This is a genomic window from Streptomyces sp. NPDC006610 (genome assembly GCF_040611575.1).
GTDB lineage: Bacteria > Actinomycetota > Actinomycetes > Streptomycetales > Streptomycetaceae > Streptomyces.
Genome location: NZ_JBEXOP010000008.1, coordinates 1 through 56,613 on the forward strand (window position 1 = coordinate 1; position 56,613 = coordinate 56,613).

Genomic DNA, 56,613 nt, shown 5'->3' on the forward strand with positions numbered 1-56,613 from the left:
GAGATCCTCCACCCGCACCGCCGCGGCCTTCTGCCGCGCTTCCAACACCGCCCGCATCGACGGCATCCGTCACCCCCACGACGTCTTGGTCAGCAACGGACCCAGACTTCCGTGCCAGCCGCTGTCTCATGCCTGACCAGCGGAAACCACACACGAGGTTCGGAAAGAGAACGACCTCTCAGGATGGCTTCGCCGGCCTTGCCGAAGGTCATCCGTTTGCCGCTGCCCACACGGCGCAGCTCGAGTCCGAGCAGACATCCGAGGGTGAGCCGCAGTGTCGAGCCGGCCGCGTTGCCCCGGTAGTGGTAGCGCACCCGCTTGCGCAGGTTTTGGGTGCTGGTCCGGTTCGCCATGTACCGCGGGGCTATACCGACGTAGAGCAGGCGCCCGGTGTCCAGGTCCGGATGGGGCGGCTGCTTGAAGTGCCACCCGTAGACCCCTGCCGCCGCCGGGACCGGGCTCGGACGCACCAAGACCTCCGGCGCCGACCACAAGCGATAGGGGCTGACGAGAGCGGTAGCTGCCACGAACCCTCCAGAGGCGCCACGGGGACTGTCGCAGGCTACTGGTCGACGCTGATACAACCTCTCCCTATATGCCCGTCACAAGCACCGCTTTAGGAGAGAGGCTGGGGGATCTTGCGTCTGATCTGCGGCTTCACCGGGCAAGGTAGCGGGTGGGCACTCGCCCATGAGGCACTGATGTTGACCGTGGCTGACCCCTGCATCTGGCACGGTTGTGGCACGAACCTCAGCCGATGACAGTCAGCCACGACGGCGGGCGCGCCGACCGACCACGCACGCGTGTGCCTCGCTGCACCCCCACCAGCCTCAGCCACGGTATTGGGCTGTGTCGTCGACCGGAGCAATCGGTCACGGCCGGCCTATGTTGGCGGCCGGAACCCTCAGCGTGGGAAGCTGCGATCATTTGGGGCAGGCAAGGCCTCTGAGATGGGCGTTCGCCTGGCATCAGGTCTCATCACCCTTGGTCGCCTTCGCCGCGTGGTTCTCTGCTGTGGTGGTGCGTGGTCCACACGGATCCGGCGACCGACCTGCGCAGACTGATCAGGTCTATGTTGCGCGAAGACGGGGTCTTCGGCCGCCCGTTCAACGTGTCCGACGGATCTGTCCTAGAGCTGGCCCCTTGCTACTTGAGCCTGGGACGTTCTGGTCCCGTACTGAGTCGATTCCTCTCCAAGCGGCTGGGGATCTGTCAGGATGGCACCCCAGATCTTCAGTGGCAGGAGGCAGTATGGATCCGATCTCCGCAGGGCTTCTCGTAGCTATAGCAACAGGTGCGGCTGGCGAGGCAGGTAGACAATTGTGGGCAGGACTAGGTGGTCTTGTGACGAGGAGGACCGCCATTGAGGCGGGCGAGCGCGAAACTTCAGCCACTATCACCGGATCAGCTGAGCTTGCCTCGCTGAATGAGGCACCCGATGACTTGGAGAGGGCACAGGCCCTCAGCAACATCCTCGCCCGGCGCGCCCAGGTGGACGAAGCATTCCGGGCAGGTCTGATGCAATGGCATCAACAAGCTCAGGCTTTGCGTACAGGCGACGGGGAAACCACCAATGCCATCAGTGGCGGGACCCAGAATGGCCCGATCCTGCAAGGCCGCGACTTCTCCGGTATCAATTTTAACGGCCCTAGCCAGAAGTGAACGGATCAACCAGAGGTTATTGACGTGAGTGTAGGGGACTCGCATAGGGTAGAGGTCTCTAACGAGATCACTGATGGGCTATTTCTGCACGCTGTGATTCAGGGCAGAAACGTCATTCTCCAATTGCCTAGAGAAATTCAGCCTGCACTCTTCGGTCTGCCTGCAAAGTCCCCTGCGTTCACAGGTCGAGATGACGAACTAAGCGAAATCCTGCGCATTATGGATCCGGCTAACGGTGAGGGTGTTAAGAGCGCTGTACATCTAGTAACTGGGCTAGGAGGCGTGGGTAAAACGGAGTTTGCCAATCAGGTCGCCCACGCGGTGCAAGATAAACCTGCTTGGTTTCCCGGGGGGGTCGCGTTTATTGACCTCTTTGGATACGATAAAGAACGCTCTCTTTCTCCTGATAGGGCGCTGGCGAGCCTACTTAATTCCCTAGGCGTAGCAGAGGAAAACCTACCCGTAGATTTGCAAAGTAAGGCCAGACTATATCGTTCGGTCTTGGCAGCGTATGCTAAATGCGGACGTCGCGTACTTGTCATAATAGATAATGCGTCATCTGTCGATCAGGTAAACAATCTGCTCCCGAGCGACAGTTCATCGGTGGCTCTTGTGACCTCGCGCCATATACTGAATATTGGGGCGAGGTTGCACGAGTTGCGGGCCCTTAGTCCCTCTTCGTCTGTTGACTTGCTGCGAAACTCCGTGGCCATCGCTCGGGGTGAGGTAGATCTAAGAATTGACGAAGATGTCAGCGCTGCCTATGTGCTCGCTTGGCTATGTGGTCATTTGCCGCTGGCTCTGCAAATTGCCGCATCTGTACTGGCCGATACTCCAAGGCGGCCTGTCTCTTCATTAGTGGAATCTTTGCAAAGTGCCCATAACCGGATAAATGAGTTGCGTCGCGAGGAAAAAGCGGTTCGGGCAGTATTTGACTTGTCTTACGAGTTGCTCAATGATGAGGAGAAGCGGGTTCTTGGTTTCATCTCATTCAGTCCCGGCGTCGATATTTCAACGCAAGCAGCGGCTCGTCTGATCGGCGTTTCAGGAAATCGAGTTGAAGCCATACTTTTGTCGCTCAGCCGGGCTCACCTGGTTGAGCAAGGCCTTATCTGGGGGCGTTGGCGTCTTCATGACCTAGTTAGACTCTACGCCCTTGAAGCTGTTGCCGAGATCCCGGGGCAGGAAGACGCGATCGTTCGCCTCTTTGACTTCTACCTGGAGCACTCTCGGGAAGCTGCAGAATTGCTGAGTGGTAAGCAGGCGGGCTCCGTATTCTCCACTCGTGAGTCTGCACTTGAGTGGCTCGATGCAGAGTATCAAAACCTAGTTGAAACAGTGCACATAGCAGCTAAGCAGCCAGCACTTCATGGATATGCTGCCGAAATCCCGTACAGGCTCGCTAGGTATCTAGATGTGCGGCGTCTCTTTAATGACTGGAAAGAAATGATGGAGGTGTCACTTTCTGTACTTGAAGAGACAGGCCACTCACGTCACAAGGCCAATGCCCTTGATAGCCTTGGCATGGCGTGTCGCGAGGTGCACGAGTTGCCTTCTTCTGTTTCGTTTCATCGGCAGGCTGTCCATCTGGCGCGAGAACTACGCGATGACGACATATTGGCCCGATATCTAAATAACATGGGTGTTTCGCTGCTTGCGACGCGTGACTTTATGGGTGCACTTGATGCACACACAGAGGCGGCCAGCCTGTTCCTAGAGAATAAAGAATTTCAGGGTTTCGCTCGGGCCTCAGATAATGCTGCTTGCGCGCTTCGAGCGCTGGGGCGTGTTGAGGAGGCTATTGCTCTGCATGAGGAAGCTGTTCGCGTTTTTAGGAGAGCTGGTGCGCGTGAGAGCGAAGCTCGCACCTTGTCACACATGGGCTGCACGCTAATGGATTTGGGCCATTTCGACGAGGCTGTTGCAGTCCACAAGAGGTCTGTCGAGCTGTTCTCCGACCTTTCGCTGAATGGTGTCACTGCCCACGCCTTGATTAACCTGTCAAATGCCCTACGGGCGAGGGGGGATCTGGCGGACTCGTTGAGTACGCTTGATAAAGCGCTGTCCATCCTTGAGGAGTTGCCTGACTCGCTTGGCAAAGGCAGGGCTTTAAACCAGCGAGGGCTTATATATAGTGACCTTGGGGAATTTGATCGGGCGGTAGCCGATTTCGAGGAAGGTCTACGCATCCTTTCAGATTTTGATGATCTGATCGATTTGGGATACGCTTTTGCCAACCTCGGCAGGCTTTACGGAATACATCGTCAGCCAGTCGAAGCTGTGCACTTCTTGAAGAGGGCTTCCGCGGTCTTTTCGCGGTGCAATTCATTGAATGATATGCATATCGTCGATGACCTTATTAAGATAATGTCATTGGGCGTATTTGAAAGCTAAGGGCTACTTGCCGCCAGATGCGTCTTCGGGGCCGGGACGGTGGCCGATGTGACGACTGCCCGTGTGCGGAGCTGGCGCGGCAAGCTGTTGGCGGCCGGCGTCGGTGAGCCGACGGTGGTCAAGGCGTACCAACTGCTGCGTGCCCTGATGAACACGGCTGTGGACGACGAGCTGATCCGGCGCAACCCGTGCCGCATCAAGGGCGCGGACCGCTACGACGTGCCCGAGCGGCCGGTTCTCACGGTGGCGGAGGTCTTCGCCGTCGCCGGCTCCATCGCGCCGCGCTACCGGCTGCTCGTGCTCCTGGCGGCCTTCACCACCCTGCGGTTCGGGGAGCTGGCGGCCCTGCGGCGCCGGGACGTCGACCTGGAGGGGTTGACCGTCACCGTGCGCCGGGCTCAGGCCGAGTTGCAGGACGGCCGGCTCTTCGACAAGGCGCCGAAGTCTGCGGCCGGGGTGCGCTCCGTCTCCTTCCCCGCCGAACTGCTCGACGCGGTCACGCATCACCTGGAGCACTTCGCCGCTCCTGGCCGCGACGGGCACGTCTTCGTCGGGCCGCAGGGCGGGCAGCTGCGGCGGAGCAACTTCCGGGACGACTGGGTCAAGGCCCGGAAGGCCGCGGGCGTCACGACCGAGCTGCACTTCCACGATCTTCGGCACACGGGCAACACGCTGGCCTCGACGGCCGGGGCCAGCACGCGGGAGCTGATGACGAGGATGGGGCACAGCAGCTCCCGGGCCGCGCTGATCTATCAGCACATGACCAGCGACCGGGACCGGGCCATCGCCGACCGGCTCGGGGCCATGATCCGCGACGGCGGGGGAGGAGCCTCCGGCTAGGGGATGTGGCATCCGCGTGGCATTAGTGGCACGCGTGTGGCACGACCGCGAACACGACGAAGGGCCAGCCTGGGAGGAAACCCCTCCTGAGCTGGCCCTTTTCTCTGTGCCCCCGGCAGGATTCGAACCTGCGACACCCGCTTTAGGAGAGCGGTGCTCTATCCCCTGAGCTACGAAGGCGTGATGCGGCGCCCGGCAGGGCGCTCGATCCACAGGGTACCGGATCAGGGCTTCGGTGGGCGCTGGTGGGGGTTCGGGGTGGGCGGGGGAGGAGCTGGTTGAAGATGTGGTGACCTGGCCGCCGTAATCCGGGCGCTGGGGCGGGTGAGCAGCGCCGGTGAAAACGCGCTCGCTCCCCGAGACCCGCCCCCGCACACTCGTCCCATGGATCGTCTCCCCGAGATCGCCCACCGGCTCGCCCGCATCCCCGGCATCGTCGGCGTCACCCTCGGTGGCAGTCGGGCACGCGGCGCCCATCGGGTCGACTCCGACTACGACCTCGGTCTGTACTACCGACCTCACACTCCGCCCGACACCGACGCCCTCTGTCGGCTCGCCGCCGAGCTGACCGGTGGGCCCGTCGAAGTGACCGAACCCGGCGGCTGGGGGCCCTGGGTGGACGGCGGGGCGTGGCTGACCATCCCGGTGGCGTCCCCAGCGCACCCAGCGCCCCCGCCCTCAGCGCACCCAGCGCCCCCGTCCCCAGCGCTCCCAGCACCCCCAGCGCACGCAGCGCCCCCGCCCTCAGCGCACCCAGCGCCCCCACCCCCAGCGCCGCCACCCCTCCCATGTCCCCCACCCCCTCCCCGCCACCGCGTCGACTGGATCTACCGGGATCTCGACCGTGTCCGGCGGATCTGGCAGGACTGCCGGCGAGGGCGTTTCGAGGTCGGGGTCCAGGCCGGGCACCCGCTGGGCGTCTACTCCCACTCCTACGTCGGTGAGCTCGCCCTCGGACGTGTCCTCGCCGATCCGCGCGGGGAGTTGCGGGCGCTGCAGCAGGAGGTCCGGCGTTATCCCGAGGCCCTGCGCGACGCGCTGATCGGCAATGCCCGCTGGGAGGCGCCCTTCATCCTCGCCGGGGCTCGTAAGGGTGCCGCCCGTGGTGACGCCTTCTACGTCGCCGGCTGTCTCTTCCGCGCCGTCGGGTTGCTCGTCCACGCCCTGCACGCTCACGCCCGCTGCTGGGTGCTCAATGAGAAGGGAGCCGTCGAGGCCGCCGGGCGGCTCGGCGTCGCGCCCGCCCGATTCGCCACTCGGGCCCACGAGTTGTTCGTCCCGTCGGGAGCCGCGCCCGATGCGCTGCACGCCGTCCTCGACGCCGCCGACGCGCTGGTCGCCGAGGTTCTCGACCGGCTCGGGGTCTGATCGCCCGGCAGGGGTGCGTTCACCGCCCGGGAAAAGTCCGGCCGGATCCGAACTGCCGGAACGGTTGACTAAACCGGTTAAGTCTCCAACACTCCTGCCACCGAGGCAAGTTCGGCCTCGTAGAGCAGGACAAGAGCCGCACACCCCACATCATCAGGAGAGGGCATGACCCTGTCTGTACGCACATCCCTGCCCAAAATCATGCGCAGAGCCGCAGTCGCCTTCACGGCCGGAATGATCGGTCTGGCCGGTTCCGTATTCGGGCTCTCGGGCACCGCCCACGCCGCCACCGGAATTCATGTCAGCAACGGCCGCATCCTCGAGTCGAACGGCAACGACTTCGTGATGCGCGGCATCAACCATGCTCACGCCTGGTACCCCGGCCAGACGAGCAGCTCCCTGGCCGCCATCAAGGCCAAGGGAGCGAACACCGTCCGGGTCGTTCTCGCCACCGGGCACAAATGGACCCGTACCCCCGCCTCCGAGGTGTCCGGGATCGTCTCCCAGTGCAAGGCGAACCGGCTGATATGCGTGCTCGAAGCGCATGACACCACCGGTTATGGAGAAGACTCCGGCGCGGCCACGCTGAGCCAGGCCGTCGACTACTGGACCGGTATCAAGAGCGCGCTCGTCGGCCAGGAGAATTACGTCGTCATCAACATCGGCAACGAGCCGTACGGAAACACCAACTACACCCAGTGGACCTCCGCCACCCAGCAGGCCATCTCCCGGATGCGCGGCGCCGGCTTCCAGCACGCGCTGATGGTGGACGCGCCCAACTGGGGGCAGGACTGGTCCGGCACCATGCGCTCGAACGCCTCCGCGGTGTTCAACTCCGACCCCGCGCGCAACACCATCTTCTCCATCCACATGTACGGCGTGTACGACACCGCGGCCGAGGTGCAGAGCTACCTCAACGCCTTCGTCAACGCCCGACTGCCCATCGTGGTCGGAGAGTTCGGGAACAACCACAGCGACGGCAACCCCGACGAGGACGCCATCATGGCCACCGCCCAGAGCCTGCGGCTCGGTTACCTCGGCTGGTCCTGGAGCGGCAACGGCGGCGGCGTCGAATACCTCGACGTGGTCAGCAACTTCAACGCCGGCCAGCTGACCACTTGGGGGCAGCGCCTCGTCAACGGGGCCAATGGCATCGCCGCCACCTCCCGCGAGGCGTCCGTGTTCGGCGGCACCGGGAGCGGAGGCGGCACCGCGCCGAACGGCTACCCCTACTGCCAGAACGGCAGCGCCACCGATCCCGACGGCGACGGCTGGGGCTGGGAGAACTCCCGCTCCTGCGTGGTCCGGGGCGGACCGGCCGACCGTTAGCCGTGTCCGCCGGTGACCCGGGCCGGCGGTGCCGTGTCCGCCGGAAATCCGAAGTCTGCGACGTCCGCCGCGACGTCCGCCGGTGATCCGTGTCGGGCACGTCCGCCGGTGAAACCGCCGCCGGACGTCCGGCGAAGCAGCGGCCCCCGTCCCTCCCCAGGGGACGGGGGCCGCCGTACGCCCCCTCCGTCACTTCGTCGCGCCCTGCGCGAACCCGTTGTAGATGTACCGCTGGAGGAACAGGAACACCACCAGCGTCGGCACGATCACCAGGATCGTGCCGGCCGAGATGTGCTCCCAGTGCGCCCCGAAGGGGCCCTTGAAGCGGAAGAGGGCGGTGGAGATGGTGCCGAGGTCCTCGGCCGGCATGTAGAGGAAGGGGATGTAGAAGTCGTTGTAGACCGTGATCCCCTTGATGATCACCACGGTGGCGATGGCCGGCTTGAGCAGCGGCAGGATGATCTTCCAGTAGATGGTGAGGGAGCTGGCGCCGTCCAGGCGCGCGGCCTCGTCCAGGGAGACCGGGATACCCCGGATGAACTGCAGGAACACGTAGATCGAGACGATGTCCGTGCCCATGTAGAGCAGGATCGGCGCCCACAGGGAGTTGAACAGGCCGAAGCTGTTCACGACCTGGAAGGTCGCCACCTGCGTCGTCACGCTCGGCACCAGCGTCGCGATCAGGAACAGCAGCATCACCGGCTTCTTCAGCCGGAACCGGAACCGGTCGACCGCGTACGCCGTCATCGAGCCGATGAGCACCGTGCCCGTGATGGAGAACAGCAGGATGAACGCCGTGTTGGCGAACGCCGACAGCATCTGGCCGTCGTTGAACGCGGTGACGTAGTTGCCGAAGTTGAGCCAGTCGCCCGGCAGCGACAGCGCGCCGCCGTCGGCCACCTCGGCGGGCGTCTTCAGCGAGGTGAGGAAGACCACGACGAGCGGGACCAGCACGACCAGCGAGGCGACGATCAGGGAGAGGTAGATCAGCACCGGGGCCAGGCGCGGCCCGCGGCGGGCGGCGCGGCCCCGCGGCTCGCGTGCGGACCGGGGGACGGATGCGGAGACGGTCATACGAGGTCCACCTTCTCGTCGGGCACGAGGCGACGCTGGATCCAGGTGATCAGCAGGATGATCAGAAGCAGGACGACGGCGGCGGCCGAGGCGAGGCCCGTCTTGTTGAACTGGAAGGCGAGCTTCACCGTCTGGATGACGAAGGTCGAGGTGCCGGTCGCGCCGCCGGTCATGATGTACGGGATCTCGAAGACCGCCAGGGACCCGGAGATCGCCAGGATGACGCTCAGCCCGATCACCGGCCGGATGCTCGGCGCGATGATGTGCCGGAACTGCTGCCAGCGGCTGGCCCCGTCCAGCTGGGCCGCCTCGTAGAGCTCGCCCGGGATGGACTGGATCGCGCCGAGGAACAGCACGAAGTTCAGGCCCGTGAAGCGCCACACGGACACGCCCGCGAGCGACGTGTTGGCCGACGTCGGGTCGCCCAGCCAGGCGCGGTCGGTCTCGGCGCCGAACCAGGAGAGCACCGAGTCCAGCGTGCCGCCGTCCTGGAAGAAGTAGAGGAAGACGAAGCCGATGGCCACGCCGTTGATCAGGTAGGGGAAGAACAGGATCCCCTTGAACAGATTGCGAAAGCGCAGGTCGAAGCTGAGGATCGTCGCGAAGTAGAGGGCGATGACGATCTGCACGACGGACGCGGCGAGGTAGTAGAAGCTGACGAAGAACACCCGGAACAGCTCGGGCCGGGTGAAGATCTGGCGGTAGTTGTCGACGCCGGTGAAGTTCCGGTCGGGGCTGACGCCGTCCCAGTCGGTGAAGCTGAAGTAGATCATGTTCGCCACGGGGACGTAGGTGAACGTGATCAGCAGGGCCAGCGGGACGGCCAGGTACAGCCAGGGCGTGAGGCGGCGCAGCAGCGGGCCGCGACGGTCGCCGCCGTTGCCGCCGCTGCCACCACGGCGGCCGCGTCCGGGTCGGCCGTCACCGGTCTGCGCTCTGCGGCCGGCGGCGGCGCGGCGCGTCTTCGCGGGCGCCGCGTGGGTCATCTCGGTCATGGAGGGCCTTTCGTCGTCCGCGGAGGGCGCGGCGCGGGTGCGCGGCGGGCGGGACGGGCGGGGCAGGGGGGCTGGCGGGGCAGGCGGGGCGGCGGGACGGGCAGTCGTACAGGATCAAGCGGGTGGGTGGGAGGGGGGCCGGGGCAGGCGGGGCGGTCCCGGCCCGGTCAGGTGGCCGGGCCCGCCCCGGTACGGGGGTGGCCTGCTCCCGGACCGGCCCGCGGTGGGACCAGCCCTTCACCCGGGCCCGCCCCGGCGGGATCGGCCCACCCCGGTTCAGGCCCCGCCGATCAGGACCCCGCCGTCCTCGCCGCCTCGTTCCACCGCTTGTCGAGGTCCGCGAAGAAGTCCTCCAGGTTGCCCTTGCGTGCACCGCGCGCGAGGTCGACCAGCTGCTGGCGGTAGTCGGGCTTGTTCAGGCCGATCTCCGCCGCGTTGTCGATCGCGTTGACCTCGCCGGTCTTGGCCTCCGAGCGTTCCACGAACATGACATCGTTGTCCACGAAGTCCTTGAGCGTCTCCGGCATGGGAGCGGCCTGGAGCGCCGGCACGGCGCCCTCGGTCTCCGAGTAGCCGGACTTCTCGGTGAACCAGTCGATCCACGCCCGCGCCGCGGTCTTGTGCTCGGAGTGGACGCTGACCGCCTGCTGGTAGTCGGAGACCAGCGTGGCGCAGAAGCCGCCGTCCTTCTGGGTCGGGAACGGCATGAAGCCGATGTCGGCCGGGTCCGTGCCCGCGTCCTTGGCCGCGGCCTGCATCTGCGTGATCGCCCAGGAGCCGAGGTGCATGGTGGCGATCTCGCCCTTGGCGATCATGCCCTTGGAGGCTTCCCAGTTGGTGGTGCTCGGGTCCTTCTCGGACAGGCCGCCCTTGACGACGTCGTGCAGCAGCGAGTCGATCACGCGGAGGTCGCCGCCCTCCTTCCAGGGCGAGACGGCGCCGGCGAGTTCGTCGTTGGCGTGCTCGTCGCAGCTGACCGTGCCGATGTTGTTGCTCCAGGCCGTCAGGGGCCAGGCGTCCTTGAAGTTGGTGTAGTACGGCACCGCGTCCGTCTTGGACTTGATCTTCTTCAGGTCCGCGAGGAACTCCTCGGGGCTGGTCGGCCAGTCGGTGACGCCGGCCTTCTCCCAGACGGCCTTGTTGTAGACGAAGCCGTTGGCGGTGCCGAACTGGGCGATGCCGTAGACCTTGCCGTTCACCTCCGTCTTGTCGGTGAAGCGGTACTTGCCCTTGAAGTAGTCGCTGCTGCCGAGGGAGGCGAAGAACTTCGGGTAGTCGTTCTTGGCGACGGCGCCCGGGATCATCAGGACGTCGCCGTAGTCCTTGGTGTTCATCCGGATCTTGACCTCGCCCTCGTAGTCGGTGAGGGCCTCGAACTCGACCTTCACCTTGGGGTAGGTCTTCCGGAACTCCTCCGCGTACTTGTCCATCGTCCCGTTCTGGACGAGGTCGGTGCGGTGGGTGAGCACCTTGATGGTGCCGGAGGCGTCGGCCGGGTCCTTCGGTGACGACGCCGTGCCACCGGAGGTCGTGCCTCCGCCACTGCACCCCGCGACCGTAAGGGTCGCGATGGCCAGAAGCGCTCCCGACAGCGTCTTCTTCTTCCCCATGTGCCCAGCTCCTTCAGGAATGCGGCTCAGCTCTGCGGGTGGGATGTCGGCACTATGTCAGCGACTGGTGAACCGGTAAAGCAGTCATTCCGCTCGCGATGCTCAATCGTTACCAGGGGATCGTTTCGCTGCACGTTGACCCTGTGGTGATCGGGGAGGTTCGGTCGGCAGGGGAGCTAGACCGGTTTATGGACAGCGGGTGATCAGCGGGTTAGGTTGTCCCGCGTCACCGTCATCCCGTCTCATCCCAGACCGTGGCATGAGCCATGCGCCGCGGGCCACGGGCCATGAGCCATGAGTCATGCGATTGGAGCCGCACCATGAGGGACGTCACCCCCCTTGCCGAGGGCTGGAGTCTGCGCCACGACGACGCGACGCTTCCGGCGCGGGTGCCGGGCTGCGTCCACACCGACCTGCTGGCCGCCGGCGTCATCCCGGACCCCTTCCTCGGCCGCAACGAGGCCGAGGTCGCCTGGGTGGGGCGCCGCGCGTGGACGTACGTCCGGCACCTGCGCCACGACAGCGGGCACGAGCGCACCGACCTGGTCTTCGACGGCCTCGACACGGCCGCGACCATCACCCTGGACGGTCTTCCGGTCGGCGCGACCCGCAACATGCACCGCCGCTACCGCTTCGACGTCACCGGCCGCCACGGCGAACTGGCGGTCCGCTTCGCCTCCGCCTACGACGAGGCCGAGGCCGTGCGGGCGATCACGGGCGAACGGCCCAACGTCTATCCCGAGCCGTCGCAGTACATCCGCAAGATGGCGTGCAACTTCGGCTGGGACTGGGGGCCGACGCTGGTGACGGCGGGCATCTGGCGCCCGGTCCGGCTGGAGCACTGGTCCACCGCCCGCATCGCCGGCGTACGGCCCCTGGTCACCGTCGACGGCACCGCCGGCCGCGTCGAGATCCGCCTCGACGTCGAGCGCACCGCGGGCGGCGCGGGCCGGGACCTCACCGCCGAGGCGACCGTGGCCGGCGTCCGCGCCGAGACCCGCTTCACCGGCGACGAGGCCGTGCTGACCCTCCAGGTCCCCGACGTACGCCTGTGGTGGCCCCGCGGCTACGGCGAACAGCCCCTCTACGACCTCCGCCTCACCCTCGCCGACGACCACGGCGCCCCGCTCGACGCCTGGGAGCGCCGGATCGGCTTCCGCACGATCGAGCTGGACCGCTCGCCCGACGAGCACGGCACCGGGTTCACCCTCGTCGTCAACGGCGTCCGCGTCTTCGCCCGCGGCGTCAACTGGATCCCCGACGACGCCTTCCCGTCCCGCGTCACCCCCGAGCGCTACCGCACCCGGCTCACCCAGGCCGCCGACGCCAATGTCGACCTGGTGCGGGTGTGGGGCGGCGGCATCTACGAGGACGACGCCTTCTACGACGTCTGCGACGAACTCGGCCTCATGGTCTGGCAGGACTTCCTCTTCGCCTGCTCCGCCTACCCCGAGGAGCAGCCCTTGCGCGGGGAGGTCGAGGCCGAGGCGCGGGACAACGTTGTCCGGCTGATGCCGCACCCCTCCCTCGTCCTGTGGAACGGCAACAACGAGAACCTCTGGGGCTTCCGCGACTGGGACTGGGAGCCCGCCCTCGCCGGCGACTCCTGGGGCGAGGGCTACTACCTCGGACTGCTCCCGCGGATCGTCGCCGAACTCGACCCCACCCGCCCGTACGCCGCCGGCAGCCCCTGGTCCGGTTCCTGGGACCACCACCCCAACGACCCCGCGCACGGCACCCACCACTCGTGGGAGGTGTGGAACCGGCAGGACTACGCCGAGTACCGCGCGAGCGTCCCGCGCTTCGTCGCCGAGTTCGGCTGGCAGGCCCCGCCCGCCCTGGCCACCCTGCGCCGCGCCCTGCCCGGCGAGGAACTCACCCCCGACTCCCCGGGCATGCTGCACCACCAGAAGGCCGAGGACGGCAACGGCAAGCTGAACCGCGGCGTCGCCCGCCACTTCCCGCTGCCCGAGGGCGACTTCGACCGCTGGCACTATCTGACCCAGCTCGTCCAGGCCCGCGCGGTCGCGGCCGGCATCGAGCACTGGCGCTCGCACTGGCCCGTGTGCGCCGGCACGGTCGTCTGGCAGCTCAACGACTGCTGGCCCGTCACCTCCTGGGCCGCCGTCGACGGGGACGGCCGCCTCAAGCCGCTCCACCACGAACTGCGCCGCGTCTACGCCGACCGGCTGCTCACCCTCCAGCCCGCGCCCGACGGCGCCCCCGAGGGCCTGGTCCTCGCGGCCGTCAACCAGTCCGCCGAGCCCTGGTCGACCGAGGTGACGCTGCGCCGCGTGGAGGCCGGGGGCGCCACGGTCGACGAGGCCCGCATCGAGGTCGAGGTGGCCGCCCGCTCGGTGGTCCGCGTGGCGGTGCCGGCAGAACTGCTGCCGGACGCGGCCTGCGGGAAGGAGTTCCTGGTCGCGGACGCGGACGCACTGGACCCGGGCACGGGCGGAAGCGAGGGCGCGAGCGGCCTGCGCGCCCTGCACTTCCCGGTCCCCGACAAGGACTTCGCCCACCCGAAGCCGGTCTACGACATCGCCCTGGAACCGGTGCCCGGACAGGGGGATAGAGTCGATGTCGTGGTCAGCGCACATACCCTCGTCAGAGACCTGCTGCTCCAGCCCGACCGGCTCGGTCCGGAGGCCGTCTGCGACCGAGGTCCGCAGACACTGCTGCCCGGTGAGCGGACGCGCATCCGTGTCACCGGCTGCGGCGACGTCGGCATCGAGGCCGTCAGGACCGCTCTGTTCTGCGTGGACGTGGTGTGAGCGGCGGCCCCGAGGAACGCGTCACGATCAAGGACGTCGCCGTCCGGGCCGGGGTGTCCAAGGGCGCGGTGTCCCTGGCGTTCAACCACAAGCGCGGCGTCTCCGAGGCCACCCGCGAGCGGATCTTCCAGGCCGCCCGGGAACTGGGCTGGGCGCCCAGCGCGACCGCCCGCAGTCTCTCCAGCCGGCGGGTGGACGTGGTGGGGCTGGCCCTGTGCCGGCCCGCCCGGCTGCTCGGCCTGGAGCCGTTCTACATGGACTTCATCTCCGGCATCGAGAGCGTCCTCGCCGAGCGGTCCTGCTCGCTGCTGCTGCGGCTGGTGCGCGACGTGGACGAGGAGATCGCCCTCTACAAGGACTGGTGGCGCAGCCGGATGATCGCCGGGGCGATCCTGGTGGACTTCCGCCGGGACGACCCCCGGGTCCCGGCGCTCCAGGACACCGGCCTGCCGGCCGTGGCGGTCGGGCATCCGTCGCTGACCGGGTCCTTCCCGGCGGTGTGGACGGACGACGCCTCCGCGGTCGCCGAGGCGGTCAGCTATCTGGCGGCGCTGGGGCACCGGCGCATCGGCCGGGTGGGCGGTCCGACGGACCTCGGCCACAGCGCCATCCGCGCGCGGGCGTTCACGGAGACGGTCCGCAAGCTGGGCCTGGAGGAGACCCGGCAGATCGCCACGGGCTTCGACGAGAAGGAGGGCGCCCGCGCCACCCGCTCCCTGCTGCTCGCGGCCGACCGGCCCACCGCGATCGTCTACGACAACGACATCATGGCCGTCGCGGGCGCGGGCGTCGCCGCGGAGATGGGCTTCACGGTGCCGGACGACCTGTCCCTGCTGGCCTGGGACGACTCCCAGCTGTGCCGGATCACCCACCCGACCCTGTCGGCGATGAGCCACGACGTCCACCACTTCGGCGCCGAGGTGACCCGCGTCCTGTTCGACGTCATCGGCGGAGCCGACCGCGACTCCCACCAGGTGCCGACCCCCACGCTGACGCCCCGCGGCTCGACGGCGCCGCCACCGCGCAACGGCGGCTGAGGCCGCCCCCGGCGTCCGCCGCGGGTCTACGCGAAGTCGTACGGCGCCCAGTCGGCGACCCGGCGATAGCCGAGCCGCCGATAGAGGGCGTTGCTGGTCGGGTTGCCGGCGTCCGTGTAGAGCACGACCTCCGTGGCGCCCGCGGCGAGGACGGCCCGGGTCGCCTCGGCGGTCACGGCGGCGGCGTAGCCCCGGCCGCGGAAGCGGGCCGGGGTGTAGACGGGGTCCAGCCGGACCATCCCGGCGGTCATGGGGTTGACGCCCGCCATGGAGACCGGGGTGCCGTCCGGGAGTTCCCAGAAGGTGTAGCGCTTCTCGGCGTAGCGGGTGCCGGGCCAGGTGGCGGCGTCGATGGCGACGGACTCCCCGAGATCGGCGGCCAGTTCACGGCACCAGCGCATCAGGTGCTCGTGATCCTGCTCGCCCGCGGCCCGGCCGTGGCCCTCGGGGTGAGGGTCGGGCGGGGTGAGCCGGTCGAGGCGGTACAGGTGCATCCGGACGCGGAGCACGGGCGTCGTGCCGGTGTGCCGCCGCCATGCCTCGGCGAACGCGGTGGCGGTGTCGTGGTCCGCGGTGACGCCGGCGAGCGTGTGACCGAGGCCGGCCAGGTGGGCGGCGAGGGCGTCGGCCCGCTCGGGGGAGAGCGGGGTCAGGGTGAGGCGGCGGGAGGGGGGCCGGTAGAAGACCGCCCGCGTCCCGTCGTCCGACTCCAGGCGCCCGAAGAGGACGGACCCGGGCTGGTACGCGCCCGGCGTGGTCCGCCACTTCTCCACCGTGGTGAGCGGCGTGTTGTGCAGCACGGGGCGCGAGCGGAGGAAGTCTCCGGCATGGGTGAGCAGGTCGTCGAGGTCGTGGCTGAGGTGCCAGGCGTCCGGTCGCATGCTTCATGGTGCCGGGTGGCGCTCCCCGTCGAGGGGCGGGGCGGCTCCGCCGGGGACGACGGCCTGTCGGCGCCGGCGGGGGCGCTCGCCACCCGGAGCGGTTCACCTGCCTGCACGGCCGGTCGCAGTCGGCGGTGCCGTCGTGTCAGGACTTGCCGTGACCGTGACCGCTGCCGTGGCTGTCGCCGTAGTCGTCCCCGTAGTCGTCGCCGTATCCGTGGCCGGGCTTGGACGGCGTAGGGCGGCCGGTCGGCTTGGTGGGTGTGGGCGTCGGCCTGGTCGGCGTGGCCGTGGGCGCCGGTGTCGTGCCGGTCGGCGACGGGGCGGGCGTCGATCCCGTGGGCGACGAGGTCGGGAACGTCGGGGTGGGGAAGGTCGGGGTCGGGAACGTAGGGGTCGGCGTCGGGCTGTCGGTCGGGGTCGGCGTCGGGCTGTCGGTCGGACTTGCCGTCGGGCTGTCCGTCGGCCACGGCGACACCGTCTCTGTGTCGCACGCCAGGTCCGCCGCGAACGGGAAGTAGTGGATCTCCCCAGCGTTGGCCGGACCGCCCGGCCGACCGGAGAGCGGACCCGCGATGAGGGAGTCGACGATGATGTCGCCCTCGATGTTGGCCGGGTCGAGGTTGGTGAGGGTGGCGCGCGGGGCGTAGATCGTGCCCTCGACGGTGTCGCCGTCGGTGATGGTGATGTCGGTGGCGTCGGCGAAGTTCCAGAGGAATCGCCCCGTTTCGGGGGTGTGGGCGAGCCGTGGCGCGCCGGTGCGGCACCCGTATGGAAGGGGCGTGGCGGGTCGGCGGCGTGGCGGGCAGGGGCGGCCTCCCGGCCGGGCACGGCGGGTTCGCGGCCGGCCGGGCGGGTCAGGTCAGGGGCACGCGGGTGAAGCGGGACGACGTGTGCAGGTCGGCCTCGATCGCGGTGGCCGTGGCGCGCAGTTCCGGCAGGAGGGAGCCGACGCACTCCTGCGTCGTGTGTCGGGAGATGTGCATCGCCGTGTTGACGGCGGCCACGACACGGCCCGCGCGGTCGCGGACCGGGACCGCCAACGAGCGCAGGCCCTCCTCCAGTTCCTCGTCGACGAGGGCGTAGCCCTGCTCGCGGACGGTGGCCAGGATCCGGGCCAGCTCGGCGGGGTCCGTGACGGTGTGCGGGGTCAGCGGGTGCAGTGCGCCCGGGTCGGGCGAGGGCAGGTCGCCCAGCAGGACCCGGCCCATCGACGTGGCGTGGGCCGGGAAACGGGTCCCCACCGTGATGTTCACGCTCATCACGCGGGTGGTGGCCACGCGGGCCGTGTACTGGATCTCGTCGCCGGCCGGGGTGAGGACTGCGAGCGACGTGGACTCGTGGATGCGGTCGGCGAGCGCGGTCAGGTGCGGGGCCGCGATCCGGGGCAGGGAGGTGCGGGACAGGGGTGGGTAGCCGAGGGACAGCACGCGCGGAGTGAGGGTGAAGGCGCCCTCGCGGGACTGGCGGACCAGACCGAGGTGCTCGTACGTGATCAGGGCCCGGCGTGCCGTCGCCCGGGCCAGCCCGGTCGCCCTCGCCACGTCGGCCAGGGTCAGTTCGGCGCGGCCCTCGCCGAACGCCGTCAGCACGGTCAGGCCCCGGGCCAGCGACTCCACGAACTCCCGGCCCAGCTCCTGTTTCGACGCACCCGTCCACAGGGCCAGTCCCGCGGGCAGGGCGCACGGCCGGGTCGGGGGCGCGGTGCGCAGCTCCGCCTCCATCGCCGCGACCGCCTCCCGCAGCCGGGGCAGCAGGTTCTCGCGCAGGCTCGCCGCGGTGTGCCGGCTCGTGTGGCTGACCACGCTCGCCGCGCACGCGATCCGTCCGGTGCGGGGATCGCGTACCGGAACCGCCACCGCTACGAGTCCCGGTTCGATCAACTGGTCGTCCAGCGCCCACCCCTGCTCACCGGCCTCGGCCGCGCGCCGCGCGAAGTCCCGGTCGGACAGCGGACGTTCGGCCAGCGGTACGGCGATGAAGGCGTCGTTGCGCGGGTCCTCGGCCCGGCGCGCCCGCCAGCGGCGCCAGTCCTCGGGCGTCCACTGCGCCGCGAACAGCGCGCCGGGCGCGGTGCGTTCGGCCGGCAGCAGGTCGCCGATGCGGAAGCTCAGGGACATCGCGCGGCGGCGGGTCGCCTGGTGGACGAACCGGATGCCGTCGCCGTCGCGGACCGCGAGGGACACCGACTCGTCCAGCTCGTCGGCGAGGGCGTCCGCCCGCCCGGCCAGCAGGTCGGGCAGGCGCAGGGCGGCCAGGTAGGCGTTGCCCAGCTCCATCAGACGGGGAGCGAGGACCGCGTCCCGCCCGTCGAGCCGGACGTACCCCATGCGGGCGAGGGTCGCCGTGACCCGGTCGACGGTGGACCGGGCGAGCCCGGTGGCCCGCTCCAGGGCGCTCAGGCTCAGCACGCCGTCGGCCTCCGTGAGTCGCCGCACCACCGCGACCCCGCGGATCAACGGCGCGACCGCTTCGGCCGGCGGCACGTCGGCGACCGGCACGTCGGCGACCGGCGCGGCGTTCGTCGTGGGGTGGGCGGGACGGGCGGCGGGCATCAGTTCTCCGGTACGGCGATCGGGGCACGCCTACGGTAACCGCGCGAGCGCCCGCCGGGACGCCGGGCGTCCGGCGGCGACACGGGACGCCGGCCACCCACCCGACGCCTGCTCCCGGCCTCCGGCCCCACCTCCGCTCCCGCCCCACCTCCGCTCCCTCCCCGCTACCTCCGCTTCCGCTCCACCCGCACCACATGGTTCCCCGCCGGGTCCACGCCCGTGACCTCTATCTCGATGCCCCGGCGCGGGTCCTTGAAGGTCTGGCCCGGGGTGAAGGCGGCGTCGGAGAGTTCCGCGTGGACGTTCGGGCTGCGGGTGCAGCCGCCGCTGTCCCGGCGGGAGTCGTACACCCGCACCGGCCCCATGCCGGTGTCCACGTCCGCGTCCACCTTGTAGATCAGCACGCCCGGCCGGCACACGGCCTCGTCGTTGCCGGCGCGGGTGCGCAGCTCGGCCGCGTAGCCCGTGCGCCGGTCGATGGGTATGAAGATCAGCTTGGGGCCGCCCGGGCGGGCCAGCGGGGTCAGCAGGTGCTCGCTCGTGCCGTGCGCGGCGACGCAGCCGACCTGGGCCGGGTCCAGCCAGCCGAGCTTCCACTTGTGCCAGCCGAGGAGGTCGTTGTTGGCCCCCCAGTCCTCGCTCATGATGTCCCAGTGCCCGACCGCGCCCCCGCCCTCCTGGGTGTAGAGGTCGGGCAGGCCGAAGACGTGGCCGTTCTCGTGCGGCAGGACGCGGTAGCCGGTGCGCGCGTAGGCGCCGGAGCCGTCGTCCTGGCGGGAGTAGACGAAGGAGGCGTTGGCGACGGGGACGCCGTCCGCCGTGGGGGCCTCGCTGTTGCCGGCGAACGTCACCGACAGGACGGTGTCCAGCGCGGACGGGCCGGCGTTCGGGGTCACCAGCACGTTCAGCAGGTCGTACGCCGCGAAGTCGACCTCGGGGTCGGCGGCGCCTACCAGGTCCTCGACCAGCAGGCGGTAGCCGGGCTCGAAGGGGGCGCCGCGCTCTATGCCGTACTCCTCGAACGGCCTGGGCATCCGCAGCCAGTCGCGGATCGGGGTCTCGGGGCGGTAGTCCAGGCGGCCGTAGGAGCTGGTGCGGAACCAGGCGCGGGTCTGCGGGAAGAACTCCCGGAAGCGGTTCATGGCGCTGCCCCGGCCCGGCGCGTCCTCGAAGTCGATCATCAGGGTGAGCGCGCGGATCGTGCCGGTGGAACGGGCGTAGCCGCCGGAGGTGGGGATGCCCTCGGACATCTGCACGTCCAGCCTGCTGCTGATCATGCAGGGGGCGAGGGCGGTGGCGTGGGCCGGGTTCATCGCGCGCGCCCCGGCCGCCGCCGGGCCCACCGTGTGGTGACCCGTGCCCGCCGACGTGCCGACCGCCAGGGTGAGCGCGGTCACGGCGCCGAGCGCGGCGACCCGGCGCGGGCGTATCCGGCGCGCGCCGGAGGGGAGGGGTTGCGACGGGGGCCGTGGCTGCATGCATGGACCTTTCGCTCCAGGCAGCCACCGTTCTCCCGGCTGCACCCTCTCCTCACCCTGTGCGGGGCGTGTCGCGGGCGCGCGCTGGGGGAGACCGTTCGGGCGATCACGCGAAAGGGGGAGTGGGAGGAGGGAGGGGCAGGTGGGAGGGGGTGCGGGGGGGCGTGGTCCCGGGCCTCGGGCGAGGCGGGTGTGGGTGTGGTCCCGGGCGTCGGAAGGCGGCGTGCGTCGAGCTTCGGGCGGGTGTGACTCAGGTCACCTCGAATGCGGGAAATAACCGGGGACTCGATCCCCGTTTAACCCTGCGTCCGGACGAAACGGGGAGCTGCTCCCCGGATCGCCGCGACACTCGTTCCGATCGCCCTGGGAAGACCACCCAGACCACTCGAGGAGTACGCCGTGAACGCCGCCGCCCCCGCACGCCGCAAGGTGCCCCGGCCGCGCGCCGACGCCCTGCGCAACCGGGAGCGCATCGTCACCGCCGCCCGGGAGATGTTCGTCGAGCTCGGCCCCGATGTGCCGCTGGACGAGATCGCCCGCCGGGCCGGCGTCGGCAACGCCACGGTGTACCGCAACTTCCCGGACCGCGACGCCCTCGTCCGTGAGGTCGTCTGCTCCGTCATGGACCGCACGGCCCATGCCGCCGAGCAGGCGCTGGCCGACCACGGGGACGCCTTCGCGGCACTGGAGAGCTTCGTGCACACGGCCGCCGACGAGCGGATCAGCGCCCTGTGCCCGATGATCGCCAGCACCTTCGACGCGCACCACCCCGAACTGGAGGCGGCCCGCACCCGGGTCGAGGCGCTGGTGCAGGAGGTCATGGACCGTGCCAAGGCCGCCGGGCAGCTGCGTCCCGATGTGGACGTCGGCGATCTGATGATCGTCATCGCCCAGCTCAGCCGGCCTCCGGCGGGTGCCGCCTGCCTCAGCATCGACCGCTTCGTCCACCGTCACCTGCAGCTGTTCCTGGACGGACTGCGGGCGCCGGCCCCCACGTTGCTCACGGGCAGGCCCGTGACCATGGAGGCCCTTCGCCGCGCCTGAGCCAGCAGTCCGCGTCCCGCGTCCGGTTCGCCCTACGCTTCTTCCGCTTTTCGTCCGACGAAGTCCCGTTTCGCCCAACGAAGTCCTGGTCCCGACGAAGCTCCGATTTCCGCCCGAGCAGTCCCGAAGCGTTCACGCTCCGATCACGTCCCGAAGATTTCACGTTCCGAAGCTCCGAAGTGGGTACAGCCATGCCTGAAACACCCCGCGCCGTCGTCCCCGGCGCTCCTGCAGCGGCCCCGGCCGCCGACCCCTTGCGCTGGAAGGCGCTCGTCTTCATCGCGCTCGCCCAGCTGATGGTCGTCCTCGACGCCACCATCGTGAACATCGCGCTGCCGTCCGCCCAGCAGGACCTGGGGATCTCGGACGGCAACCGCCAGTGGGTCGTCACGGCCTACGCCCTCGCCTTCGGCGGTCTGCTGCTGTTCGGCGGACGCATTGCCGACCTGTGGGGCCGCAAGCGCGCCTTCGTGATCGGTCTCGCCGGCTTCGCCGTGGCCTCCGCGCTGGGCGGCGCCGCCGTCAACGAGGCCATGATGTTCGGGGCCCGCGCCCTCCAGGGCGTCTTCGGCGCGATACTCGCGCCCGCCGCGCTCTCCCTGCTCGCCGTGATGTTCACGGACGCCAAGGAGCGCGCCAAGGCGTTCGGCATCTACGGCGCGATCGCGGGCGGCGGCGGCGCCGTCGGCCTGATCCTCGGCGGCTTCCTCACCGAGTACCTGGACTGGCGCTGGACCTTCTACGTCAACATCCCGTTCGCCGTGGTCGCGGCGGCCGGCGCCTGGTTCGTCATCCACGAGCCCGCGGGCGGCCGCAACCGCTCCTCGCTCGACATCCCCGGCGTGATCCTCTCCACGCTCGGCCTGGTCGCGCTGGTCTACGGCTTCACCCGCGCCGAGGCCGAGGGCTGGAGCGACTCGGTGACGGTCGGCATGTTCGTCGCGTCCGCCGTCCTGCTCGCCGCGTTCGTGTTCGTCGAGGCGAAGGTCAAGGCCCCGCTGCTGCCGCTGCGCGTCATCACCGAGCGCAACCGGGCCGGCGTCTACCTCTCCCTCGGCCTCGCGATCATCGCGATGTTCGGCCTGTTCCTGTTCCTCACGTACTACCTCCAGGTCGTCAAGGGCTACTCGCCGGTCAAGACCGGCTTCGCCTTCCTCCCGATGATCGTGGGCATGATCACCGGCTCCACCCAGATCGGCGCCCGGCTGATGACCCGCGTCGCCCCGCGCCTGCTGATGGGCCCGGGCTTCCTGGTCGCCGCGATCGGCATGCTGCTGCTGACGCGGATGGAGATCGGTTCGTCGTACGCCGCCCTGCTGCTGCCGGCGATGCTGCTGCTCGGCCTCGGCATGGGCACCGCGTTCATGCCGGCGATGGCCCTGGCCACGCACGGTGTGGAGCCGCGTGACTCCGGTGTCGCCTCCGCGATGGTCAACACCTCGCAGCAGGTGGGCGGCGCGATCGGCACGGCCCTGCTGAACACCATCGCCGCCTCGGCGACGGCGGCGTACGTCGACACCCACAGCGCCTCGGCGACCACGCCCTCCGCTCAACAGCTGGTCCAGCTCAACGCCATGGTCGAGGGCTACACCAGCGCCATCTGGTTCGCCGTCGGCATCCTGGTCGTCGCCGCGGGCATCGCGGTGACCTTCATCAACGCCGGCCGCCCGGGCGGCACCGCGCTCGGCGGCTCCGCGGAGGGCGCCGAGGAGGAGCAGTTCGCGGTTCCGGTGGCCGTGCACTGACGTTCCGTACGACGGGGGGACGGACGGGGAAGGGGACGCCCCGTCCGTGAGCGGACCGGTCCTGGGGTCCAGGGGTGTCGGACACTCCCTAACGGAGCCAGGGCAGGTCGGCGCCCACTTCGGCCGGCTGAAGGCCCTCGGCGATGATCCGCATGATCTCGCCGAGGGCCTTCTGCTGTTCCGGGGTGAGCCGGTCGAACACCGCCTGGCGCACGGCGGCGACATGGCCCGGCGCCGCCTGCCGCAGGACTTCCGCGCCCCGGTCGGTCAGCACCGCGAACTGGCCCCGCTTGTCCGAGGGGCAGTCCTCCCGGCGCACCCAGCCCTTCTTCTCCAGACGTGCGACGGCGTGCGAGAGACGGGAACGGGTGATCTTCGCGCGCATCGCCAGCTCGGTCATCCGCAGCCGGCGGTCGGGCGACTCGGCGAGCTGGACGAGCAGGGCGTAGTAGATGTGCGGCATGTCCGCGTCGCGCTGGAGCTGCCGGTCGAGGTGGTCCTCCAGGAGGGTGACCGACTCGATGAAGGCGCGCCAGACCGCCTGTTCCCCGTCGGTGAGCCAGTTCGCACTGTTCATGGGTCCACCCTATGTCGCTGGTTGAAAGTTTAAATAGAGCCCCACGGAACACTTGAGAGTTCAACAAGGCCGGTGTAGGGTCGTCACCGTCGTCATCATGCTTGAGACTTCAAGGATCGGTCGACCCGCGGCCCCACGGGCCGACCGGCCGGTCCCTCGACCAGGGAGCCGCCGTCATGTCTGCCGCCGCCGCGCCGGAGCACATGCCCGCCCTCTACCTCAGCCACGGCGCACCGCCCCTCGCCGACGACCCCGTCTGGCCCGGCCAGCTCGCCGCCTGGGCCGCCGGCCTGCCCCGCCCCAAGGCGATCCTCATGGTCTCCGCCCACTGGGAGGAGGCCCCGCTCGCCCTCGGCGCCACCACCCGCGTCCCGCTGGTCCACGACTTCTGGGGCTTCCCCGAGCACTACTACCGCGTGACCTACGACGCCCCGGGCGCGCCCGCGCTCGCCGAAGCCGTGCGGAAGCTGCTGCGCGCCCCCGGCACGCCCGTCCAGGACATCCCCGACCGGGGCCTGGACCACGGGGCGTACGTCCCGCTCGTCGAGATGTTCCCCGAGGCCGACATCCCGGTCCTCCAGATCTCCCTGCCGACCCTCGACCCGGTGCGGCTGATGGAGATCGGCCGCAGGCTCGCGCCCCTGCGCGACGAGGGCGTGCTCGTCGTCGGGTCCGGCTTCTTCACCCACAACCTCGCCGCGCTGCGCCAGGGCGGCGTGCCCGCCTGGTCGGCCGAGTTCGACGACTGGGGCCGGCGCGCGCTGGAGGACGGCGACGTCGACGCGCTGCTCGACTTCACCCGCAAGTCCCCGGCGGGCCGGCTCGCCCACCCGCGCACCGAGCACTTCGCCCCGCTGTTCGTGACCCTGGGCGCCGCCGACGCGGCCGGCGAACTGGACGAGCACCGGTCGGTGATCGACGGGTTCTGGATGGGGCTGGCGAAGCGGTCGGTGCAGTTCGGCTGAGGACCGGGGCGAGGAGGCCGGTGCGGGCGGACGAGCGGGGGCGAGCGGGCGGCTCGGAGTCGTCCCGAACGGACGAGCGGGGGGCGAGCGGGCGGCTCGGGGTCGTCCCGAGCGGCCCGGAGCGGCTCAGAGCTCCTTCTCGTACCAGGCCACGTCCCAGTAGCGGCCGAACTTGCGGCCCACCTCCCGGTAGGTGCCGACGTGCCGGAAGCCGAACCGTTCGTGCAGCCGCGCGGACGCCTCGTTCGGCTGTGCGATCCCGGCGTACGCCCGGTGCACGTCCTCACCGGACAGCGCCTCGAACAGGGCCTCGTACAGCAGCGTTCCGACGCCCCGGCCCACCGCGTCCGGGGCGAGGTACACGGAGACCTCGACGGAGGTGGCGTAGGCGGGCTTGGCGCGGAACGGCCCCGAGGTCGCGTAACCCAGAATCCGCTGTGGGTCCGCCTCCGTGGCAACCATCAACCGGTGCGGTCCGTCTACAGGGTGGGAGAGCAGCCACGAGCGGCGCTCCGAAGGAGTGAGGGCGACGGTGTCGAATGTGATGGGCGTCTCACGGACGTAGTGGTTGTACAGGTCGGTGAGGGGCGCGAGATCCGCCTCGATACCCGGCCTGACCTGCACCTCCGTGCGTCCCGACGCCATCGTGCCTCCTCGTGTGGGCCGACAGGGTACTGCATGATCAGAAAAATCGATGGGTGGGTTGGGAATTCTGTCCTGATTCCAGTCGTTGTTTCCATCGGATGCAGGGCACCCGGGGAGAGTTCCGAAGCAGACAAGGCAGGGACCGTCCGGGGTCGATGTCGAGCATCCACGGACCACCCGCTGACCTCACATCGCAAGGGAGCACGCATGGCAACCCGTGCCGTCGCCCGTCGTACGTCCGCCGCCGGCGAGACCGTCGACGCGGCCAGCAGTGTTCGCGCCCATGGCGGCGAGATCGCGGACCGCGATCTGGTCGGCATGTACCTCGACGAGATCGCGCGTACACCGCTGCTCGACGCCGCCAAGGAGGTCGAGCTGTCCCAGATCATCGAGGCGGGTGTGTTCGCGCAGCAGGTCCTCGACGGCTACGAGGAGTCCAAGGCGGACGCCAGCCGTGAGGAGCTGGAGGCCCTGGTCGCCGAGGGGGAGCGGGCCAAGGACGTCTTCATCCGCTCCAACCTCCGCCTCGTCGTCGCCGTGGCCCGCCGGTACCCGCGCAGCGGTCTGCCGCTGCTCGACCTGATCCAGGAGGGCAACGCCGGCCTGGTGCGCGCGGTCGAGAAGTTCGACTACCGCAAGGGCTTCAAGTTCTCCACGTACGCCACCTGGTGGATCCGCCAGGCCATCACCCGCTCCATAGCCGACCAGTCGCGCACTATCCGGCTCCCCGTCCACCTGGTGGAGGAGCTGGGCCGGATCCGGCGTGTGCAGCGCGAGTTCAACCGCGAGCACGGGCGCGACCCGGAGCCCGCGGAGATCGCCGCCGAGCTGGGTTCGACGCCGGAGCGCGTCATCGACGTGCTCGACTGGGCGCGCGACCCGGTCTCGCTGAACATGTCGGTCGACGACGAGGGCGAGACGCAGTTCGGCGACCTGCTCGAGGACACCTCCGCGGTGTCGCCCGAGCAGTCGGTGCTCACGCTGCTGCGCAGCGAGGAACTGGACGACCTGATCGGCCGCCTCGACCAGCGCACGGCCTCCATCATCAAGATGCGCTACGGCATCGACGACGGCCGGGAGCGCACGCTGACCGAGGTCGGCAAGGAGCACGGACTGACGCGCGAGCGCATCCGGCAGATCGAGAAGCACGCGCTGCTGGAGCTGAAGAAGCTCGCCCGCGACACCGGGTTCGACGCGGTCGCCTGACCGGCCGGTCGCATCGGCTGCCGCACCGACGGCCACGGGCTGCGGCACCGGCCGGCTGCGGCACCGACCGAGGTACCGACGGCGACCGGCTCCGGCACCGACCGAGGTACCGACGGCACCGGCTCCACCACCGACCGGCGCGCCGACGGGCGCACACCCCGCGCGGGCGCGTGCGCCGGTGGCCAAAGGCCGCGCGAACAATGGCGCTGTAACGTCGCTTCAAGGGCCAGGGGCGGGGGAACAAGACTTCCGGGCCCACCCCCGGCCCACCGGCCACGTACGAGAGCCACGTCCCGACGCACTCCCCCCGGCGGCGGGACGCTCCCCGAGCCGGGCTTCGACGTCTTCCCCCGGGCGTCGGAGCCCGGCTCTTTCTCCGTCGGGCGGTGGGGGCGTCGTCGCACGGGCCTACCGGAGCCGCGGCGAGAGCACGCCGAGCGGCGGGGCACCCCGTACCTGAACACCGGGGTGGCCCGCCGGATGGCAGATTGTGCCACACCGGCATACCCTGCCGGGCGTGAGCACGACCCAAGCACCGAATCCGCCGGCACGCAAACCCCGGGAACCGGCCGACCTCGCGTCGGCCACCCCCGCACCGGCAGCCCCGGCCTCCCTCTCCCTCACCGAACGGCGCAAGGCGGCGACCCGGATGGAGATCGCCCGCGCCGCGGCGGCCCTCTTCGTACGGAACGGGCTGCGCGCCACCCGCGCCGAGGACATCGCCCAGGCCGCCGGCATCGCCCCGCGCACCTTCTACCGTTACTTCGCCACCAAGGAGGAGGCCGTCGCGCCCCTCTACGCGGCCGGCGCCCAGCGCTGGGCCGAGGCCCTCCGCGACGCCCCGGCCCACCTGCCGGTGACCGAGGCCCTGGAACACGCGGTGCGCCACACCCTCACCCCCGGCGCGGGAGTCTCCGCCGCCTCCTGGGAGTGGGTCCGCACCCTCGTCCACCTCGCCCACACCAGCCCCGCCCTGCGCAAGGTGTGGGCCGAGGTGTGCCAGGCCTCGGAGGACACCCTGTCCCAGGCGCTGGCGGCCCGGACGACGCCGTGCACGCACCGTGACGACAACGTTGCCGTACGCCATCCCGTCACGCCGGTCCCGCCCGTCACCCCCCGGCTGCGGTTCGCGGCGGCGGTGGCGGGCGCGGCGGTGCGGGTGGCCGTCGAGTCCTGGGCGTCCGGAACCGCCCCGGCGACCGGCCCCGACGGGCCCGCGGAACTGGCGCTGCGCAACCTCGAGGCCCTGCGCGACTTCCCCTGGACGTGACGCCGGGACGACCGCGTACGACGCTGTACGGCAGGTGGGCGGCTCACACCGGCGTCGGCCGCAGCGCGAGCACCGCGATGTCGTCGGCGCTGTCCGCCCCCAGCCCGATCAGCAGCTCGTCGCAGAACGTCTCCAGCGGCTCCCGGGCCAGCTCCGCGGTGTACCGGCGGAGCCGGTCCAGGGCGTCGTCCAGCGACTCGCCCCGGCGTTCCACGAGACCGTCGGTGTAGAGCAGCAGCGTCGATCGGGCCGGCAGCGCGCTGGTCGCCGCCCGGCGCGGCATGTTCGGGTCCATGCCGAGCAACAGCCCCGCACCCTCCTCCAGATAGCGGGTCCCGCCCTCCCGCGTGGTCAGCAGCGGCGGCAGATGACCGGCGGAGGAGTGCCGCAGCTCCCAGGGGCCGCCCGGAGTGCCTTTCACGACGCCGTAGAGGCAGGTGGCGGTGGCCTCCCGGTGGAGGCTGTGGTTGGCCAGATCCAGCCGGCGCAGCACCAGCTCGGGCGGCTCCTGCCGGTCGACCGCGATGCCGCGGAGCATGCTGCGCAGCTGGCTCATCGCGATCGCCGCGTCCAGGTTGTGCCCGGTGACGTCGCCGATGACGACCGCCGTGTCGCCGCTGGGCAGCAGGAAGCAGTCGTACCAGTCGCCGCCGACCTGGGCCGTGGTCGAGGAGGAGGCGTAACGGGCGGCCATCTGCAGGCTGTCGATGTCCGGGAGCACCGGCAGCAGGGAGCGCTGCAGGCGTTCGGCGATGTTGCGGGTCTCCTGGTAGAGGCGGGAGTTGTCCACCCCGAGGGCCAGGCTGTGCACCAGGTCGTCCACCAGGGACAGGTCCTCCTCGGTGAACGGCCGCCGGCCCGCGGAACGGCCCACCGTCAGCGCGCCGAAGATCTTGCGGCGGGCCCGCAGCGGGGCGACGATCGCGCTGTCCGTTCCCAGTTTCCGCAGCAGCCGCGCGTAGTGGGCGTCCAGCGCGCTCTCGGCCTGGCCGGGCGGCAGGATCCGGTCGAGCAGCAGCGGCCCCGCGCCGCGCAGCGCCCGGGCGAGCGGCCCGCGGGAGGTGTCGGAGACGGACGGCAGCCTGCCCTCGTACGCCGCCGGCCGCTGCGTGGGGGGATCGCGCAGGACGACGCAGACCCGCTCGACCTGCGCCTGGTCGGTGAACAGGTCCACCGCGTACCAGTCGGCCAGCCGCCGGGTGATGAGCCGGCCGACGCTGTGCAGTCCGCTGTCCAGGTCCAGGGTGTCGTTCAGCGCGGCGCCGGTGTCGGCGAGGAGGGTCAGCCGTTCCAGCGGCGACATGCCGGCCTCGCCCGCAGACGTCCCGCTGCCGGTCCCCGCTTCCCGTCGTACGGCCGCCGGGGACCGGGCGCCGCCGGCGGGCTCGCCGGGCGGGACCTGCCGGCTGCGCTCGGTCCGGACGGCCGGGGCGTCGATCGCGGTGGTCGCGCGGGGGCTCATCTGGCCGACGAAGACGGTACGGCCGTCGGCGGTCTCCTGCGTCTGGATCACCAGCCGCACGGGCACCATCCGACCGTCGCGGTGCAGCGCCGGCAGCGGCACGGAGCGGCCCACGATGTGCGTCCGGCCGGTGAGCAGCAGCGAGGTGAAGGCGGCGATGTGCCGTCGGCGCAGATGCTCGGGGATGAGCGTGGTGAGCTTGCGGCCGAGCAGGTCGTCGGGCTGCCAGCCGAGCAGGTCGGCGGCCGCCTTGTTGACCGCGATGATCCGGTTGCCGTCGTCGGCGGCGATGGTCGGCATCCGGCCGGCCCGTACGTTCGCGGCGTCCCACGGCACCAGGTCCGCCGCAGTGGCGTCGGGCTCGCGGGGCACCACGGTCCAGGCGGCGGGCGGGCCGCCGGCGAGCTGGCCGAGGATCTGGTCGAACATCCAGTCCTGGAAGGCCCGCAGCCGGGGCAGCGCCGGAAGGGTCAGCAGGCGCTCCTCCCGCGCCGCCGCCTCGGCCAGCCCGAGCACCCGGCGCAGGGTGCGCACCGCCGGCCCCGCGTCCCGGGGCAGCGGAAGGGAGAGGGAACGCAGGTCGGCGTCGGGCGGCTGCGCCTCCACCGCCGCCGCGACACAGGCGGTGATCATGTTGCTGACGTCGTGCGCGGCGACGAGGTCCCCGTCCGTCACCTCGGGGGCGTGCCCGAGGGCCGCGGCGAACGACAGCTCGCGCAGCAGCGCGTGCCGGTGCTGCGTGCACGCCGAGTAAAGGGCGCTGGGTACGTCGATCAGCGTCACCGTGTCCCCGAAGGAGCGCTTCGGCGAGGCGGCCGTCCAGCCCGGGGAGGGCGGCGGGGGCCCGCCGGGCCACAGCTCGAACCACACCGCCTTGTGCGCCTCGCCGGTCTCCACCCCGTGCCGCGAGGCCAGCTGCTCCACCAGGGCCAGCCCTTGCCCCGTGCCGGCGTAGGGCGGACAGCGCTGCGGCACCGGCGCCCTGCCCGGCCGCTCGTCGACGACCCGCACCCGCACCCGGCCGTCCCGGACGAGGACGTCCACGTCGACGTCGGTGCGGGCATGCACCACCGCGTTGGTCACCAGCTCGCTGACCAGCAACTGCGCGGTGTCGGCCAGCTCGGAGGCGACACCGCCGAGAGCGGCGCGCACGAACCGCCGCGCCGACGCCGCGCTCTGCGGTCTCCCGGGGAATCGGCGTGACAGTGGCTTCGGCGGATCGAGGTCGCCCATGTCCCCAGTGTCCCTCCGGGGCCCGGGCGTGCGCTGGGTTCGAGGAGTTTGGGCAGGTCAGAGGGGTGGGGGGATGGGCCGGGTGGGTGAGGGGAGGTGGGGATGAGGGGTGGGGTGAGGGTGGGGTGAGAGGCGACTTGTGGGGGAGTGCGGTCGGCGTGGCTCGGGTGGCCGCGCTCGCCCGGTCGGATCGGGCGGTCGGGCGGCTCGCGGCTCGGGCGGATCGGTCGGCCCGGTCGCTCATGCGCAAGGGTGCGTGGTGGTGTGGTGCAGCCAGCGCCGGATGCTGGCGCTGATGCCGCCGGGGAGGGCGGCGAGCTGCTCGATGGCCTCGCGGTCCTCGGGGCGGGGCGGGATGCCGGCCGCCGTCAGGGCCGCGTGCAGGTCGAGACGGCGCCGGTCGCGCGGGTCGATCGTGACGGCGGCCCGGTGGGGCGGGGTGGCGGTGGCGGCCATGGGGTCGTACCGGTCCGCCGTGACGGCGATGCGGTCGGCGGGGCGGGGCGGGGGCAGCAGGTAGTCGCCGTGGGCGTACGGGTCCAGGCGGGTCCCGGCGGTGCCGTGCTCGAAGGCGGTCGCGCTCACGGAGGGCTCCTTACGCGAGGTGTGTCGGACACCGGAAGGGAGTCGCCGCGGGCCGGGGGCGGTTGCGGAGGCGGCCGGGAACCACGCCGATGGCGTCATCGGCAGTTCATCGGCCGGTCGGAGGATCAGCCCGGCCACGCCCGCCCCGAGACGGCCCGGAGACGGCCCGGAAAGGCCCGGAGACGGCCCGGAAAGACCCCGAGACGGCCCGGGAAGGCCCGGAGACGGCCGGACGCGGGCGGATCCGGTGCTCATCCTTCGGCGGCCCGCACCATTCGCCCGCCCAACTCCCGTACACAATCGGTTAGTTTCTCCGGACCCTCCACGGTGAAGTCGGCGCCCACCAGCGCCAGCCGCACCGCCAGCCACTCCACCGGGTCCCCGGTCGTCCCGCTCAGCCGGCAGCGGCCGGGGCCGAGCGGTTCCGGCGCCGCCCCGCGCCAGCCGCGCAGCCCCGCCGTGACGGCCTCCGCGTCCGCGGCGAACGTGACGGTGAAGTCGTACGTCTCCTGCCGGTGCCCGAGCGACCGGCGCAGATACTCCTCCGCGCTCCCCTCCGGCAGTTCGCGCAGCTCGAACCGCGCCCCGGTCGGGAACGGTTCGCTCACCCGGTCGACGCGGAACGTACGCCAGTCCTCGCGCCCCAGGTCGTATGCCACCAGGTACCAGCGCCGTCCCGTCGACACCAGCCGGTACGGCTCCGTCAGCCGGCGTGACGCGCTGCCGTCCCCGGCCCGGTAGGCGAACCGCAGCCGTTCCCGGCCCGCCACCGCCGAGGCCATCGCGGTGAGCGTCTCGGGCGCGATGGTCGCGCCGTCGCCGCTGGTCAGCGGGGTGGTCGCGGCCTGAAGGGTAGCGACGCGGCGGCGCAGCCGGGCGGGCAGCACCTGCTCCAGCTTGGCCAGCGCCCGCACCGACGCCTCGTCCACGCCCTCCAGCGCGTGGCCGGCGCCGGCGCGCAGCCCCACCGCGATCGCCACGGCCTCCTCGTCGTCGAGGACCAACGGCGGCATCGCCTTGCCCGCGACGAGCCGGTAGCCGCCGTCGGCGCCCTTGCTCGACTCCACGGGATAACCCAGCTCCCGCAGCCGGTCGATGTCCCGCCGGACCGTGCGCCGTGACACACCGAGCCGGTCGGCGAGTTCCCCGCCGGGCCACTCACGGGGCGTCTGAAGGAGAGAGAGGAGGGTCAGGAGCCGGGCCGGGGTGTCTGTCGTCATGGGAGGAGGATGCCGCGCCATTAGGACGCGATCTGACCTAATGGGGATTTAGCTTTCCCACCATGCCCTTCACCGACCCCACCGAGACAACCGTTACCACCGAGACAGCCATGACCGCTGAGACAACCGTGACCGCCGGGACGACCACCGCCCCCGGGACGACGGCGACCGCCGCGGCGACCGACGGCGGCGACCGGCGCCGCTGGTTCGCCCTGGCGATCGTGATGACGGCGGCCTTCATGGACCTCGTCGACGTCACGATCGTCAACATCGCGATACCGACGATCCAGCGCAACGAGGGCGCCTCCCTCAGCCAGATCCAGTGGATCACCGCCGGTTACGCGCTGGCCTTCGCCGCCGGTCTGATCACCGGCGGACGGCTCGGCGACATCCACGGCCGCAAGCGCGTCTTCCTCGCGGGAGTCGCCGGCTTCACCGTCGCGTCCGCGCTGTGCGGCCTGGCCGCGAACCCGGAGATGCTCGTCGCCGCCCGCATCCTCCAGGGCGCGATGGCGGCGCTGATGGTGCCGCAGGTCCTGGCGATCGTGCACGCCACGTTCCCGGCGCACGAACGCGGCAAGGTCTTCGGCCTGTTCGGCGCGATCGTCGGGCTCGGCGCGGTCTCCGGGCCGCTGCTGGGCGCCCTGCTGACGGAGTGGAACCTCTTCGGCCTCGACTGGCGCCCGATCTTCCTGATCAACCTCCCGGTCGGCGTCGCCGCGCTGATCCTCGGCCGCCGCTTCATCACCGAGTCCAAGGCGCCCCAGGCCCTGCGGCTCGACCTGGTCGGCGTCGCCCTGGTGACGCTGGGCCTGCTGATGCTGCTCTACCCGCTCACCCGCGGCCACGAGCTGGACTGGCCGGTGTGGGGACATGTGTCGATGGGCGGCGCGCTGGTGGTGTTCGGGGCGCTGGTGGCGTACGAGCGACGCAAGTCGGCCCGTGACGGCTCCCCGCTGATCGAACTGTCGCTGTTCCGCGTCAAGAGCTTCGCGGCCGGCATCGCCGTGCAGACCGTCTTCGGCGTGGTGCTCGGCGTGTTCTTCCTGGTCTGGACGCTGTACATGCAGATGGGCCTCGGCTGGTCTCCGCTGAAGGCCGGGCTGACCGGTGTGCCGTTCTCGATCGCCGTGTCGGTGGCGGCCGGGATGTCGGTGCAGAAGCTGGTGCCGCGCTTCGGCCGGGGCGTGCTCCAGGCGGGCGCGCTGGTGATGGCGGCCGGACTGCTGCTCTACATCTGGGAGTCCGAGCACTACGGCCTCGCCATCACGCCCTGGCAGATGACGCTCCCGCTGGTCGTGATGGGCGTGGGCATGGGCCTGATCGTCGCCCCGCTGACCGACGCGATCCTCTCCGAGGTGCCGCACGAGCACGCCGGCTCGGCGTCCGGGCTGATCAGCACCGTCCAGCAGATGGGCAACGCGCTGGGGCTCGGCCTGGTCTCGGTGGTCTTCTTCGGCACCATGGACGACCACCTGGCCCCGGCAGAGGTCGGCGCCGCCTTCGCGGAGGCGTACCGGTACGCGCTCGGGTGGGCGGCCTCCGTCATGGTCGTGATCTTCCTGCTGATGTTCGCGCTGCCCAGGCGCCCGGCCCAGCACCTGGAGGGCGCGGGCGCGCCGACCGCCGCGACGCCGGCCGGGAAGGAACCGGCGTCCACGCCGTGACCCAGCCGGTGGCCGGTGCGCGAACGCGGCGCGGCGCTCCCTGTGGGGCCGGTCCCGGTACGGCCGGCCCCGCCTAGGAGCGCTGCGCCGCGCGCCGTTCCATCGCCGCCCGGGCGGCGTCCTCGCTGTCGTAGACCTCGCACATGTGCCGCCCGTCCGGGGTGGCCGTGTGCTCGACCTCCCACAGGGACAGCTCACGTCCGTCGGCCAGCAGGAACGCGTGCTCGTACAGCGAGAACGACGCCCCGGTACGGCCCGTGCGGCTCGGACGCCCGAAGGCCTGCGTGATCTGGTGCCCGCACGCCGTGGCCAGCAGCGCGGCGATCTCCGCGTCGGGACCGTCGGTGTTCTCCGCCCGGCGCAGCAGCCGGCGCGCGTGGTCCGCCGAGTCGTCCGGCACATAGGCGTGGCGGGGCCCGGGGAGCGCCGACAGCCGTAACAGCACCGGCAGTTCGAACTCGGGCGCCTCCGGGGAGAGGGGCAGCCGGCCGGTGGCGGCGCGCAGTTCCTCCTCGTCGATGTACACCTCGTGCTGCGGGGCGCTGCCCGGGGTGGGGTTGTGGACCAGCTCCCACAGCGTGAGCGCCGAGCCGTCGGCGAGCAGCCATGTGTGCCGGTACGTCTCACGGTGCAGACCGGCGCTGTGGTGCGCGGAGTGCAGCGAGCTGTCGTGCGCCAGCGCGCAGTCGAGCCGGCTCATGATCTCGTCGGGCAGTTCGAATGAGTTGAGGGCGCGGCCGAGCAGCCGCGCGAGGTGCTCCTCCGGAGACTCGGGCGACTCGGGTGGTTCGTACGCTTCGGTCTCGTACGGAACGCTCAAGGTCTCTCCCGGCGTTGCAGCATGTCACCTGGTGGGTGCATACCGTAGCCCCTCGGCCGGACATTGTGACCAGGAACCGAGAAAACGTGCGCCGGAAAAACGCGCCGACCGTGCACCGAGTTCCCTCCCCTTCCGACGAACTGTCAATGTCCCCAGGCCATACCGCGTTTACCGGCCGTACAGCTCCGTGTACGACGGCCAGCACCCGCCGGGCCCGTCCACCGCCCGGGCGGCGCGCACGGCGCGCACGATGGCGCGAGTGACGGCGTCCGCGCCGGCGGCGAGGATCTCGTTCAGCGCCAGCGGCTGCCCGGCGTCGAGCGGCCGCGCCCCGGTGGCGAGCGCGAACACCGTGTCCCCGTCGTTCAGCAGATGCACCGGCCGCACGGCGCGCGCGATCCCGTCGTGTGCCGTCCCGGCCAGCTTCTGCGCCTGGGCCTTCGACAGGTCCGCGTCGGTGGCGACCACCGCGAGCGTGGTGTTCAGCGGCGGCAGCGCGTTGCGCGCCTCGCTCTCGGCGAGCCGGCGTCGCGCGGCGTCCCGCACCCGCGCCCGCGGATGGCTCACCCGCCCCTGGAACAACTCCCCGTACAGCACCCCCGTCTCCGGATCCAGCGCCGACCCCGCCGCGTTGGCCACGACCAGCGCGCCCACCGTGATCCCCGAGCCGAGCACGACGCTCGCGGTGCCCACGCCGCCCTTCATCGCCCCGACCGTGGCCCCCGTCCCGGCGCCGACGCATCCCTCGGGCACCGGTGCGCCCGGCTCGCTCGCCGCCGCGGCCTCGACCGCCGCCCGGCCGAGCGCCGCGTCCGGCCGGGCCCGGAAGTCGCCGCCACGCCCGAGGTCGAAGACGCACGCCGCCGGCACCACCGGCACGACGTGCGCCGGGTCGGCCCCGACGCGAACCCCGCGCCCGCGCTCCTCCAGCCAGGCCATCACCCCGGACGCCGCGTCCAGCCCGTAGGCGCTGCCACCGGTCAGCACCACGGCCTCGACCGTCCGGACGAGGTTGCGCGGGTCGAGCGCGTCGGTCTCCTTGGTGCCGGGTCCGCCGCCGCGCACGTCCACCGCGGCGACGGCGCCGCCCTCCGGCGCCAGTACCACCGTGGTCCCGGTGAGCCAGCCGTCTCCGGTGCGGGTGGCGTGCCCGACCCGTAGCCCCTGCACGTCCGTCAGTGCGTCAACCGTCATGCGCCCCAGTCTGGCCCGCCACGGCCTCACGGTCCCGCGTCGGCCCCGCACTCCCGTCCCGGACCCTTCCGCGCCCCGTACCCTGAAGGCATGAGCACCTCCTCGGCACCCGAGCCGAAGCACGATCCAGAGCGGGATCCGAAGAGCGTCCCGGAGAGCGCCCCGGAGGGCGAGCCGAAGAGCGTCCCGGAGGGCGGGCCGAAGCGCGGTCCGAAGGCCGCGCTGGTCTTCGACGACCCGCTGAACCGGCAGTCCTCGGACGACACGGACCGCGGCTGGGGCGACCGGCCGGGCGCCGGCGGCGACGCCGCCGACGATCTGAGGCGCTTCCTGGACGAGAAGCCGCCCCACCACCTCTGAGCCGCCGCCCCGCCCCGGCTATCGCTCGGACGGGCCCGAACCCCGCTGGGCGACCAGCGTGTCGCGGATCTCCTTGAGCACCTCCAGCTCGGTCACCTCGATGACCTCCTGCGTGCCCTCCTTCGCCTTCCTGCGGGCCTCGACGCGAGCCAGGTACTTGGCCATCGGCAGCACCATGAGGAAGTAGACCACCGCGGCGGTGATCACAAAGCTGAGCGCGGCCCCGAGGACGGAACCCCAAAGGATCATGACCCCGCTGCTGACCGTGCCGTCCGCCGCCAGCTTGCAGGGGCCCTTCAGGCACGAGCTGTAGCTGTCGAGGTTCTTCGTGCCGATCGCGCCGACCAGCGGGTTGATGACGCCCTTCACCACTGCGTTGACGATGTTGGTGAAGGCGGCGCCGATGACCACCGCGACCGCCAGATCGACCACGTTCCCACGCATCAGGAAGGCCTTGAAGCCCTCCCAGAGACTGGGATCCTTCTTCTCGCTCACCTCGGGGACTCTCCTCATCGCACACGGCTGTTCCAGAACGAACAGCTCCGCAACCTACGTGAGCATGCGGCCAGGCTGTCCCATCCGATCGCTCGATCGAGCGACTTGACGGCGATTCGCGAGGTGTCCGCAGGATTCCGTTCAACACAACGTCACCGCCAGCCTCGCGGACGCCGCCGCCCCCGCGAGGTGAACGGCGGCGGCCCGCGGCACCGACAGCACGACCAGCGCGCCGCCCTCGGCGACGCCGTCGCCGGCCAGTGGCTCGGGGACTCTGCTCACCAGTGCCTCGCGCACGACCACCCGGGCCGTGCCGCCCGTCGCCGGGTCCTCGGCGGCGATGACGTCGACGCGGTCGCCGGGCCGCAGCAGCCCGACCGTGGCCGCGTCGGCGATCCGGACCGGCGCCAGCACCCGGGTGGCGCCCGCCCGGCGATCCGGTGCGCGGTCCGCCACCGGATGCCCACGGACCCGCTCGGCGTGCCGTGGGCCCGTCGGCTCACGCGGTCCGGCCGCCACCAGCGCCACGGCGGTGACCGCGAGCCCGGCCGCGAGCGCCCGCCGCCTGTGCCGTACGAGCCGGTGCAGCCCGTACCGCCCGCCGCGCACCCGGACCGGCGCGAAGCGCGGCACCTCGCAGGTGGGCGGCGCCTCCGCGCCGGGCGGAGGGGAGACGGCGGAAGAGGGCGCGGGCGCGGGAGAAGGAAAGGGAGAAGGGGAGGGGGAGGAGGCGGACCAAGAGGGAGGAGGAGAGGGAGAGGAGGCGGATGAAGAGGGAGAAGGACACGGAGAAGGAAAGGGCGACGACATGCGGACCACCTGCGATGCGGTTCGGGCGGATCGGGTTCGCAGTCCACGATGAGGCTTCGCACCGAATCCCGCCGAGACCGGTGGATCGTCCACGGGTTGTGGAAAACTCCCTCACTCGAACGAGAGGCTCCGCCCTCCGCCGGCCGATGCCTCCAGCGGCCCGCAGCTCACGGCCCGCAGCTCACGGCCCTCAGCTCACGGCCCACGGTCACCGAAGACACGGACCGGCCCCGCCCGCAGCGCCCGCCCGCACCCCCTTACGGCAGCGCGAACCCCGGATCCATCCCGCCCAGCGCCGAAGCGCACAGACAGTCCCGCTCCCCCTCCGCCGGCAGCGCCGCCACCGCGTCGAACAGCACGCCCCGCAGCCGGTCCACGTTCGCGGCGAACACCCGCAGCACCTCGTCGTGCGAGACGCCCTCACCGGTCTCCGCGCCCGCGTCCAGGTCGGTGACCAGGGTCAGAGAGGTGTAGCAGAGCTCCAGCTCGCGGGCGAGGGCCGCCTCGGGATGGCCGGTCATGCCCACCACCGACCAGCCCTGCGCCCGGTGCCACAGCGACTCGGCGCGGGTCGAGAAACGCGGCCCCTCGACCACGACCAGCGTTCCGCCGTCCACCGGCTCCCAGTCCCGGCCGCGTGCCGCCTTCAGCGCCGCGGCCCGGCCGGCGGGGCAGTAGGGGTCGGCCAGGGAGACGTGGACGACGTTCGGCACGGTGCCGTCGGGCAGCGGCAGCCCGTCGAAGTAGGTGGCCGCACGCGACTTGGTGCGGTCGACCAGCTGGTCGGGGACGAGCAGGGTGCCGGGGCCGTACTCGGGTCGCAGGCCGCCCACCGCGCACGGGCCGAGGACCTGGCGCACGCCGACCGAGCGCAGCGCCCACAGGTTGGCCCGGTAGTTGATCCGGTGCGGCGGCAGATGGTGGCCGCGTCCGTGCCGCGGCAGGAAGGCGACCCGGCGGCCGGCGACGTCGCCGACGAAGAGGGAGTCGCTGGGCGGCCCGTAGGGCGTGTCCACCCGGACCTCGGTCACGTCGTCCAGGAAGGAGTAGAAGCCGGACCCGCCGATGACGCCGATCTCGGCCCGCACGCCGTTCGCCGCCTCGGCCCGTGCCGCGGCCCCTGCGCTGTTCGCCGCCTTTGCTTCCGGCACCGCGTCCGTCCCGGCCGTTGCACCGCTCTCTGCGTTCGCCATGACCAGCACACTAGCGGGCGGTGGAACGGCGCCGAGGAGCGGTGGCGAAAACGCCGGAGACCTCGCCGTCCGGTGACGACGAGGTCTCGGGGAACCTGTCTCAGGCGGCCGTGCTGCCGCTGGAGGAGGAGGTGCCGGAACCGGAGGACGACGACGAGTCCGAGGACGAGGTCGTCGAGGAGGCCGGCTTCGCGGACGACGCGGGCGAGCTGCTCGACGAGGAGCCGCGGCTGTCGTTGCGGTAGAAGCCGGAGCCCTTGAAGACGATGCCGACGGCGGAGAACACCTTCTTCAGGCGGCCACCGCAGTTGGGGCAGTCGGTCAGGGCGTCGTCGGTGAACTTCTGCACCGCCTCGAGGCCCTCGCCGCACTCGGTGCACTGGTACTGGTAGGTCGGCACTGTCTTCCTCCTGGCACTCTCACTCAATGAGTGCTAACGACGGTCCATAGTGACGCATTCCCCGGGATCAGTCCACTGCGACCGCCGAGCGGTGACCGACGCCACGCGCGACGGTCCGCCCCTGGGGCCGCGGAACGAGCCGGGAACGCAGCGCCACCAGCGTCACCAGCGCGAGCGCCGTCCCGCCGAGCGGCACCAGGAACCCGGAGCCGTCCCCCAGGCGGTCCTCCAGCTGTCCGGCGACCGTGACGGCGGCGGCCTGCCCCAGCGCCACCGCGCCGGTGAGCCAGGTGAACGCCTCGGTGCGCGCCCCGACCGGGACCAGGCCCTCCACCAGGGTGTAGCCGGTGATCAGCGCGGGCGCGATACACATGCCGACCAGCAGACCCGCCCCGGCGAGCAGCAGGACCGAGTCCGCCGCCCACAGCCCCGACGCGGCCAGCGCCAGGGCGCCGTAGCCGAGGACCAGGCGCCGGTGCGGGGCGGCCTTCCAGGCGACGGCGCCGCAGACGATGCCCGCGAGCATGTTGCCGGCGGCGAAGACGCCGTACAGGACGCCGTTCAGGCCGGGTTCGCCGATCGACTCGGTGAACGCGGCCAGGGACACCTGCATGCCGCCGAAGACGGAGCCGATGCCGAGGAAGGCGACGATCAGCACCCGCACTCCGGGGACGCGCAGCGCGGAACCGTGCTCCACGCGCGCGTGTCCGGCGGCGGCCACGGCCGGCTGGGTGGAGCGCTGCGCGGCGAACAGCAGCCCGCCGACCAGGGTGAGCGCCGCCTCCGTCAGCAGGCCCGCGGCGGGGTCGACGGCGGTGCACAGGGCGGTGGCGAGCAGCGGGCCGACGACGAAGGTCAGCTCGTCGGTGACGGACTCGAAGGCCGCGGCGGTGCCCATCAGGGGCGAGCCCTGCAGTTTCACGCCCCAGCGGGCGCGCACCATGGGCCCGATCTGCGGCACCGAGGCGCCGGTCGGGACGGCCGCCGCGAACAGCGCCCACAGGGGAGCGCCGGACAGCGCCAGGGCGGTGAGGGCGAGGGCGGAGGCCGTGTGCAGCAGGACGCCCGGGATCAGGACGGCGCGCTGCCCGAAGCGGTCCGCGAGCCGGCCGCTGTAGGGGGCGAACACCGCCATGGAGACGCCGGTGACGGCCGCGGCGGCGCCCGCGGCGCCGTAGGAGCCGGTGGTGTGCTGCACCAGCAGGACGATGGACAGGGTCAGCATCGCGAACGGCTGGCGTGCCGCGAAGCCGGGAAGCAGGAACGTCCAGGCGCCGCGGGTGCGCAGCAGCTGCCCGTATCCCGGGCGGGAGGGGGCCGGCGCGTTCTTCGCCGGACGGGTGACCGTGGATGCCACGGCCCGTGCCTTTCTGCCGCCTGGTAGCGCGCCCGTGCGGGGGCGCCGAGAGCTGTCCTCGTGCGCGGAACTGCGGTAGATACCGGCGCCCACAGGAGTGAGGGGGGCGTTCCGGCCGCCTTGCGGTCGCGCCAGCCCTGCGTCAGGCAGAGGTGGTTCGATCAACGTGCGCCTTCATCGTACAGGGCGGGGCGGCCGGTCCACCTGTGAAGGTGCGCACGTCACCGCGGTTCTCCCGTGGCGCCCAGCCAGTCGGCCAGCTTGCCGCCGTGGCCGACCGCGCGCAGCCGGCGTTCCGCGGCGTCGCGGACCGGGTCGGTGGCGACCACGAGGAGTTCGTCGCCGCGGCGCAGCACGGTCGTGGGCAGCGGGACGAAGGACTTGCCCTCGCGCACGACGAGGGTGACCGCCGCCCCGGCGGGCAGCCGCAGTTCGTTGACCTCGACGCCGTGCATCCGCGACCCCTCGGGGATGGCAACGGACAGCAGATGCCCGCGCAGCCGCTCCAGCGGGGCCGACTCGATGCCGAGGTCGGAGGCGGTCGACCCGTCGCCCAGGTGCAGCTTGCGCGCCAGCCAGGGCAGGGTCGGGCCCTGGACCAGGGTGTAGACGACGACCAGGACGAAGACGATGTTGAAGATGCGCCGGCTGCCGTCGACGCCGCTCACCATGGGGATGGTCGCCAGGATGATGGGCACCGCGCCGCGCAGCCCGGCCCAGGACATCAGCGTCTGCTCCTGCCACGGCACCCGGAACGGCGTCAGGCACAGCACCACGCTCAGCGGGCGGGCCACCATGGTCAGCACGAGCCCGATCAGCAGCGCGGGCAGGAAGTCGTCGCCCAGCTCGTGCGGGGTGACCAGCAGGCCGAGCAGGACGAACATGCCGATCTGCGCGATCCAGCCGAGCCCCTCGGCGAAGCCGCGCGTGGCGGGCCAGTGCGGCAGGCGGGCGTTGCCCATCACCATCGAGGCGAGGTAGACGGCGAGGAAGCCGCTGCCGTGGGCCAGCGCGCCCGCGGCGTACGCGGTGACGGCGATGGCCAGGACGGCGATCGGGTAGAGGCCGGAGGCGGGCAGCGCGACGTGCCGCAGCCCCCAGGAGCCCAGCCAGCCGACGGCCAGTCCGATGGCCGCCCCGATGACCAGCTCCAGCGCGATCTCGCCCAGCAGCACGTACCAGTGCTCGAAGTGGCCGGCGGCGGAGAAGGACACCACCAGGATGACCACCGGGGCGTCGTTGAAGCCGGACTCGGCCTCCAGGGTGCCCGTCACCCGCGCGGGCAGGGGGATCCTGCGCAGCACGGAGAAGACGGCCGCGGCGTCCGTGGAGGAGACGACCGCGCCGATGATCAGCGCCTGCCGCCACTCCAGACCGACCAGGTAGTGCGCCGCCGACGCCGTGATCCCGACGCTCACCGCGACCCCGGCCAGCGCCAGCGCGGTGGCGGAGGGCAGGGCCGGCCCGACCTCCTTCCACTTGGTGCCCAGACCGCCCTCGGCGAGGATGACGACGAGGGCCGCGTAGCCGATGACCTGGGTCAGTTCGGCGTTGTCGAAGTGGATGCCGCCAATGCCGTCCTGGCCCATGAGGACGCCGATGCCCAGGTACACGAGCAGGCTGGGGAGCCCGCTGCGCGAGGAGATCCGGACCGCTGCCACGGCGACGAGCAGGACGAGCGAGCAGACGAGGAGGAGCTGGTTGAGGTCGTGGACAGTCAGCGGCCGTTCCTTCCGGGCTTTTCCTGACGCGGTTACTTCATTACCTTACCTAACTCTTGACGATTTCTTGACGCTTCACCCGGGGAGATCGAACGTCCGTCCGCGCCGGTTCCCCACTCCGCGTCAAGTCGCACGGGGCGCTGCGCCTATGGTTGCTCCAGCGCTCATTCAAAGTCACAGCCCGACCTGCCGCTCGCGTTAGGACAGCAAGGACAGCGATGCCCCCCAACACCACCGCCTCAACGGGTCAGCAGCCCGGCAAGTCCGGCAGGAAGAAGGGGCGCAGAGCCCGACTGGTCGTGCTGGTGTTCGTGCTGGCCGTCGTCGGCGGCCTCGCCTTCGGGGCGTACTGGACCATCAGCACCGTGCGCGCCTCCTTCCCGCAGACCAAGGGATCGATCACGCTCGACGGGCTCTCCGGCCCCGTGGACGTCCGGCGGGACGGTTACGGCATCCCGCAGATCTACGCCTCCTCCGAGGAGGACCTGTTCATGGCGCAGGGCTTCGTCCAGGCGCAGGACCGGTTCTACGAGATGGACGTGCGCCGGCACATGACCGCCGGCCGTCTGTCGGAGATGTTCGGCAAGAGCCAGGTCGACAACGACGAGTTCCTGCGCACCCTGGGCTGGGAGCGCGTCGCGCGGGAGGAGTACGACAAGAAGCTCTCGGCCGAGACGAAGAAGTACCTCCAGGCGTACGCCAAGGGCGTGAACGCCTACCTGGAGGGCAAGGACGGGGAGGACATCTCCCTGGAGTACGCGGCCCTGGGCTTCAGCAACGACTACCGGCCCGGCAAGTGGACCCCGGTCGACTCGGTGTCCTGGCTCAAGGCGATGGCCTGGGACCTGCGCGGCAACATGCAGGACGAGATCGACCGCTCCCTGATGACCAGCCGCCTCGGCCCGCAGCAGATCGAGGACCTGTACCCGCCCTACCCGTACGACCGCAACAAGGCGATCGTGCAGGAGGGGCAGTACGACGAGACGACCGGGACGTACCAGCAGGGCGAGACCGCGAGCGAGGACGGCACGTCCGGCAGCGCGCTGGAGACGGGCGACGGAACGGGAGCGGTCTCCCCGGGGACGGGCACCGCCGATCCGGCCGCCGCCGACTCCGCCGCCGGCACGGCCCTGCAGACGCAGCTGTCGGGCCTGTACGGCGCCCTGGAGGACCTGCCCGAGGCCGTCGGCGTGAACGGCAACGGCATCGGCTCCAACTCCTGGGTCGTCGGCGGCGAGCACACCATCACCGGCAAGCCGCTGCTGGCCAACGACCCGCACCTGTCGGCCTCGCTGCCGTCCGTCTGGTACCAGATGGGCCTGCACTGCCGCTCGGTCTCCGAGAAGTGCCGCTACGACGTCTCCGGCTACACCTTCGCGGGCCTGCCCGGCGTGATCATCGGCCACAACCGGGACATCTCCTGGGGGATGACCAACTCCGGAGTCGACGTCACCGACCTCTACCTGGAGAAGCTCACCGGCGACGGCTACCAGTACGGCGGCAAGGTCGTCCCGTTCGAGACGCGCGAGGAGACCATCGAGGTCGCCGGCGGCTCGCCCAAGGAGATCGTGGTCCGCGAGACCAACAACGGCCCCCTGCTGTCCGACCGCGACGACGAACTGCTGACGGTCGGCAAGAAGGCCGCCGTCGACACCGCCGCGCCCGACCGCGGCGACGGCTACGGCATCGCCCTGCGCTGGACCGCGCTGGAGGCCGGCACCACCATGGACGCCGTCTTCGCGATGAACCGGGCCTCCGGCTGGGAGGAGTTCCGCTCCGCAGCGGCCCTGTTCGACGTGCCGTCGCAGAACCTGGTCTACGCCGACACGGACGGAAACATCGGCTACACCCTGCCCGGGAAGATCCCCACGCGCGCGGAGGGCCACGACGGCTCGCTCCCGGCGCCCGGGTGGGACCCGAAGTACCGCTGGAAGGAGTACATCCCGCGCGACGCCCTGCCGTACGAGTACAACCCCGACCGCGGCTACATCGTCACCGCCAACCAGGCCGTCGTCGACGAGGACTACCCGTTCACGCTCACCACGGACTGGGGCTACGGCGCGCGCAGCCAGCGGATCACCGACCTGATCGAGTCGAAGATCAAGGGCGGCGGCAAGGTGTCTCCCGAGGACATGCGCCAGATGCAGCTGGACAACAGCAGCGAGATCGCCAAGCTGCTCGTGCCCCAGCTGCTGAAGATCGACGTCGGCGACAAGGACGTCCGCGAGGCGCAGAAGCTGCTGGAGGGCTGGGACTACACCCAGGACGCCGACTCGGCCGCCGCCGCGTACTTCAACTCGGTCTGGCGCAACGTCCTCAAGCTCGCGTTCGGCAACAAGCTGCCCAAGGAGCTGCGCGTCAAGGGCCAGTGCCTGTGGGTGGAGCCGGTCGACACCACCGGTCCGGTGGACGACGACCGCCGGGTGCGCGAGTGCGGCCGGCGCGACGCCGACCAGGCCCAGCCGGACGGCGGCGACCGCTGGTTCGAGGTCGTGCGCCGGCTGATGGACGACGAGGACAGCGACTGGTGGCAGGCCCGCGCGGCGGGCACCCGCCCCGGCGCCGACAACCGCGACGAGCTGTTCCGGCGGGCCCTGATCGACGCCCGCTGGGAGCTGACCGCCAAGCTCGGCAAGGACATCGACACCTGGAGCTGGGGCCGGCTGCACCGCCTGTTCCTGAAGAACCAGACCCTCGGCACCGACGGCCCGGGCTTCCTGCAGAAGGCGCTCAACCGCGGCCCCTGGAAGCTCAGCGGCGGCGAGGCGACGGTCAACGCCAGCGGCTGGAACGCGGCCGGCGGCTACGGCGTCGTCTGGGTTCCGTCCATGCGGATGGTGGTCAACCTGGACGATCTCGACAAGTCCAAGTGGATCAACCTCACCGGCGCCTCCGGGCACGCCTTCAACGCCCACTACACCGACCAGACGGACAAGTGGGCCAAGGGCGAGCTGCTGGACTGGTCGTTCTCCGAGAAGGCCGTGAAGAAGTCCACCGAGGACACCCTGCTGCTCAAGCCGTGAGCCGCCGGCCGGGCGAAGACCGGCGGCACGGAAACGGCCCTCCACGCGCGCGTGGAGGGCCGTTTCCCTTGTCCTCGGCGCGCGGCCTACCCCGGTCGTCCGAAGCGGCGTACGCCCGACGGCGTCACGACGGCCCGCACCGGCCGGTCGTGCGGCTCGGCCGGGACGTGCCCGACCACCTCCGTGTCGTACAGCAGCACCACCAGCGCGGGATGCGCCCCCGCGCGCTCCAGCCGGGCCAGGACCCGGTCGTAGGAGCCGCCGCCGCGCCCGAGCCGCATCCCGCGCGCGTCGACCGCGAGGCCGGGCAGCAGGACCGCGCCCGCGGTCGTCACCGCGTCCGGGCCGAGACGCTCGCCGGCCGGCTCCAGCAGGGCCATCCGCCCGCCGTGCCGCACGGTGACGAGGTCACCGGCGCCGGTGTACTCGCCCCAGTCCAGGTCGTTGTCGGGCAGCAGCACCGGCAGCAGGACACGCACCCCCCGCGCGCGGAGGGCGTCCAGCAGGGCGAGCGTGCCGGGCTCGGCGCCCACGGAGACGTACGCCGCCACCGTGTCCGCCCCGGCCAGCTCGGGCAGTTCGAGCGCCCGTTCGGCCAACCGGGCCGCCGCCACCCGTACGTCATCCGGCGTCAACCTGTTCCTCATGGAGAGGATCTCCCGCCGCAATGTCCGCTTGTCACTGTCGGCCGTACGTCCCCTGTGACTCACCGTCGCTCCCGTCGCCGTGTGCTGTGCCTTCGCATTGCGCTCATATGAGAGCGAATTAATCGGAGCCTCGGATTCCGTGCAAAGGCACCCGATATGGTGGCGTGCATGACCCAGTCACACCCCAGGATCAGCAAGGCTGTCATCCCGGCAGCGGGCCTCGGCACCCGGTTCCTGCCGGCCACCAAGGCCACTCCCAAGGAGATGCTGCCGGTGGTCGACAAACCGGCGATCCAGTATGTGGTCGAAGAGGCCGTGGCCGCCGGTCTCGACGACGTCCTCATGGTCACGGGCCGCAACAAGCGCCCGCTGGAGGATCACTTCGACCGCAACTACGAGCTGGAGTCCGCCCTGGCGAGCAAGGGCGACGCCCACCGCCTCGCCAAGGTGCAGGAGTCGAGTGACCTGGCCACGATGCACTACGTGCGCCAGGGCGACCCCAGAGGGCTGGGTCACGCCGTGCTGTGCGCGGCCCCGCACGTCGGCTCGGAGCCCTTCGCCGTCCTCCTCGGCGACGATCTGATCGACCCGCGCGACCCCCTGCTCCAGCGCATGATCGAGGTCCAGGAGCAGCGCGGCGGCAGCGTCGTGGCGCTCATGGAGGTCGCGCCCGAGCAGATCCACCTCTACGGCTGCGCCGCCGTCGACCTCACCGAGGACAGCGACGTCGTCAAGGTGAACGGGCTGGTCGAGAAGCCGGATCCGGCGGACGCCCCGTCCAACTACGCCATCATCGGCCGCTACGTCCTCGACCCGGGCATCTTCGCCGTACTGCGCCGGACCGAGCCCGGCCGCGGCGGCGAGATCCAGCTGACCGACGCCCTCCAGCAGCTCGCCGCCGACGAGACGGTGGGCGGCCCGGTGCACGGCGTCGTCTTCAAGGGCCGCCGCTACGACACCGGCGACCGCAGCGACTACCTGCGTGCCATTGTCAGACTCGCGTGCGAACGTGAGGATCTGGGACCGGAGTTCCGGACCTGGCTCCGCAAATACGTCACCGAGGAGATGCAGTCGCTTTGAGCACCGCCGCGCCCCGCGCCGCCGGCCAGGACCACCTGTGGTCGGTGGACGAACACCTGGAGGACATCCTCGCCACCGTCCGCCCCTTGGAACCCATCGAGCTGCAACTGCTCGACGCCCAGGGCTGCGTCCTGGTCGACGACGTGACGGTGCCGGTCTCCCTGCCGCCGTTCGACAACAGCTCCATGGACGGCTACGCGGTGCGGGTCGCGGACGTCGCGGGCGCGAGCGAGGAGTTCCCCGCCGTGCTCGAGGTGATCGGGGACGTCGCGGCGGGCCAGGGCGAGCTCCTCCAGGTGGGGCCGGGGCAGGCCGCCCGCATCATGACCGGCGCCCCGCTGCCGCCCGGCGCCGAGGCGGTGGTCCCCGTGGAGTGGACCGACGGCGGGCTCGGCGAGGGCCCGGTGAGCGGGATGCGCGCCCGCAGCGTCGCCCCCGAGGGCGCCTCGGGGCAGGTCCGGGTGCACCGGCCCGCCGAGGCGCGCGCCCACGTGCGCGCCAAGGGCAGTGACGTGAGGGCCGGCGACCGCGCCCTGGAGGCGGGCACGATCCTCGGCCCGCCGCAGATCTCGCTGCTCGCCGCCATCGGGCGTGGGACCGTCCGGGTGCGGCCCCGTCCGCGCGTGGTCGTCCTGTCCACCGGCAGCGAACTCGCGCAGCCCGGCGAGGAGCTGGGCCCCGGCCGGATCTACGACTCCAACAGCTTCGCCCTGACCGCGGCGGCCCGCGACGCCGGCGCCATCGCCTACCGCGTGGGCGCCGTCACCGACGACGCCGAGACCCTGCGCACCACCATCGAGGACCAGCTCGTCCGCGCCGACCTCGTGGTCACCACGGGCGGGGTGAGCGTGGGGGCGTACGACGTCGTCAAGGAGGCGCTGGCGCACGTCGGCGACGAGGACGAGCCGGGCGCGGGCGTCGACTTCCGCAAGCTCGCCATGCAGCCCGGCAAGCCCCAGGGGTTCGGCACCATCGGCCCCGAGCACACCCCGCTGCTGGCCCTGCCGGGCAACCCGGTGTCGTCGTACGTCTCCTTCGAGCTGTTCGTCCGCCCGGCCATCCGCACCCTGATGGGGCTCCCCGACGTGCACCGGCCCCGCGCGCGGGCAAGGCTCGTCGCCGACCGGGAGCTGACCTCGCCCCAGGGCCGCCGCCAGTTCCTGCGCGGCGCCCACGACGCCGGTGCGGGCACGGTGCGGCCGGTCGGCGGGGCCGGTTCCCATCTGGTCGCCGCCCTCGCGCACGCCGACGCGCTGATCGTCGTTCCCGAGGACGTCGAGACGCTCGCGCCGGACGCCGACGTCGAGGTGGTCCTGCTCGGCTGACCGCCCCGTGTTGGCGGTACCGTGTCGCCACGACTGGCCCGAGCGCCGCGGGGCGCCGGGCCCGGACCGGGAGCGTCACAGATGAGCACGCAGGACCGACTCACGCACCTCGACGACGCGGGCGCCGCCCGCATGGTCGACGTATCCGGCAAGGACGTCACCGCACGCACCGCGCGTGCGAGCGGACGGGTCCTGGTCTCGCCCCGCGTGGTCGAGCTGCTGCGCGGCGAGGGCCTGCCCAAGGGCGACGCCCTCGCCACCGCGCGGATCGCGGGCATCATGGGCGCCAAGCGCACCCCCGACCTGATCCCGCTGTGCCACCCGTTGTCGGTGTCCGGTGTGAAACTGGACCTGTCGGTCGCGGACGACGCCGTGGAGATCACGGCCACGGTGAAGACCACGGACCGCACGGGCGTCGAGATGGAGGCGCTCACCGCGGTCTCGGTCGCCGCGCTCACCGTGATCGACATGGTCAAGGCGGTCGACAAGAAGGCGGTCATCACGGACGTGCGGGTGGAGGAGAAGACGGGCGGGAAGTCCGGCGACTGGAGCAGGGCATGAGCTACCGCGCACTCGTCGTCACCGCCTCGAACCGGGCCGCCGCCGGGGTCTACGAGGACAAGGGCGGCCCGCTGGTCGCGGACGGCCTCCGGAGCTTCGGGTTCACGGTGGACGGCCCGCAGGTGGTCCCCGACGGCGACCCCGTGGAGGCCGCCCTGCGCGCGGGAGTCGAGGCCGGGTACGACGTCGTCGTCACCACCGGCGGCACCGGCATCTCGCCCACCGACCGCACCCCGGAGGCCACCCGGCGGGTGATCGACCACGAGGTGCCCGGCATCGCGGAGGCCATCCGCGCGTACGGCCGGGACAAGGTGCCGACGGCGGCGCTCTCCCGGGGTCTGGCCGGGGTGGCGGGCGGGACGCTGATCGTGAACCTGCCCGGATCCAGCGGCGGCGTGAAGGACGGTCTGGCCGTGCTGGAGCCGCTGCTGAAGCACGCCGTGGACCAGCTGCGCGGCGGGGACCATCCCGGACCCGGCGCCGGAAGCGGGGGTGCGAGCTGAACACCGCGTCCTGGCCCGTGGAGCTGGCGGAGGGCGATGTCGTCCTGCGGCCCATAAAGCTGCGCGACCAGCGTGCCTGGCGCGAGGTCAACCGGCGCAACCGCGACTGGCTGCGCCCCTGGGAGGCGACCATCCCGCCGCCCGGACCCGGCGGGCCGGTCACCCACCGGCCGACCTACCGCCAGATGGTCCGCCATCTGCGCTCCGAGGCGGGCGCGGGCCGGATGCTGCCGTTCGTCATCGAGTACCGGGGGCAGCTGGTCGGGCAGCTCACGGTCGCCGGGATCACCTGGGGCTCGATGTGCTCGGGCCACGTCGGCTACTGGGTGGACGAGGCGGTGGCCGGGCGCGGGGTGATGCCCACCGCCGTCGCGCTCGCCGTGGACCACTGCTTCCGCACCGTGGGACTGCACCGCATCGAGGTCTGCATTCGCCCCGAGAACGGCCCGAGCCGCCGGGTCGTCGAGAAACTCGGATTCCGGCACGAGGGACTGCGTCCCCGTTATCTCCACATCGACGGCGCCTGGCGCGACCACCTGGTCTTCGCGCTCACCGCGGAGGAAGTCCCCGACGGGCTGCTCACCCGCTGGCGCCGCACCCGGGGACTGGCCGAGCGGCAGCGCGATGAGCAGCAGCGCAGCGAGCAGCGGAGCGGCCCGCCGAACCCGCAGAACTGAAAAATGGAATAGGTGTTCGAAATTGGTCGGCGGATGACCGATCCGGCCCACAGAATTCACCGGCCCGGCCGCTTGCTGATCGGATGGTTCGCAAAAAAAGCTCGAAATATCAGCCGGATCGTGCGACACACCGGCTCAATTGGCAGATGGCCTCACGCAAACCCCTCTACCGTGTGAGGCGTGAGCAGCAGCGGCCTCATCTACGCAGTCATCGTCGGGGCCTGGGCCGCCTACTTGGTGCCCATGTGGCTCCGTAGGCAGGACGAGCTGAACGAGGCCCGTCCCACGGAACGCTTCAGCACCGCCATCCGGCTCCTGTCCGGACGGGCGGGGATGGAGCGCCGGTACGCCAAGGACCTGCAGGCGCGCTCCGCCGACGAGGGGGAGCCCGGCCAGGACGACCCGGACGCGGTCACCGACTCGGTGGACGTCCGGGCCTTCGCCGTGCCCCCGGCCCGGCCCCGCACCGAGGCGCCCCTGCCGGCGCCGGCCGCCGAGAGCGCACCGGTGCGGGGGCGGGTGCCTGCCGCCCGCAACGCGCCCGGCGCGGAGGCGGCAGCGGCGCGCGCCCAGCGCATGAAGGTGCTTGCCCGGCGGCGGCGCACCACCGTGGTCCTGTTCCTCGCCTTCACGGCGGGCGCGATCGTCGCGGCCGTGGGCGGGCTGGCCTTCCTGTGGGCGCCGGGCGTGCCGGCCGTGCTGCTCAGCGCGTACATCGCGTATCTGCGCTCCCAGGAGCGCCGGCGCTTCGCCTACCAGATGGACCGGAGGCAGGCGGAGGACGCCGCGCAGCGGCTGCGCGAGCGCGCCCGCCGCCCGCGCCGGCAGGCGTCCGAGGAGGCCGAGGCCGACGACGCCGAGGACCACCACCCCGAGCCGGAGACCGACTCCGGCATGGCGGCGCTCGCCGCGGACCGACGGGCCCTGGTCGAGCAGACCGACCACGCCGAGTGGGTCGACCAGCAGCGCGAGCGTCAGCTGCGGCCCGGCCGGGGCGACAGCTGGGAGCCGGTGCCGGTGCCCCTGCCGACGTATGTGACGGCCCCGGTCGCCCCGCGCGCCACGGCCGACGTCGACCTGGGCGCGCCCGACGCGTGGAGCTCGGCCCGCTCCGGCCCCGTCGCGGAGCCCGAGCAGCCGGCCGTCCCCGAGCCGGCGCGGGCCCCGGACCGCGCCGACGGCGACGGCCGCACCGACGCCCGCCGCGCCGCCTCGGCCCGCCGGGCCCGGGAGCGGGGCCACACGCCGCTGTTCGACCAGTACGACCAGTACGAGGACGGGGAGCGACCGCGCGCCGCCAACGAGTAGCGGGAACGGATTTTCAAGCACGCCGATCGGGGTGCTAAAGTTTCACTCGTTGCAAGGGCCTGTGGCGCAGTCCGGTAGCGCACCTCGTTCGCATCGAGGGGGCCAGGGGTTCAAATCCCCTCAGGTCCACCGCAACAACCACCCCCGGGGAAACCCGGAGTTGGTTGATCAGATCCCGCCCGATCGGTTGATCGGGCGGGATCTTTTTCGTTTCCCGCCCTTCGGTTCGTCAACCGGATTCAGAGGAACTTCGCGTAGCAGCGGCTCGCCTCGTGGTGGCGGTAGTAGCCGAACTTGGCGCACGGCTCATAGCCGCTGGACGTGTAGAGGGCGATCGCCTCGGGCTGCTGGGTGCCGGTCTCCAGGACCATGCGGACGCGGCCGGCGTCGCGGGCGTCGTCCTCCAGTGCGGTCAGGATGCGGCGGGCGAGACCACGGCCGCGCAGCTCCTTGATCACGAACATGCGCTTCAGCTCGGCGTCGCCGTCCTCGTTGCCCTCGTCGTTCTGGTCGCGGCTGCGCCAGCCGCCCGTGGCGACGGGGCGGTCGGCCTCGTCGTAGGCGATGAGATAGACGCCGTTCGGCGGCCGGAAATCCGCAGGGGCGAGGACGGTGGCGTCGCCGCCGTCGCCGTAGCGCTCGTGGTACTCGGCCTGGACCTCGTCGTTGAGCTTCACGGCGTCGGGGTGGTCGAACGGGACGGGGCGAATAATCATGTCAAGTATCGTACTTCTATGCAGAATCGGGAACGTTGCCTGGTCCAGTGTGCCGGTATCGTGCCCGGGTGCTGACTGTGACCTCTGTGAACGTGAACGGGCTGCGGGCCGCCGCGAAGAAGGGCTTCGTGGAGTGGCTGGCCGGAACCTCCGCCGACGTGCTGTGTCTCCAGGAGGTGCGGGCCGAGCCGGCGCAGCTGCCGGAGGCCGTGCGGGGGCCGGAGGGCTGGCACGTCGTCCACGCCCCGGCCGCCGCCAAGGGGCGCGCGGGCGTCTCGCTCTACACCCGGCGCGCGCCCGACGCCGTGCGGGTCGGTTTCGGGTCGTCGGAGTTCGACGCCAGTGGCCGGTACGTCGAGGCGGACCTGCCCGGTGTGACGGTCGCCTCGCTCTATCTGCCCTCCGGCGAGGTCGGCACCGAGCGGCAGGACGAGAAGATGCGGTTCATGGGGGAGTTCCTGGCGTATCTCAAGGAGCTGCGCGAGCGGGCCGCCGCCGACGGGCGCGAGGTGCTCGTCTGCGGGGACTGGAACATCGCGCACGAGAAGGCCGACCTGAAGAACTGGCGGGGCAACACCAAGTCCTCCGGTTTCCTGCCGGAGGAGCGGGAGTGGCTCGGCGCCGTCCTCGACCCGCGGGCGGGCGGGTACGTCGACGTCGTCCGGGCCCTGCACCCGGACGTCGAGGGGCCGTACAGCTGGTGGTCGTACCGGGGGCGGGCCTTCGACAACGACACCGGCTGGCGGATCGACCTCCAGGTCGCCACGCCCGCTCTCGCCGCGCGGGCGGTCAAGGCGTACGTGGAGCGGGCCGCGACCCACGCCGAGCGGTGGTCGGACCACGCGCCGGTGACCGTGGTCTACGACAAGGGCTAGTCCGGCCTCTTGCGCAGTCTGCGGTCCAGGGCCAGGGAAAGTTCCGCGTCGACCACGCTGCGGGCCAGCGGGCGCAGGCGCTGGAGGTCCTCCTCGGGGGCGTGCCGCAGGACCAGGTCGGCGAAGAGTTCCGCGAGGGCGTCGGCGTGCTCGCGCACGCGCCTGCCGGCGTCGAGCACGTCCGCCAGCGGGATGCCCTCGCGGACCAGGGCCGAGGACACCTCCAGCAGCCGGCGGCTGATGTGCACGATCTCCTCGCCGTCGGTGCCGAGGTAGCCCAGCTCCAGGGCGGTGGCGAGGTTCTCCGGGGTGACCTCGCCCGCGAAGTGGTCGGCGAGTTCCTCGGGCGTCAGCCGGACCGGCGTCTCCTCGGTCGGGGCGTCCAGGCCCAGGAGGTCGCCGACGTCCCGGCCGTGGTCGAAGGCCTCCGCCAGCTCGGCGATGCCGTTCAGGGTGTGGCCGCGCTCCAGCAGCGCCGAGATGGTCCGCAGCCGCGCCAGGTGCTGGTCGTCGTACCAGGCGATACGGCCCTCCCTGCGGGGCGGCGCGATCAGTTTGCGCTCGCGGTAGAAGCGCAGGGTGCGCACCGTGATGCCGGCCAGCCTGGCCAGCTCCTCCATGCGGTACTCGCGTCGTCCAGCGGGTCGTCCAGCCTCTTCTGCCACGCCGGAAGCCTATGGCGTACCGAGGGTAACTTTCTTCGTCACGCCCCCTACCGGTCAGTACGTCACTGCTCTACTCTCCCATTGCGCCAGTGTTTACTGGCGAGGTCCTAGGCGATGCGTGGAGGCTTCGGGATGGCCGAGCACCAACACCAGCAGGAAAGCAGGCACGTACGGGTCGCGGTCGTCGGATCGGGCTTCGGCGGGCTGGGGGCCGCCGTGCGGCTGCGCCGCGAGGGAATCACCGACTTCGTCGTCCTGGAGCGGGCCGACAGCGTCGGCGGTACCTGGCGCGACAACAGTTACCCGGGATGCGCCTGCGACGTGCCGTCCCATCTGTACTCGTTCTCCTTCGCACCCAACCCCGACTGGCCGCGCACCTTCTCCGGCCAGGAGCACATCCGCGCCTACCTGGAGCGGGTGACCGACACCTTCGGGCTCCGCCCGCACATCCGGTTCCGCTCCGAGGTGCGGCGGATGACCTGGAACAGCGAGCTGCTGCGCTGGGACATCGAGACCGCGAGCGGCAACCTCTCGGCCGACTTCGTCGTGTCCGCCACCGGCCCGCTGTCCGACCCCAAGATCCCGGACGTCCCCGGCCTGGACTCCTTCCCCGGCAGGGTCTTCCACTCCGCCCGCTGGGACCACGACTACGACCTGCGCGGCAAGCGCGTCGCGATGATCGGGACGGGCGCCTCCGCCATCCAGATCGTCCCCGCCATCCAGCCCGAGGTCTCCCGGCTCACCCTCTTCCAGCGCACCCCCGCCTGGGTCATGCCCCGCGTGGACCGCGCGATCAGCGGCCCCGAGCGCGCGCTGCACCGGGCGCTGCCGCTGACCGGCCGGCTGCGGCGCGGGCTGCTGTGGGGCATCCGGGAACTGCAGGTCCAGGCCTTCACCAAGCACCCCAACGAACTGGGCCTGGTCGAACAGCTGGCCAAGCGCAACATGGCCCGCGCCATCAAGGACCCGGCGCTGCGCGCCAAGCTCACCCCCGACTACCGCATCGGCTGCAAGCGCATCCTGCTCTCCAACGCCTACTACCCGGCGCTCGCCCGGCCGAATGTGGACGTCGTGGCGAGCGGGCTGAGCGAGGTCCGCGGCTCCACCCTCGTCGCCGCCGACGGCAGCGAGGCCGAGGTCGACGCGATCGTCTTCGGCACCGGCTTCCACGTCACCGACATGCCCATCGCCGAGCGCGTGGTGGGCGCGGACGGGCGGACGCTCGCCGAGGCGTGGAAGGACGGCATGGAGGCCCTGCGCGGGGCGTCGATGTCCGGCTTCCCCAACTGGATGACGGTCATCGGACCCAACACCGGGCTCGGCAACTCCTCCATGATCCTCATGATCGAGTCCCAGCTGAACTACATGGCCGACTACCTGCGCCAGCTGACCGTCCTCGGGGGCCGGGCCGCCCTCGACGCCCGCCCGCAGGCCGTGCGCGCCTGGACCGACCGGGTGCAGCAGCGGATGAAGCGCACGGTGTGGAACACCGGCGGCTGCACCAGCTGGTACCTCGACGCGGGCGGGCGCAACACGACCGTATGGCCCGGCACGACCGGCGAGTTCCGCCGCGCCACCAAGCACGTCGACCTCGCCGAGTACGAGGTGCTGCGGCCCCCGGCGACCGGACGGGACGTCACCGCCGGGCAGGCCGCGGAGGTGGGCGCGTGAGCCGCACACCGCGCACGAGCCGCACATTCCGTCCGACGATCCGCTCACCGCGCGCGAGCCGCAGGCCGCGGGCCGCCCGGATCGCCCACGTCCGCACCGGCCCCTACGCCCCGCCCGTCGCCGCCCGCGAGCTCACCGCCGTCTCCGCCGACGGCGCCCGGCTGCACGTCGAGGTGCACGGCCCCGAGGGCGCCCCCGCCGTCGTCCTGGTCCACGGCTGGACCTGCTCCACCGCCTTCTGGGCCGCCCAGATCCGCGCCCTGGCCGCCGACCACCGCGTGATCGCCTACGACCAGCGCGGCCACGGACGCACCCCCGCCCACCCCGCCTGCGGCACCGACGCCCTCGCCGACGACCTGGAGGCCGTCCTCGCCGCCACCCTCGCGCCCGGCGAGCGGGCCGTGATCGCCGGCCACTCCATGGGCGCCATGACGATCCTGGCCGCCGCCGGACGGGACGGCTTCCGGGAGCACGCCGCGGCGGCGCTTTTGTGCAGCACGGGCAGTTCGCGGCTGATCGACGAGTCGACGGTGCTGCCGTTGCGCCCCGGGCGGCTGCGCACCGTGCTCACCCGTCAGGTCCTCGGCTCCCGCGCGCCGCTGGGACCGGTCACGCCGCTCGCCCGCCGGATCCTCAAGTACGGGACGATGGGCCCCGGTTCGTCCCCGGAGATGGTGGAGGCGTGCGCGCGGATCGTGCACGGCTGCCACCGCCGGGCGCGGCACGCCTGGTCGCAGGTCCTCGGCGTGCTCGACCTCGACCACGGGGCACGGGAACTGACGGTGCCGACGGCCGTCGTCGTGGGCCTGCGCGACCGGCTGACCCCGCCCGTGCACGCGCGCAGGCTGGCCGACGCCCTGCCCGACTGCACCGGACTGACCGAGCTGCCGGGGCTGGGGCACATGACGCCGGTGGAGGCTCCCGAGCTGATCACGGCGAAGATCCGCGAACTGGTCACCGCCCACATGGCGGGAAGGCCGCGCACGGAACCGGTCACGGCACCGGCCCAGGACGTCGAGGAACCGGTCGCCGCACCGGTCGAGGAGGGCGCATGAGCAGGACGAGCCTGGAGGGACGGGTCGCGGTCGTCACCGGGGCCGCGCGCGGGGTCGGCGAGCTGCTCGCCCGCAAACTGTCGGTGCGCGGCGCCAAGGTGGCCCTGGTCGGCCTGGAACCGGACGCCCTCAAGCAGGTCGCGTCCCGGCTGCACGGCGAGAGCGGCGTCTGGCACGCCGACGTCACCGACCACGAGGCCATGACGGCGGTCGCCGCGGAGGTGGAGGAGCGGTTCGGGAAGGTCGACATCGTCGTCGCCAACGCCGGTGTCGCGACCGGCGGCCCCTTCGCCGAGTCCGACCCGGTCGCCTGGCGGCGGGTCATCGAGGTCAACCTCATCGGATCGGCGGTCACCGCGCGGGCGTTCCTGCCGGCGCTGACGGCGAGCCGGGGCTATCTGCTCCAGGTCGCCTCCCTCGCCGCGATCACCCCGGCGCCGATGATGAGCGCGTACTGCGCCTCCAAGTCGGGCGTCGAAGCGTACGCGCACAGCCTGCGCGCCGAGGTCGGCCACAAGGGCGTGAAGGTCGGCGTCGCCTA

Annotated in this window: 48 protein-coding genes, 2 tRNA genes and 2 pseudogenes (1 of these 52 only partly in view); 27 read left to right on the forward strand and 25 right to left on the reverse strand. The window is 71.4% G+C overall.

All coding sequences use genetic code 11. The features are described from left to right. Positions 1-89: 89 nt before the first annotated feature. The gene (locus tag ABZY13_RS08595) at positions 90-353 is read right to left on the reverse strand and encodes a GIY-YIG nuclease family protein (protein WP_356628165.1); all 264 of its coding nucleotides are present in this window, start codon (positions 351-353) and stop codon (positions 90-92) included. Positions 354-1,251: 898 nt separating this feature from the next. On the opposite strand from ABZY13_RS08595, the gene ABZY13_RS08600 reads away from it, so the two are divergent. The 3 genes and pseudogenes from ABZY13_RS08600 to ABZY13_RS08610 form a co-directional block, all read left to right on the forward strand. Further along, a complete protein-coding gene (locus ABZY13_RS08600) occupies positions 1,252-1,662 on the forward strand; it encodes a hypothetical protein (RefSeq protein ID WP_356628167.1) in 411 nt (136 codons plus the stop codon). Between the two features lie 24 nt (positions 1,663-1,686). After that, complete coding sequence (locus ABZY13_RS08605; protein ID WP_356628169.1) at positions 1,687-4,056, forward strand: tetratricopeptide repeat protein; 2,370 nt, start codon at positions 1,687-1,689, stop codon at positions 4,054-4,056. Between the two features lie 24 nt (positions 4,057-4,080). Next, positions 4,081-4,896 (forward strand): annotated as a pseudogene (locus tag ABZY13_RS08610) (site-specific integrase); the annotation flags it as partial. 107 nt (positions 4,897-5,003) lie between these two features. Here the strand turns inward: ABZY13_RS08610 and ABZY13_RS08615 are convergent. Next, positions 5,004-5,076: transfer RNA gene (locus ABZY13_RS08615), tRNA-Arg, on the reverse strand. Positions 5,077-5,280: 204 nt separating this feature from the next. Between ABZY13_RS08615 and ABZY13_RS08620 the strand changes: the two genes are divergently transcribed. Both ABZY13_RS08620 and ABZY13_RS08625 read left to right on the forward strand, forming a co-directional pair. Next, positions 5,281-6,264 (forward strand): nucleotidyltransferase domain-containing protein, encoded by a 984-nt coding sequence (locus ABZY13_RS08620; RefSeq protein WP_356628171.1) that lies wholly within the window; start codon positions 5,281-5,283, stop codon positions 6,262-6,264. Between the two features lie 165 nt (positions 6,265-6,429). Beyond that, a complete protein-coding gene (locus ABZY13_RS08625) occupies positions 6,430-7,593 on the forward strand; it encodes a cellulase family glycosylhydrolase (protein WP_356628173.1) in 1,164 nt (387 codons plus the stop codon). Positions 7,594-7,782: 189 nt separating this feature from the next. On the opposite strand, the gene ABZY13_RS08630 is transcribed toward ABZY13_RS08625, so the two are convergent. The 3 genes from ABZY13_RS08630 to ABZY13_RS08640 all read right to left on the reverse strand — a co-directional run bounded on the left by ABZY13_RS08630 (position 7,783) and on the right by ABZY13_RS08640 (position 11,272). Next, a complete protein-coding gene (locus ABZY13_RS08630) occupies positions 7,783-8,667 on the reverse strand; it encodes a carbohydrate ABC transporter permease (RefSeq protein WP_356628175.1) in 885 nt (294 codons plus the stop codon). Continuing rightward, positions 8,664-9,662 carry a sugar ABC transporter permease gene (locus ABZY13_RS08635; protein ID WP_356628178.1) on the reverse strand — a complete coding sequence of 333 codons (999 nt, stop codon included), beginning with the start codon at positions 9,660-9,662 and terminating at the stop codon, positions 8,664-8,666. Before ABZY13_RS08635 ends, ABZY13_RS08630 begins: the two co-directional genes overlap by 4 nt. A gap of 290 nt (positions 9,663-9,952) precedes the next feature. Next, positions 9,953-11,272 (reverse strand): ABC transporter substrate-binding protein, encoded by a 1,320-nt coding sequence (locus ABZY13_RS08640; RefSeq protein ID WP_356628180.1) that lies wholly within the window; start codon positions 11,270-11,272, stop codon positions 9,953-9,955. A 320-nt stretch (positions 11,273-11,592) separates the two neighbouring features. On the opposite strand from ABZY13_RS08640, the gene ABZY13_RS08645 reads away from it, so the two are divergent. Both ABZY13_RS08645 and ABZY13_RS08650 read left to right on the forward strand, forming a co-directional pair. After that, positions 11,593-14,046, forward strand: a complete 2,454-nt coding sequence (locus tag ABZY13_RS08645) for a glycoside hydrolase family 2 protein (RefSeq protein WP_356628182.1) — start codon at positions 11,593-11,595, stop codon at positions 14,044-14,046. Then, a complete protein-coding gene (locus ABZY13_RS08650) occupies positions 14,043-15,083 on the forward strand; it encodes a LacI family DNA-binding transcriptional regulator (protein WP_356628184.1) in 1,041 nt (346 codons plus the stop codon). Before ABZY13_RS08645 ends, ABZY13_RS08650 begins: the two co-directional genes overlap by 4 nt. A 26-nt stretch (positions 15,084-15,109) precedes the next feature. Here the strand turns inward: ABZY13_RS08650 and ABZY13_RS08655 are convergent, their stop codons facing one another. Next, on the reverse strand, positions 15,110-15,964 hold the full coding sequence (locus ABZY13_RS08655) for a GNAT family N-acetyltransferase (protein WP_356628186.1): 855 nt from the start codon (positions 15,962-15,964) through the stop codon (positions 15,110-15,112). 263 nt (positions 15,965-16,227) lie between these two features. On the opposite strand from ABZY13_RS08655, the gene ABZY13_RS08660 reads away from it, so the two are divergent. Further along, the gene (locus tag ABZY13_RS08660) at positions 16,228-16,485 is read left to right on the forward strand and encodes a hypothetical protein (protein ID WP_356628188.1); all 258 of its coding nucleotides are present in this window, start codon (positions 16,228-16,230) and stop codon (positions 16,483-16,485) included. A gap of 44 nt (positions 16,486-16,529) precedes the next feature. Here ABZY13_RS08660 and ABZY13_RS08665 read toward each other — a convergent pair. The 3 genes and pseudogenes from ABZY13_RS08665 to ABZY13_RS08675 all read right to left on the reverse strand — a co-directional run. Next, a pseudogene (locus ABZY13_RS08665) lies at positions 16,530-16,676 on the reverse strand (collagen-binding domain-containing protein); the annotation flags it as partial. A 145-nt stretch (positions 16,677-16,821) separates the two neighbouring features. Continuing rightward, the gene (locus ABZY13_RS08670; RefSeq protein ID WP_356628190.1) at positions 16,822-18,519 is read right to left on the reverse strand and encodes an IclR family transcriptional regulator C-terminal domain-containing protein; all 1,698 of its coding nucleotides are present in this window, start codon (positions 18,517-18,519) and stop codon (positions 16,822-16,824) included. A gap of 164 nt (positions 18,520-18,683) precedes the next feature. After that, positions 18,684-19,997, reverse strand: coding sequence for a M6 family metalloprotease domain-containing protein (locus ABZY13_RS08675; protein ID WP_356628192.1), 1,314 nt, complete (start codon positions 19,995-19,997; stop codon positions 18,684-18,686). Positions 19,998-20,396: 399 nt separating this feature from the next. Here ABZY13_RS08675 and ABZY13_RS08680 point away from each other — a divergent pair, with 399 nt between their 5' ends. Together ABZY13_RS08680 and ABZY13_RS08685 are read left to right on the forward strand one after the other, a co-directional pair. After that, positions 20,397-21,041: a TetR/AcrR family transcriptional regulator gene (locus tag ABZY13_RS08680; RefSeq protein WP_356628194.1), complete on the forward strand. Its 645-nt coding sequence runs from the start codon at positions 20,397-20,399 to the stop codon at positions 21,039-21,041. Between the two features lie 191 nt (positions 21,042-21,232). Next, positions 21,233-22,786 carry an MFS transporter gene (locus ABZY13_RS08685; protein ID WP_356628196.1) on the forward strand — a complete coding sequence of 518 codons (1,554 nt, stop codon included), beginning with the start codon at positions 21,233-21,235 and terminating at the stop codon, positions 22,784-22,786. Between the two features lie 88 nt (positions 22,787-22,874). Here ABZY13_RS08685 and ABZY13_RS08690 read toward each other — a convergent pair whose 3' ends face one another. Then, complete coding sequence (locus ABZY13_RS08690; RefSeq protein ID WP_356628198.1) at positions 22,875-23,363, reverse strand: MarR family transcriptional regulator; 489 nt, start codon at positions 23,361-23,363, stop codon at positions 22,875-22,877. 203 nt (positions 23,364-23,566) lie between these two features. Here ABZY13_RS08690 and ABZY13_RS08695 point away from each other — a divergent pair, with 203 nt between their 5' ends. Next, complete coding sequence (locus ABZY13_RS08695) at positions 23,567-24,328, forward strand: class III extradiol ring-cleavage dioxygenase (RefSeq protein ID WP_356628501.1); 762 nt, start codon at positions 23,567-23,569, stop codon at positions 24,326-24,328. 126 nt (positions 24,329-24,454) lie between these two features. Here the strand turns inward: ABZY13_RS08695 and ABZY13_RS08700 are convergent, their stop codons facing one another. Continuing rightward, entirely contained in the window at positions 24,455-24,973 is a 519-nt protein-coding gene (locus ABZY13_RS08700; RefSeq protein WP_356628200.1) for an N-acetyltransferase family protein, read from the reverse strand. A 207-nt stretch (positions 24,974-25,180) separates the two neighbouring features. Here ABZY13_RS08700 and ABZY13_RS08705 point away from each other — a divergent pair, with 207 nt between their 5' ends. Together ABZY13_RS08705 and ABZY13_RS08710 are read left to right on the forward strand one after the other, a co-directional pair. Next, a complete protein-coding gene (locus tag ABZY13_RS08705; RefSeq protein WP_356628202.1) occupies positions 25,181-26,179 on the forward strand; it encodes a sigma-70 family RNA polymerase sigma factor in 999 nt (332 codons plus the stop codon). A gap of 649 nt (positions 26,180-26,828) precedes the next feature. Further along, a complete protein-coding gene (locus ABZY13_RS08710; RefSeq protein ID WP_356628503.1) occupies positions 26,829-27,449 on the forward strand; it encodes a TetR family transcriptional regulator in 621 nt (206 codons plus the stop codon). Positions 27,450-27,492: 43 nt separating this feature from the next. On the opposite strand, the gene ABZY13_RS08715 is transcribed toward ABZY13_RS08710, so the two are convergent. The 3 genes from ABZY13_RS08715 to ABZY13_RS08725 all read right to left on the reverse strand — a co-directional run bounded on the left by ABZY13_RS08715 (position 27,493) and on the right by ABZY13_RS08725 (position 31,949). Then, positions 27,493-30,144 (reverse strand): SpoIIE family protein phosphatase, encoded by a 2,652-nt coding sequence (locus tag ABZY13_RS08715; RefSeq protein ID WP_356628204.1) that lies wholly within the window; start codon positions 30,142-30,144, stop codon positions 27,493-27,495. A gap of 240 nt (positions 30,145-30,384) precedes the next feature. Then, positions 30,385-30,729, reverse strand: a complete 345-nt coding sequence (locus ABZY13_RS08720) for a hypothetical protein (RefSeq protein WP_356628206.1) — start codon at positions 30,727-30,729, stop codon at positions 30,385-30,387. A 251-nt stretch (positions 30,730-30,980) separates the two neighbouring features. Further along, on the reverse strand, positions 30,981-31,949 hold the full coding sequence (locus ABZY13_RS08725) for a YafY family protein (protein ID WP_356628208.1): 969 nt from the start codon (positions 31,947-31,949) through the stop codon (positions 30,981-30,983). 224 nt (positions 31,950-32,173) lie between these two features. On the opposite strand from ABZY13_RS08725, the gene ABZY13_RS08730 reads away from it, so the two are divergent. Beyond that, entirely contained in the window at positions 32,174-33,616 is a 1,443-nt protein-coding gene (locus ABZY13_RS08730) for an MFS transporter (protein ID WP_356628505.1), read from the forward strand. A 73-nt stretch (positions 33,617-33,689) separates the two neighbouring features. On the opposite strand, the gene ABZY13_RS08735 is transcribed toward ABZY13_RS08730, so the two are convergent. Next, positions 33,690-34,436, reverse strand: a complete 747-nt coding sequence (locus ABZY13_RS08735; protein ID WP_356628210.1) for a DUF6227 family protein — start codon at positions 34,434-34,436, stop codon at positions 33,690-33,692. A 168-nt stretch (positions 34,437-34,604) separates the two neighbouring features. Beyond that, the gene (locus ABZY13_RS08740; RefSeq protein WP_356628212.1) at positions 34,605-35,630 is read right to left on the reverse strand and encodes a P1 family peptidase; all 1,026 of its coding nucleotides are present in this window, start codon (positions 35,628-35,630) and stop codon (positions 34,605-34,607) included. 90 nt (positions 35,631-35,720) lie between these two features. On the opposite strand from ABZY13_RS08740, the gene ABZY13_RS08745 reads away from it, so the two are divergent. Continuing rightward, positions 35,721-35,990: a hypothetical protein gene (locus tag ABZY13_RS08745; RefSeq protein WP_356628531.1), complete on the forward strand. Its 270-nt coding sequence runs from the start codon at positions 35,721-35,723 to the stop codon at positions 35,988-35,990. A gap of 18 nt (positions 35,991-36,008) precedes the next feature. Here the strand turns inward: ABZY13_RS08745 and mscL are convergent, their stop codons facing one another. The 6 genes from mscL to ABZY13_RS08775 form a co-directional block, all read right to left on the reverse strand. Next, positions 36,009-36,485 (reverse strand): large conductance mechanosensitive channel protein MscL, encoded by a 477-nt coding sequence (mscL, locus tag ABZY13_RS08750; protein WP_356628214.1) that lies wholly within the window; start codon positions 36,483-36,485, stop codon positions 36,009-36,011. Between the two features lie 141 nt (positions 36,486-36,626). Continuing rightward, a complete protein-coding gene (locus ABZY13_RS08755) occupies positions 36,627-37,295 on the reverse strand; it encodes a hypothetical protein (RefSeq protein ID WP_356628216.1) in 669 nt (222 codons plus the stop codon). 257 nt (positions 37,296-37,552) lie between these two features. Next, entirely contained in the window at positions 37,553-38,488 is a 936-nt protein-coding gene (locus tag ABZY13_RS08760; protein WP_356628218.1) for an S-methyl-5'-thioadenosine phosphorylase, read from the reverse strand. Positions 38,489-38,588: 100 nt separating this feature from the next. Continuing rightward, complete coding sequence (locus ABZY13_RS08765; protein ID WP_356628220.1) at positions 38,589-38,888, reverse strand: FmdB family zinc ribbon protein; 300 nt, start codon at positions 38,886-38,888, stop codon at positions 38,589-38,591. Positions 38,889-38,955: 67 nt separating this feature from the next. Then, on the reverse strand, positions 38,956-40,245 hold the full coding sequence (locus tag ABZY13_RS08770) for an MFS transporter (protein WP_356628222.1): 1,290 nt from the start codon (positions 40,243-40,245) through the stop codon (positions 38,956-38,958). A 221-nt stretch (positions 40,246-40,466) separates the two neighbouring features. Continuing rightward, positions 40,467-41,966, reverse strand: a complete 1,500-nt coding sequence (locus tag ABZY13_RS08775; RefSeq protein ID WP_356628507.1) for a potassium/proton antiporter — start codon at positions 41,964-41,966, stop codon at positions 40,467-40,469. A gap of 218 nt (positions 41,967-42,184) precedes the next feature. Between ABZY13_RS08775 and ABZY13_RS08780 the strand changes: the two genes are divergently transcribed. Further along, the gene (locus ABZY13_RS08780; protein ID WP_356628224.1) at positions 42,185-44,989 is read left to right on the forward strand and encodes a penicillin acylase family protein; all 2,805 of its coding nucleotides are present in this window, start codon (positions 42,185-42,187) and stop codon (positions 44,987-44,989) included. 86 nt (positions 44,990-45,075) lie between these two features. On the opposite strand, the gene ABZY13_RS08785 is transcribed toward ABZY13_RS08780, so the two are convergent. Beyond that, positions 45,076-45,699 carry a 5-formyltetrahydrofolate cyclo-ligase gene (locus ABZY13_RS08785; protein ID WP_356628226.1) on the reverse strand — a complete coding sequence of 208 codons (624 nt, stop codon included), beginning with the start codon at positions 45,697-45,699 and terminating at the stop codon, positions 45,076-45,078. A 105-nt stretch (positions 45,700-45,804) separates the two neighbouring features. Here ABZY13_RS08785 and galU point away from each other — a divergent pair, with 105 nt between their 5' ends. The 7 genes from galU (at position 45,805) to ABZY13_RS08820 (ending at position 51,219) form a co-directional block, all read left to right on the forward strand. Further along, positions 45,805-46,716, forward strand: a complete 912-nt coding sequence (gene galU, locus ABZY13_RS08790; RefSeq protein ID WP_356628228.1) for a UTP--glucose-1-phosphate uridylyltransferase GalU — start codon at positions 45,805-45,807, stop codon at positions 46,714-46,716. Beyond that, complete coding sequence (gene glp, locus ABZY13_RS08795) at positions 46,713-48,041, forward strand: gephyrin-like molybdotransferase Glp (RefSeq protein WP_356628230.1); 1,329 nt, start codon at positions 46,713-46,715, stop codon at positions 48,039-48,041. Before galU ends, glp begins: the two co-directional genes overlap by 4 nt. Before the next feature lie 81 nt (positions 48,042-48,122). Then, the gene (gene moaC, locus ABZY13_RS08800) at positions 48,123-48,602 is read left to right on the forward strand and encodes a cyclic pyranopterin monophosphate synthase MoaC (protein ID WP_356628232.1); all 480 of its coding nucleotides are present in this window, start codon (positions 48,123-48,125) and stop codon (positions 48,600-48,602) included. Continuing rightward, entirely contained in the window at positions 48,599-49,105 is a 507-nt protein-coding gene (locus ABZY13_RS08805; RefSeq protein ID WP_356628234.1) for a MogA/MoaB family molybdenum cofactor biosynthesis protein, read from the forward strand. The genes moaC and ABZY13_RS08805 overlap by 4 nt, the downstream gene beginning before the upstream one ends. Positions 49,106-49,122: 17 nt before the next feature. Then, positions 49,123-49,782, forward strand: a complete 660-nt coding sequence (locus ABZY13_RS08810) for a GNAT family protein (protein ID WP_356628236.1) — start codon at positions 49,123-49,125, stop codon at positions 49,780-49,782. Positions 49,783-49,962: 180 nt separating this feature from the next. Further along, a complete protein-coding gene (gene glpR / locus ABZY13_RS08815) occupies positions 49,963-51,090 on the forward strand; it encodes a gephyrin-like molybdotransferase receptor GlpR (protein ID WP_356628238.1) in 1,128 nt (375 codons plus the stop codon). A gap of 55 nt (positions 51,091-51,145) precedes the next feature. Beyond that, positions 51,146-51,219: transfer RNA gene (locus ABZY13_RS08820), tRNA-Ala, on the forward strand. A gap of 110 nt (positions 51,220-51,329) precedes the next feature. Here ABZY13_RS08820 and ABZY13_RS08825 read toward each other — a convergent pair. Next, a complete protein-coding gene (locus ABZY13_RS08825) occupies positions 51,330-51,806 on the reverse strand; it encodes a GNAT family N-acetyltransferase (protein WP_356628240.1) in 477 nt (158 codons plus the stop codon). Between the two features lie 47 nt (positions 51,807-51,853). On the opposite strand from ABZY13_RS08825, the gene ABZY13_RS08830 reads away from it, so the two are divergent. Next, positions 51,854-52,681, forward strand: a complete 828-nt coding sequence (locus ABZY13_RS08830; protein WP_356628242.1) for an exodeoxyribonuclease III — start codon at positions 51,854-51,856, stop codon at positions 52,679-52,681. Here ABZY13_RS08830 and ABZY13_RS08835 read toward each other — a convergent pair. Then, positions 52,678-53,301, reverse strand: coding sequence for a MerR family transcriptional regulator (locus ABZY13_RS08835; protein ID WP_356628509.1), 624 nt, complete (start codon positions 53,299-53,301; stop codon positions 52,678-52,680). The genes ABZY13_RS08830 and ABZY13_RS08835 overlap by 4 nt on opposite strands. A gap of 177 nt (positions 53,302-53,478) precedes the next feature. On the opposite strand from ABZY13_RS08835, the gene ABZY13_RS08840 reads away from it, so the two are divergent. The 3 genes from ABZY13_RS08840 to ABZY13_RS08850 all read left to right on the forward strand — a co-directional run. Beyond that, complete coding sequence (locus tag ABZY13_RS08840; RefSeq protein ID WP_356628244.1) at positions 53,479-55,017, forward strand: NAD(P)/FAD-dependent oxidoreductase; 1,539 nt, start codon at positions 53,479-53,481, stop codon at positions 55,015-55,017. A gap of 80 nt (positions 55,018-55,097) precedes the next feature. After that, positions 55,098-56,072, forward strand: a complete 975-nt coding sequence (locus ABZY13_RS08845; protein ID WP_356628511.1) for an alpha/beta hydrolase — start codon at positions 55,098-55,100, stop codon at positions 56,070-56,072. Continuing rightward, positions 56,069-56,613 carry the 5' portion of an SDR family oxidoreductase gene (locus ABZY13_RS08850; protein WP_356628246.1) on the forward strand. Its footprint extends 340 nt past the window's final position, so only the first 545 of its 885 coding nucleotides appear in the window; the start codon lies at positions 56,069-56,071; the stop codon falls past the right edge of the window. Before ABZY13_RS08845 ends, ABZY13_RS08850 begins: the two co-directional genes overlap by 4 nt.

Excerpts from the sequence above, each read along its gene's own strand:
- ABZY13_RS08595 (WP_356628165.1), bottom strand. The coding sequence starts at position 353 with ATGGCGAACCGGACCAGCACCCAAAACCTGCGCAAGCGGGTGCGCTAC.
- ABZY13_RS08600 (WP_356628167.1), top strand. The coding sequence starts at position 1,252 with ATGGATCCGATCTCCGCAGGGCTTCTCGTAGCTATAGCAACAGGTGCG.
- ABZY13_RS08620 (WP_356628171.1), top strand. The coding sequence starts at position 5,281 with ATGGATCGTCTCCCCGAGATCGCCCACCGGCTCGCCCGCATCCCCGGC.
- ABZY13_RS08625 (WP_356628173.1), top strand. The coding sequence starts at position 6,430 with ATGACCCTGTCTGTACGCACATCCCTGCCCAAAATCATGCGCAGAGCC.
- ABZY13_RS08630 (WP_356628175.1), bottom strand. The coding sequence starts at position 8,667 with ATGACCGTCTCCGCATCCGTCCCCCGGTCCGCACGCGAGCCGCGGGGC.
- ABZY13_RS08635 (WP_356628178.1), bottom strand. The coding sequence starts at position 9,662 with ATGACCGAGATGACCCACGCGGCGCCCGCGAAGACGCGCCGCGCCGCC.
- ABZY13_RS08640 (WP_356628180.1), bottom strand. The coding sequence starts at position 11,272 with ATGGGGAAGAAGAAGACGCTGTCGGGAGCGCTTCTGGCCATCGCGACC.
- ABZY13_RS08645 (WP_356628182.1), top strand. The coding sequence starts at position 11,593 with ATGAGGGACGTCACCCCCCTTGCCGAGGGCTGGAGTCTGCGCCACGAC.
- ABZY13_RS08655 (WP_356628186.1), bottom strand. The coding sequence starts at position 15,964 with ATGCGACCGGACGCCTGGCACCTCAGCCACGACCTCGACGACCTGCTC.
- ABZY13_RS08670 (WP_356628190.1), bottom strand. The coding sequence starts at position 18,519 with ATGCCCGCCGCCCGTCCCGCCCACCCCACGACGAACGCCGCGCCGGTC.
- ABZY13_RS08675 (WP_356628192.1), bottom strand. The coding sequence starts at position 19,997 with ATGCAGCCACGGCCCCCGTCGCAACCCCTCCCCTCCGGCGCGCGCCGG.
- ABZY13_RS08685 (WP_356628196.1), top strand. The coding sequence starts at position 21,233 with ATGCCTGAAACACCCCGCGCCGTCGTCCCCGGCGCTCCTGCAGCGGCC.
- ABZY13_RS08690 (WP_356628198.1), bottom strand. The coding sequence starts at position 23,363 with ATGAACAGTGCGAACTGGCTCACCGACGGGGAACAGGCGGTCTGGCGC.
- ABZY13_RS08695 (WP_356628501.1), top strand. The coding sequence starts at position 23,567 with ATGCCCGCCCTCTACCTCAGCCACGGCGCACCGCCCCTCGCCGACGAC.
- ABZY13_RS08700 (WP_356628200.1), bottom strand. The coding sequence starts at position 24,973 with ATGGCGTCGGGACGCACGGAGGTGCAGGTCAGGCCGGGTATCGAGGCG.
- ABZY13_RS08705 (WP_356628202.1), top strand. The coding sequence starts at position 25,181 with ATGGCAACCCGTGCCGTCGCCCGTCGTACGTCCGCCGCCGGCGAGACC.
- ABZY13_RS08710 (WP_356628503.1), top strand. The coding sequence starts at position 26,829 with ATGGAGATCGCCCGCGCCGCGGCGGCCCTCTTCGTACGGAACGGGCTG.
- ABZY13_RS08715 (WP_356628204.1), bottom strand. The coding sequence starts at position 30,144 with ATGGGCGACCTCGATCCGCCGAAGCCACTGTCACGCCGATTCCCCGGG.
- ABZY13_RS08725 (WP_356628208.1), bottom strand. The coding sequence starts at position 31,949 with ATGACGACAGACACCCCGGCCCGGCTCCTGACCCTCCTCTCTCTCCTT.
- ABZY13_RS08730 (WP_356628505.1), top strand. The coding sequence starts at position 32,174 with ATGACGGCGGCCTTCATGGACCTCGTCGACGTCACGATCGTCAACATC.
- ABZY13_RS08740 (WP_356628212.1), bottom strand. The coding sequence starts at position 35,630 with ATGACGGTTGACGCACTGACGGACGTGCAGGGGCTACGGGTCGGGCAC.
- ABZY13_RS08745 (WP_356628531.1), top strand. The coding sequence starts at position 35,721 with ATGAGCACCTCCTCGGCACCCGAGCCGAAGCACGATCCAGAGCGGGAT.
- ABZY13_RS08755 (WP_356628216.1), bottom strand. The coding sequence starts at position 37,295 with ATGTCGTCGCCCTTTCCTTCTCCGTGTCCTTCTCCCTCTTCATCCGCC.
- ABZY13_RS08760 (WP_356628218.1), bottom strand. The coding sequence starts at position 38,488 with ATGGCGAACGCAGAGAGCGGTGCAACGGCCGGGACGGACGCGGTGCCG.
- ABZY13_RS08780 (WP_356628224.1), top strand. The coding sequence starts at position 42,185 with ATGCCCCCCAACACCACCGCCTCAACGGGTCAGCAGCCCGGCAAGTCC.
- galU (WP_356628228.1), top strand. The coding sequence starts at position 45,805 with ATGACCCAGTCACACCCCAGGATCAGCAAGGCTGTCATCCCGGCAGCG.
- moaC (WP_356628232.1), top strand. The coding sequence starts at position 48,123 with ATGAGCACGCAGGACCGACTCACGCACCTCGACGACGCGGGCGCCGCC.
- ABZY13_RS08805 (WP_356628234.1), top strand. The coding sequence starts at position 48,599 with ATGAGCTACCGCGCACTCGTCGTCACCGCCTCGAACCGGGCCGCCGCC.
- ABZY13_RS08825 (WP_356628240.1), bottom strand. The coding sequence starts at position 51,806 with ATGATTATTCGCCCCGTCCCGTTCGACCACCCCGACGCCGTGAAGCTC.
- ABZY13_RS08835 (WP_356628509.1), bottom strand. The coding sequence starts at position 53,301 with ATGGAGGAGCTGGCCAGGCTGGCCGGCATCACGGTGCGCACCCTGCGC.
- ABZY13_RS08840 (WP_356628244.1), top strand. The coding sequence starts at position 53,479 with ATGGCCGAGCACCAACACCAGCAGGAAAGCAGGCACGTACGGGTCGCG.